This window comes from Mesobacterium pallidum, assembly GCF_019966535.1.
Taxonomy (GTDB): Bacteria; Pseudomonadota; Alphaproteobacteria; order Rhodobacterales; family Rhodobacteraceae; genus Mesobacterium; species Mesobacterium pallidum.
Window position 1 is genome coordinate 1 of record NZ_JAIMID010000028.1, and the last position, 56,462, is coordinate 56,462.

Below are 56,462 nucleotides of genomic sequence, written 5' to 3' on the forward strand. Positions count from 1 at the left end.
GAGAAAATGATGGAGGAGATCGATCGCCGCCCCTACCCTCGCAGGCAATAGGAGTCGCGGTTCAAGTATCGCTCACAAGTTAGAATGTCCCACATGTGCAAAGTAGAAGTGTCACACTTCCCTGTCGGTGCAGGAATGGAGCGTGGCCGTGGGGTGGATTGCGATGAGCGAGCGCGAGTTGAACCTGATCGAGGTTTTGAGCCAGGTGACGCAGGGCCGGATGACGACGGTGGCCGCTGCGACTGTGCTCGGGCTGAGCCGCAGACAGGTGCAACGTTTGCTGGGCGTGTTCCGGGATCAAGGTCCGGCGGCGATCCGTCACAAGGCGCGCGGTCGTGTGTCCAACAACCGGATCGACCCGGCTGTCCGGACGTTCGCGGTGGAGATCGTCCGGGAACACTACGCCGACTTCGGCCCGACCTTTGCCGCCGAGAAGCTTGAGGAAGATCACGGCCTGAATGTCTCTCGCGAGACGCTGCGCAAATGGATGCAGGACGAAGATTTGTGGCTGCCGCGCAAGCAACGCAAGGCGTTCCATCAACCGCGCCTGCGCCGGGAATGCCTCGGCGAACTGATTCAGATCGACGGCTCGGACCATCGCTGGTTCGAGGACCGTGGCCCGCCCTGCACGCTGCTGGTCTTCATCGACGATGCGACCAGCCGCCTGATGCATCTGCGCTTCGTGTCGTCCGAGACCACCTTCAGCTATTTCGAGGCACTGGAGCAATACCTGGCCGACCACGGCCGCCCGGTCGCTTTCTACAGCGACAAGCACTCCGTCTTCCGGGTGGCGAAGCAAGGTGCGAAGTCCGGCCACGGGATGACCGTTGATCGGCAATCGTTGCGCAGCAACGATGAGAGGGGCAGTTCGGCCGGGCGCTGAACGAGCTGAACGTGGAGATCCTTTGCGCCAACTCCTCGCAGGCCAAGGGCCGGGTCGAGCGGGCGAACCGGATGTTGCAGGACCGGCTGGTGAAGGAGCTGCGGCTGGCGGGCATCTCTGACATGGAGACGGCCAATGCCTTCCTGCCGACGTTCATGGACAGGTCCAACGCCCGCTTCGCCAAGGCCCCGCTGCGCCCGGACAACCTGCATCGTCCTCTGAATGAAGAGCCTGACCGGCTGCGCGACATCCTCTGCCTGAGGGACGAGCGCTATGTCGGCAACCAGTTGACGTTCTCCTACGATCGCCGCCGGATTATCCTGACCGAGACGGAGGTGAGCCGTGCCCTGCCCGGCCAATACGTGGACAGCTACGAGTTCCCGGATGGTCGGCTGGAGTTTCGCTGGAAAGGTGTGCCTCTGCCCTACACCGCCTTCGACAAGGACCAGCGGGTCACCCACGCTGCGGTGACGGAGAACAAGCGGCTCGGGGCCGTGCTGGACTACATCAGGGCCGAGCAGGAGAAGGCCCAGCCGAAACGGCGCCGGGCGGGCAAGCAGGCAACGGCCTATGTCCCGAACGGACGGCGCAACACCGAGGGCTGGAACTCCAAACTGGCCCGCCGTGCAAAAACCCGCGCAGCCGCGCAGACCTCTGATATCTGAGGTCTCCGCTCTGCCCGGCTGCGCTTGCAACAGCGCAAGGGGTGACACTTCTACTTTGCAGAGCCGGCGACAGTTCTACTTGGTTGCAACAACTCCGGGGTTTGCCGCGTGGCCCGTCACATCGTACAGGGGTACGTGACGCTGTCCGCCCACTTGGGCCGACATGCTTGCCACTGATTTCGCCGACAGGACAGGTCTGGACATGCAACTTGGAATCTACACTTTCGGAGATCTGACAGGGGATCCCGAGACAGGTCGCCCGATCACTGCGGCCGCACGCATGCGCCAGATGATCGACCTTGCGCGCCAGGCCGACGCGCAGGGGCTGGATATCGTCGGCGTCGGCGAACATCACGGCGCGGGGTTCGTGAACTCTGCCACCGCGGCCACGATTGCCGCGATGGCCGCGGTGACCGAACGTATCCGCTTCACCTCGGCCTCGACGCTGCTGTCCACCGCGGACCCCGTCAGGACATTTCAGGAATTTGCCACCGCCGACCTCGTGTCCGGCGGGCGGGTCGAGCTTGTGTTCGGGCGCGGCGCGTTCACCGACAACTTTCCGCTTTTTGGTTTCGATCTGAAGGACTACGACGCCCTGTTTCTGGAGAAGCTGGACCTGTTCAGTGTTTTGAACAAAGGGTCGCCTGTCACCTGGTCGGGACGGTTCCGCCCCCCTCTCAACCAGGCCGAGATCGCCCCCCGTCCGGTTCAGAAGCAGCTTCCGGTCTTCATCGGGGCGGTTTCGCGGGACAGCGTCGAACGTGCGGCGATGCTTGGCTATCCGCTGGCTATGCCGCTGCTGGGGGGAAAGATTGCGGGGTACGCGCAGTTGGCTGCCGCCTATCGCGCGGCCTGGGATCATGCAGGGCACAGCGGCACGCCCCGCATTGCCGCCTATTCCCACCTGCATGTATCGCGCACCGAGGATGAGACGCGGCAGGACTTCTATCCTTATTACGCCGCCTACATGAAGCCCCTTTTCCGTGGCCAGGCGATGCCGCGCGAGGTGTTCGAGGACTGGCTGGGTCCGGAAAGCGCTTTCGTGGGCGGCACCGTCGCGCAGGTCGTCGACAAGCTGTCAAGAATGCGCGAGGCGATCGGTTTCACCCGCTACGTGGGCCAGATCGACATCGGCGGCCAGCCTGCAGAACGCGTGAGCGCCGGCCTGTCGATCTTCGCGACTGAGGTGGCCGGGGCCTTGCGATAGCGATCGCCCGGCGGGCGCAGGCCTGTCACGCCCCTCGCGCCTGTCATCGCGCCAACGACCGGAACAGGTCGTAGCGCCATTCCAGCAGCATGCAAAGCACGGCGGTCAGGACAATGACCAGTGTACTGGCTGCGGCGACCGACGGTTCCGCAAGGTTCTCCATCCGGCTGAACAGGACGACGGGAAATGGGATCACTCCCGGCTTGGCAATGAACACCGACACCACGATGTTGTTCAGCGACGCCAGAAAAGCGAACAGCCCGCCAGAGATCAGCCCGTGGCGCATCATCGGCAGCGTCACCTTCCAGATCACCTGCGCCGGATTGGCGCCGTGCACCTCGGCCGCCCGAGCCAGCGTTCGGTCCGAGAGCGACAGGCTGACCAGTGCAGAGCGGATGACGTAAGGCACCGACACCACCACATGGCCCAGCACCAGCCCGGTTTCATTCAGCAGGCCCAAACGGGTGAAGAACACCAGCAGCGCAAAGCCGGTCAGCACCAGCGGCACGCTGAGAGGGGCGGTCAGAACCGGGACAAGCGCGTTGCGCCAACGGGCGTTCTGACGGTCGAGGAAGATCGCCGCCAGCGCCCCGACCGGGACGGAAATCACCAGTGTGAGGGTCGCGATCCGCAACGAGATCATCAGGCCGCGCAACAATTCGCGGTCTATCAGCATGGCCTGCCACCAGCGCAGCGACAGGCCCTGGGGCGGAAAGGTCAGAAACCCGCCTGCGGTCAGGGATGCGCCCAGCACCATGACGATCGGCAAAAGGATCAGCGCGTAAAGCGCCCAGGCCAGAAGGCGGACGGGTCCGGGCATCAGCGACGCTCCCATGGCATGAAAAGCTGCGCCAGCCGGGTCACGAACCAGACAAAGGCCAGCGTCAGCAGGAACAACAGGATGCCGAGGGCGGCGGCCCCCGGCCAGTCGAACAGTTGCAGAGTGTGCTGGTAGATCATCAGCGGCACGACGTTGACCCGCCCGCCGCCGATCATGAACGGCACGACAAATGCGGCCATCGTCAGCGAAAATGTGATCAGACCGCCGGCAAGCAGCTCCGGCAGGCTGAGCGGCAGTATTACGCGGGCAAAGATCTGGCGTTCGCTGGCGCCGTGGATACGCGCGCTGCGGGCCAGTTCGGGGGGAATATTCTCGAGCGCGGCGAACGTCGTCAGGATCGGATAGGACACCGTGCTGTAGGCCGAAACGATGACGACGCCGGTCACGGTGTTCATCAGCCGGATCGGGCGGTCAATCACGCCGATCCAGCGCAGGGCGTTGTTGAAGGCCCCGTTATTGCCCAGCAGCAGCATCCAGGCAAAGGACGCGACGATCAGGCTGATCATCAGCGGCATCAGTACGATCAGCGTGCACCACAGCCGGGCCTGCCCCGACCGGAGGCTGTGGAGGTGCCAGGCCAGCGGATAACCCGCCGCCATGGCCAGAAGCGCCGTCATCAGGGAGACGATGAAAGTCCGCCAGAAGGTCGCCAGATGCACCGGATCGCCAAGGAACCTGCCGAAATTCTCAAGCGTCAGGGTGGTGCCGGTCAGCGTGCGGCTGTCGAACGGAAGAAAGGCCTGCGCGAACATCATCATCATGGGCAGAAGGAAGAACACGCCCATGACGGTCAGCACCGGCGGCGCCAGCGCGCTGTTGCCCAGGAAGGTGCGCATCCGGGTCATGTCGACTCGGCCGGGAAAAGCCGCCAGTCCTGCGGATCGTCCATGACCTCGACCCGGCCGTCTTCGACGATTCCGTCGGATTCCGGCACGGTCAGCTGGGCCATGATCTCTCCTCCGCCGTCCAGTTCGACGATGTGGCGCACCGTCGTGCCCAGGAAGGCGCGCGCGCGGACCGTTCCGGCCAGGGCATCCTGCGCCGCGCCGAGCGGGCGCAGGTACACGCGGTCTGGCCGGATCGCCAGGCAGGCCTTCGATCCGGCCAGAAGCTGCGCCGCACCCGTCTTCAGCAGGGTGCCGGAGTCGAGGCGGACCATGCCCGGATCACCCGATTGCACCACCGTACCGGACAGAAAGCTGGCTTCGCCGATGAACCCCGCGACGAAGGCATTGGCCGGCTTGTTGTAGATTGCTTCGGGCGTGTCGTTCTGTTCGATCCGCCCCTTGTTCATCAGCACGATCCGGTCTGAAAGGGTAAGCGCCTCTTCCTGGTCGTGCGTGACGTAGAGAGCGGTGATGCCGACGGCGCGCTGGATCCGCTTGAGATCGACCTGCATTTCGCGGCGCAGCTTGGCGTCCAGACTGCTGAGCGGTTCATCCATCAGGATGATGCGCGGCTGCACTGTCAGGGCGCGGGCGATACCGACCCGCTGCTGCTGGCCCCCGGACAGTTCCCGCGGGTAGCGGTCGGCAAATGCGGAGAGGCGCACCAGGTCCAGCGACTCCGCGACACGTGCGCGGATTTCGCTTTTCGGGGTGCGCCGAACCGACAGGCCAAAGGCAACATTGTCGGCAATCGTCATGTGGGGAAACAGCGCATGACTTTGAAACACCATGCCCAGACCCCGCCGGTAGGATGGCACGTCCAGCACCGACCGGCCGCCAAGGATCACGTCCCCGCCATCGGGAACCTCGAACCCGGCGACGATGTTCAGCGTGGTGGTCTTGCCACATCCCGACGGCCCGACCAGCGAGATGAATTCGCCTTCGGAGGCTGTCAGGTCCATCCGGTCGAGAACGGTGTTACCGCCGTAGGATTTGGTCAGGGCGCGCAGTTCCAGCGCGCCCGTTCCCCGGTCTGTGCGAAGGGTCATGTACGATCCGGCCTCAGCTCATGATCTCGCGCTGCCAGCGTTCCGCCAGTTCGGACCGCTTTTCATTGAAGACCGACCACGGCACGGAGCCGGCTTCGGCCATCTGTTCGGCAGAGGGAAACTTGGCGGCAACCTCGGGCGGCAGGTCGACGGCGGTGCTGGCCGGGCCCATGCCGGCATTGGCGGCCAGATATCCCTGGAAGCCGGGCGACAGCATCATCTGCGCCAGGATCTGCGCTTCCTCGCCATGCGGCGCATTCTTCGCAATCCCGAGGTAGTGGGATGCCGCGACACCGCCTTCTTCGGTCTGCCCTGCACGGATTGTTGCTTCAGGCGGCTCAGGACGCGGGCGTCACCGTGGCCCTGGGGTCTGAGGTGGTGTCCGCCCATCCCGAAGGAACGCTGATCCTGGCCGATGGCACCCGGCTTAGCGCCGATCTGGCCGTTGCTGCGGACAGCGTCGGGTCGGTAATCCCGGACAGGCTGGGGATCGGCGGTACCGTACGGCGCTACGATGACGGGATCATCCGGCGTCTGGCCGACCGCCGCGATCTTGGTCCCGGCTGGGACAAGACGCTGGATATCTGGCTTCTGGGAAAGTCGCGGCTGCGCGCCCTATACTCACCGTGCAGTCCCAGCCAGTGCTACCTGTGCCTGATGTCGGCGGTGTCGGATGACATCGGCGCCCGGATCCCGCTGGAAACCGACTACTGGACAGATGCCTTCCCGATGCTGGCCGGGGTGATCAGGAACGGGCAGGACAATGCACGATATGACCGATATGGCCGGATTGACCGGGTGAGTTGGTCGAAGGGGAGAGTCGCGATCGTGGGCGATGCGGCTCATGCGATGCCCTCAAGCCTGGGGCGCAGCGCCAGCGCAGGGCTACTGACCGCCGTCCGCCTGGCCGAGGCGGTGGAGGAGCACGGCCGGATCGAGGATGCCCTGGCCGAATGGGAGCGCACCAACAGGCCGGACATCGAACAGGTGCAGGCCAAGGCCACCCACGTAGCCCTGGCCCGCAGCCTGAGCAGAAGCGAGATCCCGGATTTCGGTAAGATCGAACACGAAATTCAGAACTGACCGACGAGGAAACTGACATGACCCTGCCGCACCGAGAAAACTGGTTCCTCCGCCACGTTGCCGTTATTGATGCCCACTACGCCGGCGTTCCCGACCGTGTCGGTCGGCCCTGGTCGCAGCATTTCGAACGTGTCGCGCTACGCATGCTGTTCCGCTTTCCGCAGGTCAGCCGCGAGGCGCTGGAGGCGGCGCTTTACCACGACTGGCTGATGGCGGGCGGACCGGGGCGCGCCGGACTCGAACGTGCGGGCCTGGGGACGCGCGCGATCAACCTGATCGACCTTGTGACGCCGCCGCCCCACAACAACCATTTTCGGGACATGGCCGCGCCCACGCCCGAGGACACTGCGGTCTACTTTGGTTACGTTCAGCGGATCATCGACTCTGGCGATATTGAAGCGGTTCACTTCAAGCTTGCCGATATTCGCGACACCATCGACGCGCTGCATATGCTGTCCGATCCGGATCTGAAGGCACAGTTGACCGAGCGGTATGTCCCCTCGGTGCAGATGCTGGCGACGGCTGCCGAACTTCGCTGAGGCGCTGCGGGAGGATCGCGGCCTTGTCTGGCGGCGCCTCCGGGCGGGGTCCACGTCCCAGAGGCTATTTGACCGCGAACATCGCGATGCCCGGAAAGGCGTAGACCAGCGCCACCGCCACCAGCATCATCACAACGAATGGCGCGCAGCCCTGGAAGATGACCTTGAGCGATATGTCCTGTTCCGCCAGCGCCCCCTTGACCACGAAGGCCGAGAGACCGAGCGGCGGCGTCAGAAGGCCGGTTTCCACAGCGATGATGGTGATAATGCCCAGGTGGATCGGGTCGAAACCCATGGCGATGGCCGGCACCAGCACGATCGGCACGCAGATCAGGATGATCGAGGTCGCATCTAGGATCATCCCGAGCAGCAGCAGCACCAGGACATAGACCGTTACGAAGACGAGCGGCGTCATGTCGCTGCCCAACAGAAGGGACGACACAGACCCCTGCACCCCCGCGAAGGTCAGCATGCGGCTGTACATGCTGGCGGCGACGACAAGGAACAGGATGGTGACGGTGACATAGCCAGTCTCGACCAGCACCCGCCAGATCTGGCGCAGGGTGATCCGCCGGTTCACGCCGGCGATGACCAGCGCGCCCCAGGCGGCGACGGCGCCCGCCTCGGTCGGGGTGAAGATGCCGCCGTAAATCCCGCCCAGCATCAGCGCGGCCAACGCGCCAAGCGGGGCCACCGCGGACAGCGCGCGGGTCAGCGAATAGTCCGGGGCATCGTCATCGGTCTGCGGTTCGCCCACGAAACCACGCCAGAACAGGGCCATCGCGACGATCCCCAGACAGTACAGCCCGGCCAGCAGAAGTCCGGGTCCGATCCCGGCAAGGAACAGCTTGCCGATCGATTGCTCGGTCGTGATGCCGTAGATGATCAGCAGCAGGCTGGGCGGGATCAGCATGCCCAGCACCGAACTGCCCGCCACCACGCCCACGGCAAAACGCGGACGGTAGCCGAGGCGCAGCATCTCGGGCACGGCGATGCGGGTGAAGACGGCACCTGCCGCGATGCTGGTGCCACTGACTGCGGCGAAGATGGCGTTGGAGACGACCGTCGCGATCCCCAGCCCACCCGGCAGGCGCCGCAGCAGCCGCGCGGCCAGCTGGAAGGCATCGCGTCCGAACTCGGCCGCCGAGACGATCAGCCCCATGAAGACGAACAGGGGGACGACGGCAAACTCGTAGCTCTTCAGGGATTCGAAGGCGGCGATGTAAAGCAGGTTACCCGCCAGATTGAAATTGCCGGTGATCATCCAGACCCCCGCGAAAGACACTGCGCCAAGGGCAATGGCGACGTAGACGCCGAGATAGACCAGCAGGAAAATCAGACCGATCGAGATCGCGCCTATGACCAGTCCGCTCATTTTCCGTCACTCCGGTATGTCAGCAGACGCAGATGCCGAGCGGCCATTACCAGCGCGTAAAGCGCGCCGAGCGCACAACCGATCAGGATCGCCAGACGCACCGGCCAGAGCGGGGCGGTAAAATCGCCAAGCGCACCGATGTATTCGTCCGTTTGCCAGCTTTGCCGGAACGGCCCGGTGCCGAACCACAGCAGCACCACCATCAGCAGGAACAGCAGAATGTCGTTGAGCAATTGCAGCGGCGCCACCATGCGTGGCCGCGACGACAGTGCCAGCAGCAACCCGTCCGAACGCAGCATCCTCCCGCTGCGGATCGCCTGCGGCAACTGAAGGAAAACCACCGCGACAATGGCGAGACTGGCGATTTCCGCCACGCCCCGGACCGGGGCGTTGAACAGCGTCCGGCCCAGAATGTCGGCCCCGATCAGAACCATGAGCAGCAGCACCACGATCCCGCCGAAGGCGCTGATCGTCTCGAGAAAAAGGCCGGGCGCGGATGACGCCCGCCCGGCCTTGTCGTCGGATGTCATTCCGACCAGTTGCGCAGCGGGGTTGCGCCAAGCGCCTTGGTCTCGGCCTCCAGCGCCTTGAGGACGTCACTGCCCGGCAGGCCCTTGGCGTCGATCGCCGCCGCCCAGTCCTGTGCGATATTCGGGATCGCTTCGGCCCATTCGCGACGCGCCTCGTCCGACCATTCGGTTATTGTGGCGCCGTTCTCGGCCATGAGCTCGAGATGCTTGACCATGTTGGCATTGATCGCCGTCATCAGGTCAACCGAATAGGTGGTCGCCGCAGTCTTGATGGCCGTCTGCACATCTTCCGGCAGCGCAGCGAGCTTGGCCGTGTTCATGGCGATGGTGCTGCACCACTGTGCGCCCAGGCTGACCTTCACGAAATGCGGCGCCACCTCGTAATACTTGCCCGGAAAGGCGGCCGAGGTCAGCACCAGCACGCCGTCAGCGATGCCGGACTGGATGCCCTGGTAATATTCGCTCATGTTTCCCGCAACCGCGACCATGCCAGTATCGCGCAGCCAGTTCGCCGTCGGTCCGGGGGCATAGATGCGCCGGCCCTCAAGTTCGGCAAGCGAGGCGGCGGGTTCGGTCAGCATCAGGTTGTAGTCGTCGCAGATGCTGCCCGGCGACAGGACCGTCGCGCCGTAGGCGTCCCATGCCTCCTTGAACGCCGGGTTGCCCTCGCGGACCTTGGCCATCGCGTTGCGGATCACCGCGTCGTCCGGGGTGATGAACGGCGCCTGATACGTCACCTGCTCAAGCGGCAGCTGCGATGCGGAAAACAGCGTCGGCACAAAGGCCACGTCGATCACGCCCTGCTGCAGTGCCTGCAATTCGCTGCCGGTCTTCACCAGCGTGCCCCCATAGGCCTGCAGCCAGGTGATGCTGTGGGGGCTTCCGGCGTCCTTCAGAAGCCGCTCGACCTCCGGCACGAACACCTTTCCAAGAAAGGCGACATGGGGAAATACTTCCGGATGGCCCGTGGCGAGGGTCAGCTTGAAAGTGTCGGCCGATGCCGCGCCGGGCCCCGCACCGAAGGCAGCGGCAACCAGCGCCGCGACGTATCTGAATTTCATGTCTCGCTCCCTGTAGGTTTGCTCCGACCGTCACGGTGGACGGTGCCGGACGATCTCCACCGCCTGAAACGTCAAGCCGCGCAATAGATTTGTCAACACAAAATATATTTTGTATGATGGCAGAAGGGCGATCGACATCCCGCATCGGGAGATCTGGACAGGTGCTGCCCCGCTGACGTAAGGAGCCTTGACATGAGCCAGCCCACCAAAGCCGACCAGGTCTATGGACAACTGCAGCGGGATATTCTCGCCTGCAAGCTGCCTCCTTCGTCCAAGATCAAGATCAACGACGTCTGTGCCCGCTATGCCGTCAACCTAGGCGCGGCGCGCGAGGCCCTGTCGCGCCTGGCCGCCGACGGCATGGTGCGGATGGAACCGCAGAAGGGGTTTTCCGTATCTCCGATCTCACGCAAGGAGCTCACCGACCTGACCGAAGCCCGCATCGCGCTTGAGGAGCTCTGCCTGGCCCAGTCCATCCGTGCCGGTGACGTAAGCTGGGAAACATCGGTGGTGGCCGCCTACCACAAGCTGAGTCGCATTCCCGAACGCAGCGGCGAGGGCGGCGAGGTGATGAACGACGCCTGGTCGGTCGCGCATGCCGAGTTCCATCGCGCCCTTGTGGCGGCCTGCCCGAACCTGTGGCTGCTGCGGATGCGCGAGGGGCTGTACCTGCAGAGCGAACGGTACCGTCACTGGAGCGTTTCGCTGTATTCCGACGGCCGCCCACGGATCGTGGACGACGAACACCGCGCCATCATGGAAGCCGCGACCCGTCGCGATGAAATCGCGACAAGGTCTTATATTTCGGCACATTTTCGCCGTACTACCGAGGATCTTCTGGCCAAGGCCGAGGCGGCGCAGCGCGAAATTGCCTGACCGCCTGACTGCTCTGTTCCTTCAGGACGCAAGCCTGCGGGTCAGGTCCGCGAAACGTTCGACATAGGCGCGGATGAAAGTACGGGTTGCGTCGGCCGACACCTCGCCACTGTCGGAAATCAGGTCCGGCTGGCTGAACGCGATATAGGCCTCGGCCGGGACCACAGTTACCCCGAGAACGGACAGCACCTGGCGCAGGTGCTGCTGGCCGACCGCGGTTCCGATTCCGCCGGGAGAGGTCCCCATCATTCCTGCCGTCTTGCCGGCCCAGACGTTCTGCCCCATCGGTTTCGACCCCCAGTCGATCGCGTCCTTCACCATGCCGGGGATCGACCGGTTGTATTCCGGCGTCACGAAGAAGACACCCTGTGCCGCGCGGATCTGATCTGTGAACCGTGTCACCTCGGCCGGGCGGGCGCCTTCAAGTTCCCCGTTATAATGCGGAATGTCGTCGATGCGGACCCTCTCAAACTCGAGCGTGTCGGGGGCAAGGGCCGCGACCGCGCGGGCGAGCTTTTCGTTCAGGGACCCGGTGCGGGAGCTGCCCACCACCATCGCGATTTTCATTCTGGACATCTATCGGGACTCCTTGGCTGAAACGTTCTGTTCTCGTCATAGATCGCTTTGGGCAAACTTAAAATATATTTTTTCTTGACACCCCCGACGCTCCTGCGCAGGTTGGTCCGACACAAGTCAGGAGGTGCGTGGTGAAATTCGCGTCGGTAACGGACGGTTCTAGGACCGGGATCGCAGTTGAAACCAGAAACGGGATCGTCAGGGCGCTCTTCGCGGGCGAACCCGGTTTTCCCGGCGACCTCGACACGCTGGTTGCGTCCGGGCCGGCGGCACTGGCCGAGGCCGGACAGGCGCTTGCGGGGGCTGCCGAGCTCGACGCAAAGCACCTGACGTTCCTGCCCCCTCTGCAGCGAGCGGGCAAGCTGCTTTGCATCGGTCTGAACTACGCCGACCATTCGGCCGAAGGCGGTTTCGCGGTGCCCGACTACCCGACCGTCTTCGCCCGGTTCAATACTTCGCTCGTCGGCCACGGACAGCCACTGATCAAGCCGCGCACCTCGGACCAGTTCGATTACGAGGGCGAAGTGGTTGCGGTGATCGGCAAACCCGGCCGCCACATCCCGAAGGAAACGGCGCTGGACCATGTGATCGGCTATTCGCTGTTCAACGATGCGTCGGTCCGGGATTTCCAGATGCGCACCCCGCAATGGACGGTCGGCAAGAACTTTGACGGCACCGGGGCGTTCGGCCCCTGGCTCGTGACCGCCGACGCGCTTCCCAATGGTTGTGCGGGCCTGAAACTGGAAACACGGCTTAACGGCCAAACGGTCCAGAGCGCCTCGACCGACGACATGGTGTTCGACATCGCCACGCTGGTCTCGACCCTTAGCGAGGCGATGACTCTGGAAGCCGGAGACGTCATTATCTCGGGCACCCCCGCTGGTGTCGGCATTGCCCGCAAGCCCCAGCTGTTCATGAAACCCGGCGACATTTGCGATGTCGAAGTCAACGGCCTGGGAATCTTGTCGAACCCCGTCGCAGAGGAATGCACGCGACCGCATCAAGGAAGGATACCATGATGGAAAACGCCGGACCCAAGAACCCCGTCCTGCACCATGTCAACCTGAAGACCTCGCGCCTGCAGGAGATGATCGACTGGTATCGCACCGTGGTCGGATCGGAGCCCCTGCATCAGTTCGAGGGCGGCGCCTGGTCGTCCAACGACGCGGCCAACCACCGCATCGCGCTGATCACCTCGCCCGAGGTGCGCGACGACCCCGAAAAGGTCACGCGGTCCGGGATGCACCACATGGCCTTCGAATACGAGACGCTGGACGATCTTCTGGCGACCTACGAACGTCTGGCCGGACTTGGCATCACGCCGCATCTCACTCTGGATCACGGCATGACCACCTCGTTCTACTATCTCGATCCGGACGAAAACAGCGTAGAGCTTCAGTGCGACAATTTCGGCGACTGGAGCAAGTCCAGCGAGTTCGTCCGCACCTCTGCCGAGTTCAAGGCCAATCCGATCGGCACGCCGGTGGATCCGGCACGGATGATCGAGGCACGGCGCGCCGGGGCCAGCATGCAGGACGTCCAGAAGCGCGCCTACGCCGGAGAGTTCCCGCCGTCCGCGCCGATGGACCCGCGTCTGCCCTTTCCGCTCGAGGTCTGACCGTTCGGCGGCTCTGCCTCATGCGCCCGAACGATCTGCGCGCGACCGCCGACGACTACCGCGCCATCCATCGTCGCAGCGCCTCGGCGCCAGTAACCGTTTCTGCGGGCCGCGTCCTTGAGGGTGTGCCCGAAAACCGTGGCGCAGGAGCGGGTTGCGTCAGGCCGTCGACGGGGGCGTACGTTCCGCGCGCGACGTTGTGGGGCGCGACGAAGGCCTCGTCTAGGGTCAGGACCGGGGTGACGCAGGCATCGGTGCCATCGAAGATCTGCGCCCACTCGTCCCTCGTACGGCTGGCAAAAAGCGCTGCGAACCGGGCCTGCATGTCCGGCCAGCCCGCGGGGTCGTACTGGACCATCGAGTCGGGCGGGATCCCGAAGCCATCGAGCAGGGCCGCGAAGAACTGGGGTTCCAGCGCGCCGACGGCGACGTGACCTCCGTCCGCGCAGGCGTAGCAGCGGTAAAACGGCCGTCCGCCGTCAAGAAGATTGTCCGCGCGCCGCGCGCTCCAGCCGCCGCTTTGTCGCAGGGCGACGAACAGGCTGAGCAGCATGGCCGTCCCGTCGGTCATCGCCGCATCCACCACCTGCCCCGTGCCTGTGCGCTGCGCCGACAGAAGCCCCGCCGTCACGCCAAGTGCGAGGAACATCGCCCCGCCCCCGTAGTCGCCAACAAGGTTGAGCGGCGGATCCGGCGGCGCATCCGGCGCTCCGAACAGGCCCAGGACCCCTGCCATCGCGATATAGTTGATGTCATGTCCTGCACGCATCGCCATCGGGCCGGACTGACCCCAGCCCGTCATCCGGCCATAGACAAGCCCCGGATTGCGGGCGAGGCAGGGCTCCGGACCCAGCCCGAGCCGTTCCATCACGCCCGGTCGAAACCCTTCGATCAGCGCATCGGCACGCCCGATCAGCTCAAGCGCGGTGGCGCGGTCGGCGTCGGACTTGAGGTTCAGCTCTAGCCCCGCGCGGCCGCGATGCAGGATTGCCTCGCCCAGATCCTCGTAGGCCGACTGTCCGCCCGACCGCGCAATCCGGATGATGTCAGCACCCATGTCCGCAAGAATGGTCGCGGCAAGGGGCACCGGCCCGATGGCATCCATTTCAACGATACGTACTCCGTCAAGCGGTCCCATGTTGCCCCCCTATATCCGGTTCGCCGCGCCGCTGCGCGACACGCCCAGCACCGCATCCAGTGCGCCGTCGACGCGCAGGTTGATACCCGAGATATGGTCCGACTCCGGACCGGCCAGAAAATGAATCGCCCGCGCCAGATCCTGCGGTCTGCCGACACGGCCCATGGGAATATCCTGCCCGCGCGCCTCGCGCACCGCCGGGTCGTCGTAGGACGCGGCAGTCATTGCCGTGTGGGTTGGCCCGGGCGAGACACAGTTGCAGCGGATCCCTGCGGGTCCCCATTCACCCGCCATCTGCCGCACCAGCATGACAAGCGCGGCCTTGCTGGTCGAATAGGCACCAAGCGGTATCGCCGGATGGTCTGCGGCCGAGGACGCCGTGGCGACGATCGCGCCTCGGCTGGCCGACAGGTGCGGATGGGCCGCCTGCCCCAGCAAGAGCGTCGCGCGAACGTTGATGGCCATCATCATGTCGAAAGCTTCTGCGCCCAGTTCGGTCAGGGGCGCGCGGTGAATGGCGCCCGCGTTGCTGACAAGCGCCTGCAGCGATCCGAAGCGGGCCACCGCCTGCGCGACGATCGACGCTCCCGCCTTTGGGTCGGAAAGATCGGCGACCGCTATCCCGACATCGGCCCCGAGGCCGGTCAGTGCCTCGGCCGCCCTTTCCAGCCCGCCTGCGTCGCGATCAGCGAGAAACAACCGCGCCGGACCTTCGCCATGAGGCCGTGTCGCGAAAAGTTCGGCCGTGGCGAAGCCGATGCCGCTGGCTGCGCCGGTGATGATGACAGACATGCGCGTCCTCCCTCTGGATGTCCTGACCCAATGGCGCGCGGGTCCGCCCCGCACCTGCCGGGCGATAGGTGTCCGCACCCCACGGGCCCGTTAGGACAAAATGGTGCAATGTGGGAGGTGTGCATGACCCAGGTCCTGTCAGGCAACGGTTTTGCCTGGAATTTCGGTCGGGAAGATACCCTGGCCGACCTTCTTCTGCGCCGGGCTGAGGAAAGCCCGGACCTGAATTTTGCGATATTTCCGGATAGTGTGACGCCACTCGCGCAACTGCGCGACCGCGCCCTGGCCTTCGCGCGCGGGCTCATCGGTCTTGGTTTGCGGCCCGGTGACAAGGTTGCGATCCTGATGCCGAACTGTCTGGACTACATGGTCGCCCATTTCGGCATCCAGCTGGCAGGCGGCGTCGGTGTCCTGCTGAATGCCCGCGCCCGCAGCCTGGACCTGCATCATGCCGTAGCCCTGAGCGATGCATCGCTTCTCATCACCACGTCCGATTATGACGACGCGGTGAACTTCCGCGCGACGCTGACGGAAACCTATCCCGAACTGGCCACGGCCGAGACGGGCACGGACCTGTCGCTCGAGGCCGCGCCGCTGTTGCGCCAGATCGTTCTGTTCGGAACCGGCAGGTGGCGCGCCGCGATCGCCGCAGATGACATGATCGGCCGTGCCGACGGCGTGTCCGACGCGCAGCTTGCGGCTGCGCGTGACGGGCAGACCCGCGAGGACACGGCGGTGATGTATTTCACATCCGGCACCACGTCTCGCCCCAAGGCATGCGAGATCAGCCATGCGGCGCTGCAACGCTCCTGGTCGATCTTCACCCGGACCGTCGCTTTGCGGCCCGGCGAAAAGGTCTGGGTGCCGATGCCGTTCTTCCACTCCGGTGGTATCGGGCTGATGTCCGGTCTGCTGGCCGACGGTGCCTGCATGGCGAGTGCCCCGCATTTTACCGCCGACAGCGTGCTGGACATGGTGGGAACGCACCGGATCGAACATCTGTACCCCGGATTCCATCTTCTCGCTGCGCCCGTGATCGAGAACGACCGGTTTTCGGCCAAGGCGTTTGCGTTCATCCGGTCGCTGGTGGTCATCGGCCCGCTCGGCACCGTGCGGCGGCTTGCCGCGCGTCTGCCGGAAGGGACCCCCGTCCTGAACCTCTATGGTCTGTCCGAAGCCAGCGGCCTTGTCACGCTGGCCGATGCGCACGACCCCGAGGAGATCCGGCTGACAAGGGCCGGACGCGCCCTGCCCGGCATCGAGGTGATGATCGCCGATCCCTCGACCGGCGAGGCGCTGCCGACCGGGCGGGAAGGTGAAATCCTCTTCCGCGGCGGCGGTGCCTTCAGGGGGTACTACAAGGCCGCAGACGAGACAGCCAAAACCATTCGCCCGGACGGGTACATACGCACCGGCGACCTGGGCACAATGGACGACGACGGACGGCTGGCCTATGTCGGACGGATCAAGGATCTGATCCGTGTCGGGGGCGAGAACGTCGCGGCGGCCGAGATTGAAAGCTACCTTTCCGCCCATCCCGGCGTCGCCAACGTCCAGGTGGTGGGCAAGCCCGAGGATCGCCTTGGCGAAGTTCCGGTGGCGTTTGTGGAGCTGCGTCCCGGCATGACGGCCAGCGAGGCCGAGCTGATAGAGTTTCTGCGCGGCAAGATCGCCCGGTACAAGGTGCCGACCGAGGTACGATTCGTCACGACATGGCCCATGTCGGCCACGAAAATCCAGAAATTCAAACTGAGAGAGCTCCTGTGACCCCCTGCGCCCGCCTTGCGATAGGTGAGCCATCCTCTCGTGTCGTTATCAACGCTGCAACACTCCCGAACCAAGGAGGCCGAGATGCCCGAAGCTTTTATCTATGACGCTGTCCGTTCACCGCGTGGCAAAGGCCGCCCGGACGGCGCGCTGCATGAAATCACCGCAGTCGATCTGGCGGCGCAGGTGCTTGGCGCAGTCCGCGACCGCAACGATCTGGACACGACGCTGGTCGACGATGTTATCCTGGGCTGTGCGCAGCCCGTCGGCGAACAGGGCGGAAATATCGGCCGGGCCGCCGTGCTGGTGGCCGACTATGACGAAGGCGTCGCCGGCCAGCAGGTGCACCGGTTCTGTGCTTCGGCGCTGGAGGCCGTGAACACCGCCGCCGCGCATATCATGGCCGGTCAGTCCGATGCGGCCATCGGCGGCGGCGTCGAATGCATGTCGCGGACCTATATCGGGGCCGACACCGGCGCCTGGACCGCCGACCCTTGGGTCAACTATCACCAATATTTCGCGCCGCAGGGCATCGGTGCGGACATGATCGCCACGCTGGACGGCTACACCCGCGAGGATGTCGACGCCTATGCTGTCGAAAGTCAGAAACGCGCCGCCGCCGCCTGGCAGGGCGGCCGGTTCGCCAAATCCATCGCGCCGATCCGGGACGCGCTTGGCGACGTGATACTTGACCATGACGAATACATGCGTCCCGGCACGACGATGGAAGGGCTCGCCTCGCTCAAGCCCGCCTTCACCGCACTTGGCGAAAAGGGCGGTTTCGACAAGATCGGCATGATGCGCTACCCCGAAATCGAGCGGGTGAACCATGTGCACACCGGCGGAAATTCCTCGGGCATCGTCGATGGCGCCTCGGCCGTGCTGGTCGGCAGCGAAGGTTTCGGCACCGCCTCGGGACTCAAGCCGCGCGCCCGGTTCCGGGCGTTCACGTCCATCGGGTCCGAGCCGACGATCATGCTCACCGCCCCGGCGGACGTGTCGCGGAAGACGCTCAAGCGGGCCGGGATGACGGTGGACGACATCGACCTGTTCGAAATCAATGAAGCCTTCGCCTCGGTCGTGATGCGCTTCATGCGCGAACTCGACCTTGATCCCGAGAAGGTGAACGTGAACGGCGGGGCGATTGCCATGGGCCATCCGCTTGGCGCCACTGGCGCGATGATCCTTGGCACCGTGCTGGATGAGCTGGAACGGCGGGACCTGAATACCGCACTGATCACGCTCTGCGCCGGGAACGGACTGGGCACCGCCACCATCATCGAACGCGTGTAAGGAAAACCCGACATGAAACATATCCGTTACGCCGTCCGCGACGGGATCGCCACCCTGACGCTCGACAATGCCGATGAGTCGATGAATCTGGTGTCGCCCGAGTTCATCGCCGAGTTCACCGAGGCGGTGGAGAAAGTCGCATCCGACCCGGCCGTGACAGGCGCGATCGTCACTTCGGCCAAACCCGCCTTCATGGCCGGGGCCGATCTGAAATACGTGGGTACTGCCTATGACCGGGGGATGAGCAAGGCCGATGCCGTCGGCTTCTGCAAGGCACCGAGCGACATGCATCGCCACATGGAAACCTGCGGCAAGCCTTTTGTCGCGGCGATGAACGGCCTGGCCCTTGGTGGCGGTTTCGAACTGGCGCTGGCCTGTCATCATCGGATTATCGTCGACGATCCCAAGGCCGTCGTCGGCCTGCCCGAGGTCAACCTCGGGCTGCTTCCCGGTTCGGGCGGAACGCAGCGCCTGCCCCGCATGCTTGGTACGGAACGCGCCTTGGATCTGCTGCTGTCCGGGCGCACGGTCGGACCCGAAGAGGCGCTCAAGATCGGGCTGGTCGACGAGGTCGTGCCCGCAGACAAGCTGTTGGAAGCCGCTGCGGACTGGCTGGCCAAGGGACCGGACCCTGTGCGCGACTGGGACAAGAAGGGCTATCAGCCGCCCGCCGCGCTTGGCGTGCTCGACATGAAAACCGCCACGATCCACACGATGACGGCGGCGTCGCTGTCGGCGAAGACATGGCACAACTACCCTGCGCCGATCGCTATCGAAACCGTGGTGTTCGAGGGCATGCAGCAGCCCTTCGACCGGGCGCAGGCGCTGGAGAACAAGTACTTCGCCCGCCTTCTGACCGACCCCGTCTCGCGCAATATCATCCGCACCACCTTCCTGAACAAAGGAAAAAACGATGCCCTGACGATGCGGCCCACGGGCGTGCAGACCTACACGGTCAAGAAACTGGGCGTTCTGGGCGCGGGCATGATGGGCGCAGGAATCGCCAATGTCGCAGCCGCCGCGGGGATCGAGGTCGTGGTGATCGACGCGACGCAGGCCAATGCCGACAAGGGCAAGGCCTATTCGGAGAAGGTGCTGGGCCGCATGGTCGAGAAGGGCAAGCGCACGCAGCAGGCCGCCGATGCGGTGCTGGCGCGGATCAACCCGACCACGGACTATGCCCTGCTCGCAGATGCAGACCTGATCATCGAAGCGGTGTTCGAGGATGTCGCGGTGAAGGCGGATGTGACCAAGAAGGCAGCGGCAGTTCTGCCGGATACCGCGCCCTTCGCCTCCAACACCTCGACCCTTCCGATTTCGGCTCTGGCCGAAAGCTTCCCCCGACCCGCCGATTTCATCGGGCTGCACTTCTTCTCACCGGTCGACCGCATGGGACTGGTCGAGGTCATCATGGGGCGCAAGACATCCGATGAAACGCTGGCGCGCGCGCTGGATTTCGTGAAGCAAATCCGCAAGACGCCGATCGTGGTCAATGACAGCCGAGGGTTCTACACCAGCCGGGTGTTCCAGACCTTCATCCACGAAGGGATGGCGATGCTGCAGGAGGGTGTGAAGCCTGCGTTGATCGAGAACGCCGGAAAGATGGCAGGCATGCCGGTCGGTCCGCTGATGGTTACCGACGAGGTCTCTATCGAACTGCCGCTGATGATCGCCAACCAGGCGATTGCCCAGGATGGCGACGCCTATCGCAAGCCGGTGTCCTATGACGTCATGACGAAAATGATGACCGACCTGGGACGGCCGGGCCGCAAGGGCAACGCGGGCTTTTACGAATATGCCGAAGACGGCGGCAAGCGGCTGTGGCCCGGACTGGCCGAACATTTCCCCGTCGCCTCCGAACAGCCGGACTTCGAGGAACTGAAGAAGCGGCTGCTTTATATCCAGGCGCTGGAAACCGTGCGCTGCCTTGAGGAAGGCGTGCTGACACGGGCCGAGGATGGCGACATCGGGTCCGTTCTCGGCTGGAGCTTTCCGACCTACACCGGCGGCACCATGTCCCTGATAGATACCGTCGGCGTGGCCGCCTTCGTCGCGGAATGCGATGCGATGGCCCAGAAATACGGAGAGCGGTTCAAGCCCACGTCCTGGCTTCGCGAACGCGCATCAGGGGAGGTCAAGCTGTATGGCTAACGTCGGCATGAAAAGAACCATCTTCGAGCCCGAGCACGATCAGTTTCGTGACACGGTGCGCCGGTTCTTCCAGAACGAGATCGGACCGAACGCGGAACGCTGGCGCGATCAGGGTCACGTCGATCGCGAGGCCTTCACAAAGGCAGGGGCGCTTGGTCTGCTGCTGACCTGGGCCGACGAAACATACGGCGGCGCAGGGATCGGCGATCTGCGCTATGAGCAGATCGTGTCGGAAGAGAACATGCGCCACGGGGATCCGGGCTTCTACATCCACCTCCATTCGAACCTTGTCGCGCCTTATCTTGGCGGGCTCGGGACAGAGGAGCAGAAGCGCCGCTGGCTGCCCAAATGCGTGACCGGGGAAACGATCCTGGCGATCGCCCTGACCGAACCGCACGCGGGCAGCGACATGGCGGCGATGCGCACGACCGCGGTCGAGGAAGGCGATCACTGGGTTCTGAACGGGTCCAAGACCTATATCTCGAACGGACAGCTGGCCGATCTTGTCATCGTAGCCGCCCGGACCTCCAAGACCGAACGCCACGGCGTTGGCCTTTTCGTGGTCGAGGCCGGGATGGAAGGGTTCAAGCGTGGCCAGCGCCTGAAGAAGATGGGGCTGGAGTCGCAGGACACCTCCGAGCTTTTCTTCGACAACGTCCGCGTCCCCAAAGCGAACCTGCTGGGCGATGCCAGCCGCGGCTTTCACTACCTGACAGAGTTTCTGGCGGGCGAGCGGGTGGTCGCGGCGATTGCCGCCGTGGCCGCAGCTCAGACCGCCTTCGACCTCACGCTGGAGTATGTGACCGACCGCCGTGCCTTCGGGCGCCCGGTCGGGATGTTCCAGAATTCGCGCTTCACCATGGCCCGGCTGAGGGCCGAGATCGACAGCGTCCAATGCTTCGTCGATCAGTGTGTGATCCAGCAGAATGCCCGCACGCTCGGCCCGGAAACCGCTGCTTCGGCCAAGTACCTTGCGACAGAGCTTGAAGGGCGGGTGATGGATGCCTGCGTCCAGCTGCACGGCGGCGCGGGCTATATGAAGGAATACCGTATCTGCCGGATGTACACGGATGCCCGTGTCTCGCGCATCTTCGCAGGGTCGTCGGAAATCATGCTTGAAATCATCGGCCGGGGCCTGGGGCTGGATGAACGCAAGCTGAACTGAATTCGGGCGGGCAGGGTCATCCGAGGACCTATCCAAAGAGAGTTTCGGTCCCCTGCCCCTCCGGAATAGCCTCGTTCAACGTCGCGAGAAATGCGGCGTGACGAAACAAGGTGCCGCGAAACTGCTTTGCGGCTTCAACGCCAAGGGAGGGAAATATCATGGTTCTCAAAAGAACTGCATCGCTCATTCTGGGAGGCTTGGCACTTGTCGCCGGCCTTGCGCCAGCCGCATGGGCACAAGTTCCCGGTGTCACCGACACCGAGATAAAGATTGGCATGTTCTCGCCGCTGTCCGGCCCGCTTGCGGCCTACGGCACCGATCCGCTGAACGCGGCCAAGTCGTATTTCGAAATGATAAACGACGAAGGCGGGATTAACGGCCGGAAGATCGTCTACCAGGTGGAGGACGACAAATGCACGCCGGCCGAAGCCAACACCATCGTACGCAAGTACATCAATGATGGCGTGTTCCTGCTGCTTGGCGGCTCGTGCTCCGGGTCGACAGTGTCGATCCAGGAACTGGTGAACCAGGAGAAGATCCCGCACTTCATGCTGAACGCGTCCGGGGACGCCGGGGTGTATCCGCCGACGGAATACCAGTTCGGCTCCGCTCCGGGGACACAGCGCGCCACCCTTGCGGCGGTCATGCAGTACGCTATCGACGGATTGGGTGCGAAGACCGTCGGAGTGTTGGGTCCGGACGACGCCATGGGGACATCGGCGCTGGAAATGATCTATGCCATGGCCAAGAAACATGACATTCAGGTCGTCGCGAACGAGATCATTCCCAACAATGCGACCGACGTCACCGTGCCGGTGCTGAACGTGCAGTCGGCCAACCCCGACGTAATTATCCTGACGACCTATGCGCCCCCCACCACCCTCGTGATGAAGAAAGTTGTGGAATTCGGCCTGCTCGACACCCCGATCATCTCGGCGATCCAGGGTGTCTCCAACACCGTCGATTTCGTAAAGAGCCTCGACGGCGATACCTCCGGTCTGGGCAATTTCTACTACGCGCACCCGCTGGTCGCAGAGTCGATGGACGATCCCGAGCTCAAGCCCTGGAAGGACCTGATGGTCAAGTACTTCCCCGAGCGGCCCGAGCCGGGCATCATCGGGGCCTATGGCTTCCCCCACGCAATGGCGATTGTCGACGCGATCAAGCGCGCCGGTCCCGACCTGACCCGCGAAAGCTTCATGGCAGCGATCAACGAAACCCAAGTCGAGACCAAAGTCATGGCCGCGCCGACGGTTTTCACCCCGGACAGGCGTGACTCCAACCGTGGCCAGATCATTGTCAAGTTCGACGGCACCACCGTGGAACGCGTCGGCGGTCCCTACATCTGGGACGAACTCATCGATCCCTCGACCTTCGACAAGTAAGGTGTGGTCAGGCGGCGCCGACCCGTTCGGCGCCGCCTTTCCGTCCGCGCCCGAGATCAAGGAAACACAATCATGTCCACGACGCTTGCGCTGATCATCATCAGCGGGATCGCGACCGGTTCGGTCTATGCTCTGATCGCGCTGTCGATCGTCATCGTCTACAAGTCCTCCGAAGCGGTGAACTTTGCGGCCGGTGAGGTCGTCATGGTCGGCGCCTACATCGCACTGTTCTTCATCGTCTCGACCTCGGTTCCGTACTGGCTGATCTTCCCGATTGTCGCAATCGGCACCTTTGCGATCGGGGCGGCCTTTGAACGGGCTGCCATTGTTCCGATCATCCGGCGCATGTCGGCCCGCGAAAACCCCCTGATCCCGATCGTGATCGCCACCTTCGGTCTGTCTCTGATGCTCAAGGGCATTGTCAGGGTCATACCCTATACCGAACAGGTCCGTTCGCTGCCGCCGCTGGTGCGCGGTGCGCCGATCCGGATCGGAGACGTCATGATCCTGCGCGCCGATCTGGCCATCGTGGTGATTTCTGTCCTGTTCATTCTCGGGTTCTGGATATTCTTCACCCGCACGCTTCTAGGCCGTGCCCTTCAGGCCTCCAGCCAGAACCCACTGTGCGCGCAGCTTTCCGGAATTCCGGTGGCGCGGATGCGCATGATCGTCTGGGGCATCGCCGGGCTGATGGCCGGTGTCTGCGGCGTACTTGTCGGCCCGAAACTGGGGCTTACGCCAGACATGGGCGGGGTCATCATGGTGGCGCTGGCGGCCGCGGTCATCGGCGGGTTCTCGAACCTGCCCGGATCCATCGTTGGCGGGTTCACCATCGGGGTCCTGCAGAACCTCATCGGGTACTGGTTCGGCTCCGAAACCATCGCCGTCGCCCCGTTCATCATGATCATGGTCGTGCTCGTGCTGCGCCCGCAGGGTCTTTTCGGCGGCCCTGTCCACGTCAAGAAGGTCTGACCCCATGTATGGAACGCTCTCGAAATCCGAGACCCTCTGGCCGGTATTCATCGTCATCGCGGGACTGCTGCTGCCGTTCTTCGCCAACAACTACCAGCTGTATCTGGGCTGTGTGCTGATCGTTTATGTCGTGCTCGCGCTCGGGCTCGACATCATCATGGGGCGCGCCGGTCAGTTCGCCTTCAGCCATATCGCCTTTTACGGCATCGGGGCCTATGCGACCGCAATCCTGCAACAGCGCTTCGGCGTCCCCTTCCCGATCGGACTGGTGATCGCGGTGCTGCTCAGTGCCGGGATCGCGTGGCTGGTCGCGATGGCCTCGGTCCGGTTGCGGCACATCTACCTCGGTCTTGCCACGGTAGCCTTCGCTTCGGCGGCACAGTGGCTGGCGCAGACCTGGAAGGGCGTGACCGGCGGTGTCGACGGGATGCGTCTGCAACCCTCCGACATGATCTTTTTCACTTCCCGGACGGATGCTTCAAACTTCCGTATCCTGGCCGTGATCCTTGCGATCATGCTGCTGCTGAATTTCCTGCTGATCCGCTCTAGGCTGGGGCGCGCCATGGCCGCGATCCGGGACAGCGAACATGTCGCTTCGGTTTCGGGGATCGACGTCCGCCGGACCAAGGCGTGGGCCTTCGTCATCTCAAGCGCCTATGCCTGCGTCGGGGGGGGCATGCTGGTGGTCTTCAACTCCTTCATCGACCCGATGAACTTCACCTTCGCGCCCGCCGTCCTGTTGCTGACCATGCTGGTCGTGGGTGGAATGGGGTCCGTCGCGGGGGTCGTGATCGGGTCGCTGACCATGGGCATCCTTCCCGAGATCCTGCGATCGACCATGGGAGATTTCATTGTCTGGCAGGAATTCGTCTACGGGCTGATTCTGGTGCTGTCGATCACGCTGATGCCTCAGGGCATCTGGGGTCTCGTTCGGAACCGGACCGAAAGCAAGCGGAGCGCGACATGAGCCTTCTTACCCTCGATGACGTCACCATAAGGTTCGGCGGGCTGACCGCGCTCGACAAGCTGTCGATGCAGATCGAACCGGGAACGATCCATGCGCTGATCGGTCCGAACGGAGCGGGCAAGTCAACCGCGTTCAACGCCATCACCCGCGTCTACAATCTATCGGGCGGCAGCGTCAGCTTTGACGGAGCAGAGATTTCGCGCCTTCCCGCGCACAAGCTGGCCGGACTGGGCATCGCACGGACATTCCAGAACATCGAACTCTGCAGGCGGATGACCGTGCTGGAGAACGTGCTGGTCGGCATGAACCCCAGGATCGCGACCTACAATCCGCTCTGGCCCGGCCGGACCCGGTTCCGCAGCGAAAAGGACGCGGTCGCCGAGGCCGACGCCCTGTTGGAACGCATGGGTCTGTCTGCCGTCCGCGACACCAAGGCTGCGGCGCTGGATTTCGGACGGCAGAAGATGCTCGACATCACGCGGGCCCTGGCCTCGCGGCCGCGCATCCTGCTGCTGGACGAACCGGCCGCCGGCCTGCGCAACCGTGAAATCGCGGCGCTTGACGCGATGCTCAAAGGTCTGCGGGACGAGGAGGGTCTGACGATCCTGCTGGTCGAACACGTGATGCACCTCGTGATGGCGATCGCCGATCGCATCACCGTGCTGAACTTCGGAACGAAGATTGCCGAAGGGTTGCCCGCCCAAGTGCGGGAAGACCCCAAGGTCATCGAAGCCTATCTGGGAAGCGGTTATGCTGAAGCTTGATAACATCAGTGCCGGATACGGCGCGGTCAGCGCCCTGGAGGGCGTGAGCCTTGAGATAGCCGACGGCCAGATGGTCTGCCTTCTGGGGGCCAACGGCGCGGGCAAGAGCACCACGCTCAATTGCATCTCGGGGGTGGTTCCTCTGCGCGGAGGCCAGATCCTGCTGGATGGCGCCCCGCTTGCGGGCATCAAGGCCGAGGAGATCGTCCGCCGCGGCATCGCGCAGGTGCCCGAAGGGCGCGAGACCTACCCGGGAATGTCGGTACACGACAACCTCGTCCTTGGCGGTTGGGTCCACAGGCGCAAGCGCAGTCTGATCCGCGACGAACTGGACAAGGTCTACGCTCTGTTCCCCCGCCTGAAGGAGAGGGAACAGCAGCACGCGGGCCTTCTGTCGGGCGGCGAGCAGCAAATGCTGATGATCGGGCGGGCCCTGATGTCGCAACCGCGGATCCTGCTGATGGACGAACCCTCGCTCGGTCTGTCGCCGGTGCTGGTGGAACGGTTGTTCGAGACCATCGTCCAGCTTAACCGCGACGGGCTGACGATCCTGATCGTCGAACAGAATGCCCAGCTCGCCCTCAGGGTCAGTCAGTACGGCTACATCCTTGAAAACGGCGAGATGGCGACGCACGGAAATTCGGACACGCTGCGCCGTGATCCGAAGGTACGAGAAGCCTATCTGGGGACATGACGACGCTTCCCCTGACAATCGGCGCGCTTGTGAGGCAGGCGGCGCACCGATGGCCGGACCGGGCAGCCCTGAGGTTTGGCGACCGCGAGGCGGGTCATGCCGCGTTTCTGGCCGAAACAGAAACCTGCGCCCGCGCCCTGATCGCCAATGGCATCGGACGTGGCGACCGTGTCGGACTGTTTCTGCCCAATGGCTGGGCCTGCGTGATCCTGATGCATGCGCTCGGGATGATCGGAGCGGCGGCGGTGACGCTGAACGCCCGGCTGCGCATGTCCGACCTGCAGTTCGCGATCCGCAAGGCACGGCTCAAGGCCCTGTTCAGCGCCGAAGCGCCGCCGTTCGACGGCCTCGCACGGGTGTCGCAGGCGCTTTCGGACGGCATGGACCTGCCAGTCTTCGACGCGGTCCTCGCCTCGGGGCAAAGCGTTGCGCGCACCGATCTTGAGACGAAGGCCGCCCTGGTCGAACCGGGGGATGACTGGCTGATCATGTTCTCCTCTGGCACCACGGCTGATCCAAAGGCCTGTCGGCTGTCGCACCGGGCGGTGATCCTGTCCGCCGCAGGCATGGCCGATCGTTTCGGCATCGGCAGTTCCGACCGGTTCTGGGATCCTCTTCCGCTGTTCCACATGTCGACGATCCTGCCGATGACCGCGTGCCGCCTGCACGGGGCCTGTTTCATCGGCGTCGCCCATTTCGAAGCCGGCCCCGCCCTTGCCGAGATCGAGGCCACCGGCGCAACGATTGCCTATCCCGCGTTTCCGACACTGATGGCCGGGCTGATATCGCATCCGGATTTCGTCTGTCGGGACCTGTCGGCGGTCCGTCTGACGCTGGCCGTAGGCCCGCCCGATCTGCTGCGCCGCTTTCAGGCGGCGTGGCCGGACGCCCGGCAGGTCAGCTGCTATGGCCTGACCGAAGCCGGAGGGTTGAGCTGCTACAACCGGCCCGAGGACTCTGTGGATCAGCGGATGACGACCTCGGGGCGGCCGATCCGGGGCATGTCGGCGCGCATCACCGATCCCGGCAGCGGTCAAATCATTGGCCCCGGCGCACAGGGCGAGATCCAGCTGACCGGCGACACGCTGTTCAGCGGCTATTTCGACGACCCCGATCAGACCGCCGCCGCGATGACTCCGGACGGATGGCTGAAGACCGGCGATATCGGCCGGATGAGTGTCGCGGGGGATGTCACATATGTCGGGCGGATCAAGGACATGCTGCGCGTCGGCGGCGAAAACGTTGCCGCTGCCGAGATCGAGGGCTTTCTGGCCACGCATCCGGCGATCAAGCTTGCACAGGTGATCGGCGTGCCAGACCCGGTGCTCGAGGAGGTGCCGGTGGCGTTCATCGAGCTGGCCCCCGGCATGGCGCTGAGCGACGAGGAGGTCGTCGGCTACTGCCGCGACCAAATCGCGCGGTTCAAGGTTCCGCGCCACGTACGATTTGTAGATGAGTGGCCGATGTCGGCCACCAAGATCCAGAAATTCCGGCTGAGGGAAGACTTCCTCGCCGAAGCGGCCCGACCAAGGCACGACGTCGGCAGCTGAAGGTCAGATCCGACCGGCCCCGGGCGTCAGCCCAGGCCCAGTTCATCGATAAGCTGCTGTTGCAGCTTGAATTTCGCCACCTTCGTCGCCGACATCGGCCATTCGCTCACGAAGCGCACATGGCGCGGGACCTTGAAGCTGGCGATGCGGCCCCGGCAATGCGCGATCACCTCGTCTGCCGTCAGGGTGCAGTCGGGGGCGCATTCGATGAAGGCGGCCGGGATCTCTCCGTACTTCTCGTCCGGGATCGGCACAACCTGCGCCATCCGGATCGACGCGTGACCGGCCAGGAAACTTTCCACTTCCAGCGCCGAGACGTTCTCTCCGCCCACCTTCATCTGGTCCTTGAGCCGCCCGCGGAACCGCAACAGCCCGTCTTTGGACATCGAACCGTAGTCGCCGGTGCGGAAATACCCGTCCGGTGTATGGGCCGAGGCGGTCAGGTCAGGCTGGTTGAGATAGCCCGCGAACAGCGCGGGACCTTTCACGGCGATTTCACCGGGTGCGTCCAACCCGACGTCCTGCCCCGTGCCGGGGTCGATGATCCGCGCGGACCAACCGGGCATGAAGTGACCGACCGTGGTCATTCGGGCTTCGTAACTGTCGTCCGGGTGGTTGAAAGTGACGATCCCGGTCGTCTCGCTCATCCCATAGGCTGATAGCAGCAGGGCATCTGGAAAGGCCGCCTGAATCCGCTTCTGAATTTCCTCGGGTCCGACGTCGAAGACGTAGCGCACACGGGAAAAGTCGGTGTCCGCAAAGTCCGCGTCGCTCATGATCGGCAAAAGGATTGTCGGGAACAGAGGATAAAGAACTGTCGGTCTTTCGTCCCGGAACTGGGCGAAGGCACGGGTCACGTTGAAACGGCTCATGCCGACGAACTTGGCGCCCCGCGCCAGGCACACTGACATGAACAGGACCCCCCCGATGTGGAACATCGGCAGCGGGCACCACCATCCGTCCTCGGGTCCGATGGCAAACAGATCGGCCGTGGACTGCGCCGTGACGACGAGACAGCGGTTTGGCAGCAAGCAGCCCTTTGGCGCCGCCGTCGTGCCCGAGGTGTAAAGGATGATCTGCAGATCCTCGGGCCCCGGAGCGGCGGCGGGATCAGGGTCGGGCTGGCCTTCTGCACGGACCGGCAGGCTGTCGGCCGGGATCATCCACGCCGGGGTGCCGCTGCCGAAATGGACGATGCGCCGCAGCGCGGGATAGCCTTCAATCGACAGGGCATCAGGGTCGGCATTATCGGTCAGGCCTGGCAATGCCTCGGCCAGCAGGTCCTTGAAGTTCACGTGATCGTCCACGGCGCCGGTCGTGAAGACCGCCGCGACGCCTGAATCGCGCAGGATGTGGCCCAGTTCGTGGGCCCGGAAGCGGGTGTTGACCGGCACGATAACCACGCCGGTCATCGAGGCCCCGACGAGGATCTCGATGAATTCCATGCAGTTGGGAATAAGCAGCGCGACCCTGTCTCCCGGCCCGAGACCAAGCGCGCCAAGTTGGCGCGCCCGATCGGTCCCGGCCCGGAGAAGAGAGCCGTAGGAATGGCGTGCGTCGTCCATCACCACTGCCGTTGCGTCGCGGAAGCGGGCGGCGGTGTCGCGCAGCATCGTCGCATACCCCGTCACGGCGCGGCTGTCTCTTGCCATGGCTCTGATCCTCCGGGCTGGGTGCTAGTTGCGGTTGGCGCCGGCCATGAAGAACAGGACCTACGCATCTTCGGTGCCCGTGTTGCGCCAGGCGTGGTCCGCGCCGTTCAGCACGATCGTATCGCCCTTGTTCAGTGTCACCACGGTCCCGTCGGACAGAATGCAGTCGACGGTGCCCGACAGCACCATGTCGAAATCGGTGGTGTCTGACTTGTGCATCCCGGGAATGCCCTCGCTTTTCAGCTCGGCACCGCCAGTCAGGCTCTTGGCTTCGGGCGTGACCTCCTGCCCTGCGGGGTAAGTCGCGATATAGACCCGGAAGCCGCCAACGGGGGGGTACAGCGTTTCGAATCCCGACTGGGTTCCGTCGTCCGGGAAAGTGGCGGCCGTGTCGTTGCCCCACATGGTATGAAGCGCGCCGACCCCGGCCATGTCGGTCGGGGCCACCATTTCGTCGCTGGCCACGATCGAGATGCCGTCGGGCTGCGCGATGACGACGCGGCGCACCGGGTCGGCCGCCCAGGCCATGGATGAGGTCGTGCCCAGGACCAGCGCGGCCGCAAGTTTCAGATGTCTCATGTCTTCTCCTCCTCAGTGTTTCGCCGGGGTGGGGACCCCGACCTTGTGCATCGCGGCGATAAGACCGGCGGCGCGGTGCGCCATGGCCATCGCCGGTGCATTGGTGTTGCCCGAAACGAGCGTCGGCATGATCGAGATATCGGCGATGTTGAGCCCCTCGACCCCCCGCACGCGGGTCTGCGGGTCAACGACAGAGCGATCGTCAGGCCCCATCCGGCAGGTGCAGGCGGCATGGAAACCGGCCTGACCCTTCGTGTGGTAGGCCGCAACAATCTGGTCGTCGGTCGCGACATCCGGGCCGGGAAAGGTCTCCTCCGGACCGAAGGCTGCCATTTCGGGCCGGGCGAACAGGGCGCGGATGAAACGGGTGATCCCGACCGAAACCGCGCGATCGGCGTCGTCGGACAGATAGCCGGGGTCGATGGAAAGCGGCGCGTCGGGACCGGCAGCAGCCAGGGACAGGCGGCCATTGCTTTCGGGCCGCATCGGATATCCGCCGCACAGCGCGCCGGGATGGTCCTCGACCGCGAGCCGTTGCGTGGTCCGATCCATCGAAAGCGGGGCGAGGCCGATCTGGGCGTCCGCCCGCCCGGCGCCCGCTGCAGTCCGGATGAACCCGCCGACTTCGAAAGCCGATTGCGCCAGAGGACCCGATCGGGTGGCGTAGTAGCGCACCACGCTCCGGACCAGGCCGGCACCGCGAAACGCGGTATTGGCGCTGCCATGTTTCAGTCGGAACTGAAGCGACAGAAGCCGGTGTTCGCGCAGGTTCATACCGACGCCCGGCGCATCCGCGACCACCGCAATCCCGAGGTCACTCAACGCGTTCGCCGGTCCGATCCCTGACAACATCAGCAGCCGCGGCGTGTTCAGCGCCCCGGCGCACAGGACAACGTTAAGAGCCGCCACAACCTGTTCCCCGGCCCCGGTCCGCAGCACCACGCCCGTCACCTTCCGCCCCTCGAACGTCAGGCGCATGGCCTCGGTCCCGGTCAGAATGTGCAGGTTGCGGCGCGACTTCGCGCGGTCGATAAGCGATGCCCCGTTGCGCCGGCGTCCGCGCAGGATCGAGCGGGGCTGATACCCGATTGCGGGCCCGGTGGCATGGTTCAGGTCGCCTGTCCCCGGCACGCCCATGGCCCGCGCGGCGCTTATTGCGGCGTCACACAGCGGATCGCCACCCGGATGCGGCGTGATCCCCAGTGCCGGACGGGAGCCTTCGCCCTGTTCCACGGCCTCGAACGAGGGGCGCATGTCCTCCCACCCCCATCCGGTGCAGCCCGCCTCGGCCCAGTCGTCGAAGTCTTGCGGCAGTCCCCGCACCCACACTGACCCGTTGACCGCGCCCGAACCGCCCAGGCCACGCCCTCGCAGCCAGAACTCGCGCCGGTTGGCGGGCCCGGTCGGCTCTGCCCGGTAGATCCAGTTGTAGCGCAGATTGCCGTTCAGCCGGCCGAACCCACGCGGCATTGTAACGAACGGGCTGGCGTTCCGTCCGCCCGCCTCGACCAGCAGCACCCGGCGCGCGGGGTCGGAGGACAGCCGCTCCGCGACGATACAGCCGGAGGATCCGGCGCCGATCACGACGTGATCCCAATGAACCCCTGCGGCGCTCATCTGACCGGTCCTGCCTGCGTTGCGGACGCCAGATCCTCGACAAGCATGGCCGCACCTTTTTCCGCGATCATCATGCTGGCGGCCCAGGTGTTGGCCGACGGCATCGTCGGCATGACCGAACTGTCCATCACCCGCAGGCCAGCGACTCCGCGCAGCCTGAGCCGGGGGTCCAGCACCGCCATCGGATCGCCATCGGGACCCATGCGCGCGGTGCCGACAAGGTGGTTGGAGGAGTTGCCCTCCGCCCGTGCGAAGGCCAACCAGTCATCATCGCTCTGTACGTCGGGGCCTGGGAACGTCTCCGCCTCGATGACCGGGCGCATGGCATCGCTTGACAGCAGTCCACGCGCGAACCGCAGGGCCGCGATCGTCACGCGCCGGTCATAGTCGTCTGACAGATAGCGCGCGTCTATGTCCGGATCGGCACGCCAGTCCGGAGAACGCAGGCGGACATAGCCGGAACTTTCGGGGCGCATGACCCAGGCGCCGCAGGTTATCCCGGCGAACCTGTCGAGCTGTCCGATATAACCGCGCCGATAGCTTGCCGGCGCATAGACAAGCGCGAAGTCTGGCCTTTCAAGGGCCGGATGGCTCTTCCAGAAGACATTGAGCAGCGCCGGGCTCAGCGAAAGGATGCTCGGGCGTCCGGTCAGCCAGCGCAGCACTTCGCCGATCAGGCGCGGCATGCGCTCGCGTCCGTTCATGCTGTCACCTGTGCGGCGGGTTCGGGCCACCAGGCGCGGGCTGTAGTGATCGCGCAGGTTTTCCCCGACACCGCGAAGGTCGCGGACCACCGCGATGCCCAGTTTAGACAAAAGGTCGCCTGGGCCGAGACCGGACAGCTGCAGCAAGCGGGGCGTATTCACCGCGCCCGCGCAGACCACGACGGCGCGGCGAGCGGTGAGCGTTCGGACCTCGTCCCGGCCATGGCGGCGGAACTCGACCTCTGTCGCAATGCCATCGGTGATGACCACGCGCGTGACCCTGCACCCCGTCTCGACCCGCAGGCTGCGGGCACGCATCGCAGGGCGTAGAAAGGCATCCGCCGTGCTGACCCGTCGGCCGCGATGTATCGCGCTCTGGTACGCGCCGGCACCTGCCTGCACCGCGCCGTTGTGATCGGGATTGCGCGGGACCCCGGCCGCTTCGGCCGCAGCCAGGAAGGCGTCATTGGCGGGTGAGGGCCACTGCGGGACCGTCACCCGCATCGGCCCGTCGCGACCGCGAAATCGGTCATCGCCCGGTCCGGTCCAGCATTCAGTCTTGCGGAAGTAGGGCAGCACCTCGGCATAGCTCCAGCCAGAGTTGCCGCGCTGTGCCCAGCCATCGTAATCGGCCGCCTGTCCACGATTGACGATCATGCCGTTGACAGAACTCGATCCGCCAAGTGTCCGGCCCTGGATCACCGGGATCACCCGGTTATCGATCGCCGCGCCCGGAACCTGCGGAATTCTCCATGTGATCGCCGGATCTGTCAGTGTCTTGACGAACCCGGCGGGCACCTTGATCCACGGGCTGCGGTCCGGCGGTCCGTCTTCGAACACGCAGACGGAATGGCCCGCCTTGGCCAGCCGGGCGGCCACGATGCATCCCGCCGCGCCTGCGCCGACGACGATGATGTCCACCGCCTTCATTCTAGGCCCCAGCCTGCCCCGGTGCGGGAATGCGGATCTTGGCGACCTCGCCTTCGTAGGCCCGGACCGACTCGAACGTGCCGGTGACCTCAAGCGTTTCCACGAAGACTGCCGAATGCGGCTGCTCGATATGCGCCACCATTTCGGGCCGTGACTGCCATATCTCGCACAGGTGGAAGAGATCGGGATCGGTCAGGTCGCGCGAATAGGTGTAGCTTACACAGCCTGCCTCTTCCCGCGTTGCCGACATCATGACGGTCATCGCCGCGGCCAGCCTGTCCGAGGCGCCCGGACGGGCGCGGATCTGCATGGCGACAAAGATCATGTTGCCTCGCCTTCCGGCAGTATCAGCGCGGCAGTGCCAGAGATCACCACCGCACGTTCGTCGGAATTGAGCGTGAACTCCAGCGTGACGCGGGTGCGCCCGTCCGTGTCCTCGACCCCGGTCACCGTGGCGCGCGCCTCAAGCGCCTCGCCTTCATAGGCGTTGTCGGTGAAGCGGTTGCGGATGTCCTCGATGAAGGCGCCGGGAAAGGCGCGGTGCAGCAGGGTGACCACATAGGCCAGATTGATCGGACCCTGGTTGATGCGCCGGTCGCCCAGCCCCGCCGCCCGGACCGCCGCCCGGTCCAGATGGATCGGGTTGGGATCGCGCAGCAGCGGTGCCCAGGCCTTCATGGTTTCGGGATCGACATGTTCGATCCGGTACGGCGGCAGGTCTGTCCCCGGTTCAGGCTTCATTGTCACGTCCCCTTGGCAGCACCCATGCATTGTCGACCGAACAGACGCGGGTGCCGTCCGGCAGATCGAGGTGGAGCTTGTATTCGAGCAGGTCCATCACGCCGAGCTTGCGGCTCTGCTTGCGGGTCAGACCGGTGATCTCGCCCTTGACCAGGTATGTCTGCCCGACCATGAGCGGGGCGTGGAAATGCCCGCCGGTCGAGGCCATCATCGGACCGTCGTTCACGTCGAAGGCGCAGATCGCACAAAGCTCGGCCACGCTTGGCCCCATACCGACCTGCGAGGCGACGTAAAACCAGACCGGATGCGCGGACCCGTCCGCTGCGGGCGTGTCGCCCACGGACTCGCACAGCGCGCGGTTCTCGGCTTCGGAAATCGTCATGCCGCCGCCATCGAGGACGGTGCCGACCACATCGGGAAGAGGAACAAGTGCCATGACCGCCTCCTAGAACGACCGCGGAAGGCCGAAGGACTCGGCGATGGAGTTGCGCACCATCTCGTTGGAGATCGGCGTCATCCGCAGGATCCGGTGGTCCCGCCAGTAGCGCTGCATGTCGGTTTCGGCCGAATAGCCCATGCCCCCAAGAATCTGGATACCGAGATCCGCCGCCTTCACGACGCTTTCGGATGCGACCATCTTGAGCATGTTCGCCTGTACGCCGCACTCCTGCCCCGTGGCCTGCAACCAGGCGACGTAGTACAGTAAGAGTTCGACCTGCTTCTGCATCGTGGCAATGTCAGCGATATAGTGCTGGATCGCCTGAAACTCGCCAATCGTCTTGCCGAACGCCTTGCGCTGCTTGGCATATTCGACGGCGTCTTCCAGTACTCCGTCGATGGCGCCCAGGCATTGCGCCCCGACCATGATCCGTTCGTTGTTCAATGTCGGCAGTAGCATGTACCAGGCCCGGCCCGGCTCTCCGAGCACAAGCTCGTCCGGCACGAAGACATCCGTCAGCGTGATCCGGCTGGACCCGATGGCCCGCATGCCAAGCTTTGGCAGCAGGTGGTTCTCCATCCCCTCGGCCTTGCCGGGAACGAAGAACAGGGTCAGCCCGTGGTGCCGTTTTTCGACGTTCTTTTCGGTCCGCACCAACATCAGGATGTAATCGGCCACATGGCTGGCCGAGGACCACATCTTCTCGCCGTTGATCTTCCAGCCACCTTCGACCTTTTCGGCCGTCGTGCGCATGGCACCCAGAACGTCTGTCCCGCCGCCCGGCTCGGTGAACCCGATCGACACACGGCAGTCGCCCGCCGCAATCCTGGGAAGGAACTTGGCCTTTTGTTCGTCTGTACCATAAAGCCCGATGGACTTTCCCCCCGCGAACGAGGTCAGCCCCCAGACCCACAGCAGCCCGCTAAGCGAACGGGCCAGTTCGCGCGCCATGATCATCTGCATGATCACGTCGCCGCCCTGCCCGCCATAGTCCTCGTCGATGCCGACGCCGAAGAACCCGGCGGCCTTCAGCTTGTCCCAGATCTCGAACGGGTAGTCCTTTTCCTTTGCCTCAAGTTCCCGCGACAGGCTCTTGGGCAGTTCGGCATCGACCCAGCGACGCACCATGTCGCGGAATGCCGTCTGTTCTTCGCTTAATGAGAAATCCATGGTTCTTTCCTGATCATCAGTCCGGGGCATCCTCGCCCGTCGAATGAATCGCAGCACCTGACGTCGGATAGGAGCGGGCGGAAAACCTGCGGGATCACGCCGTGCGGCGGACCATCCTGTCCAGGAATGTCAGCGTGGCATCACAGAACACGCTCAGCTGGCCGGTACTCATCAGATGACTGGCGCCCTCGATTTCGGCCACTTCGGCCGATGGCTGCGTCCTAACGAAATGGGCCACCGAGTCGTCATCGACGATGTCGCTTTTCGTGCCACGTACCAGAAGGGCCGGACAGCGCAGCGCGCGGGCGCAGTCGGAGAGGTAGCCCTCGATGTTTTCGGGCAGCAGAAAGGCAGGCTGCGCCAGACGCGGGTCCCATTTCCAATAGATGCGCCCGTCGTGGCCGGTGGTCAGTGAATGCGAGAGGCGGAAATAATTGTGACCGATTTCACGTTCGGCATAGCGCTCCAGCGTCGCGGCCGCTTGCTGGATGCTGTCGAATCCGCCTGCGCTCACGTCGAGAAACCTGGCCACCCGTTCCAGCCCGGCGCGGGCGACGCGGGGGGCCATGTCGACCAGGACCAGCGCGCGGACGGTGCCCGCTGCCTGTTCCGCCGCCGCGGCCAGGGCCACCCGGCCACCAAGCGAGGCGCCGATGACCGCGGGCGGTGTCGGCGCGGCGCGGATGACCGCACCAAGATCGCGCACATGAGCGTCCAGCCCATAATCGGCGTCCGGCGACCAGTCGCTCTCTCCATGGCCCCGCAAGTCGTAAGACACGACGGAATAGCCAGCCGTCACCATGGTGCGCACCGCCTTGCGCCAGGACCGGCGGCTCTGTCCGCCACCGTGCACGAAGATCAAACGGGGTTGCCACGGGTCTCCTGCAATGTCAGCGGCCAGACGCATGCCTTCCTCGGTCGTGATCGTCACGGCCTGGATTTCGACAGCGTCGGTCGGACGGATCGGGTCATCCTGCGGCAAGGATCCCTCCATCGACCGGCAGGCTGATGCCCGTGACATAGGCCCCCGAAGCCGCTGACAGGAAGACGCAGGCGCCCGCAATGTCTTCGGGCCGGCCCATGCGGCGCAGCGGAATGTGGTCCAGCATCGCGGACATCGCCTGCTCTTCGGACCGGATGTGCGAGGTCATCTTCGTGGGAAAGTAGCCCGGCAGGATCGAGTTCACGGTGATCGCGTCGCCGGCCAGTTCGACCGCCAGAACCCGCGACAGATGGTGAATCGCGGCCTTGCTTGCGGCATAGGAATAGGCGGGCAGGTTTTCCACCCGCGCGCCGGCCACAGATCCGATGTTGATGACGCGCGCGGGATCGTCCGGCGTAGCATGCGCGCGCAACAGCGGCAGCAGATCACGGACCAGCGTGAACGGGGCCTGCACGTTCACCATCATCACCCCGTCCCAGCCCTTGGCGGGAAAGCTGTCCAGCGGTGCGCCGAAGGTCTTGCCGGCATTGTTGATGACGATGTGCAGCGGATCGCCCCGGTCGACCAGTTTTGCTGCCAGCGCCTCGGCCCCTTCCGACGACGCCAGATCCGCGGCAAGCCCCTCGGCCTTGCCGAATTCTCCAAGCGCCTGCTGCGCGGCCTCTGCATCCGCGGCCTTGCGCGAGGTCACGATGACAGCGGCCCCGGCCTGCAGCAGCCCCCTGGCGATCATTGCACCCATGCCATTGGCGCCGCCGGTGACCAGCGCGGTCTTGCCGGTCAGATCGAACAGGCCGGTCATGTCGCGGACCCTGGCTTGGCGATCTCGACCACGACCTTGCCAAAATGCGCGTCCTGCAGGGCGTCGAAGGCACCGGCGATGTCGTCGAGCGGAAAGCTCGCCTGAATGACAGGGGTAATGCCCTTTTTGGCAACGAAGTCGAGCATGGCCGAAAAATCGGCGGGGCTTCCCATGGCCGTGCCATGGATTGTCGCGTGACGCAGGAAGAATTCCGGCGCATTTACCTTGAAGAACGGCCCCTGGGTGGACCCGTAGATCACGATGCGCGCGCCCATTGCGATGGCGCGGCCGTAGGCGGCATAAGCCCCCGCCGGAGCGCCGTCGATCACCACGTCGAAGCCGCCGGATGCCTTGCGCGCCGCCTTGCCCCAGGCTTCATCGTGGTAATCGAAACCGCCCTTGGCGCCAAGCGCGACGGCCTGTTCGATATTGCTTGCCGTACCGCTTGTGACCCAGACATCGGCGCCCATGGCCACCGCAAAACTCAGCGCGAAAGTGGCTACTCCGCCGCCGATCCCGGTGATCAGGACCCTGTCGCCCGGCCTGACCGCCGCCTTGACCGTGAGGGCACGCCACGCTGTGACGGCCGCCGTCGGGAAGGCCGCCGCCTGCGCATGGCTCAGATGCGCGGGCCGGGGCGCGACGTTGGCCGCCGGAACGCACAGGTATTCAGCCAGAGTGCCCGGTATGGGCATTCCCAGAAGGCAGAAGCTGTCGGAAGGATACGCCTCGTTCGTGCCCCAGTCGCGGGCTGGATAAAGAACGACGTCGTCACCAACGTTCAGCCCGTCCACCCCGTCGCCAAGCGCATCTATCACGCCAGAGCCATCGGCCCCAAGGATCGAGGGAAGGTTCATGCCGGGATACTGACCCCGGCTGATCCACAATTCGCGGTGGTTGAGCGAGGCGGCGCAAAGCCGGACCCGCACTTCACCGGGGCCCGGCTCGGGCCGGGGTTCGGACTGCAGCCGGGCGGACCCGGGCCCCTCTGCTTCGGTCAGAACGACGGCTTTCATCTGTGTCATGTCATGTTCCTTCAGAAGGATCGCGGCAGGCCAAGCCGTTCCGCGATCCCGTTTCTTGCCATTTCCTGAGTGATCGGCCCGATCTTCCAAAGCCGTGCATCGCGCCAGTACCGCTGCATGTCGGTCTCGGCCGAATAGCCCATGCCGCCCATGATCTGGATGCCGGCATCCGCCGCCGCCACCGCCGCATCCGCCGCAGCGACCTTGAGCATGGAAGACTCCATCCCGCTGTCCACGCCCTTGGACTGAAGATGAGCGCAATGATAGAGCATCAGCTCGACCTGCTTCTGCGAGATCGCGATGTCGGCCACGTAGTGTTGCAGCGCCTGAAACTGTCCGATGATCTTTCCGAAGGCCTTGCGCTGTTTCATGTAGTCGAGCGCGTCTTCCAGCACGCCGTCGATGACCCCCAGACAGAAGGCGCCGACCATCAGGCGTTCGTTGTTCAGCGTAGGCAGAAGCATCTTCCAGGCATTGCCCGCCTCGCCCAGCACCAGATCGTCGGGCACGAACACCGAGTCGAACGCGACAGAGCACGAGCCCATGGACCGCATCCCGAGCTTTGGAAGCGGTGTGATCGTGATGCCGTCCTGCTTTGCCGGGACAAAGAACAGCGACACCCCGTGATGCTGTTTTTCGACGTTGCGGTCCGTCCGGGCAAGCACCAGCAGGTAATCGGCGACATGGGCCGAGGACGACCAGATCTTCTCGCCGCTCAGCACCCAACCGCCATCACCGCGTACCGCTTCTGTCCTGAGCGCGCCAAGCACGTCCGTGCCGCCCCCCGGTTCGGTAAAGGCGATCGCGGCGCGCAGTCTGCCGGCGGCGATTTCGGGCAGGAACCTCTGCTTCTGTTCGGCCGTGCCGTAGAGCCCGATGGATTTCACCCCCGCGAACGAGGTGATTCCCCAGATCCACGCCAGCCCGCCCAGAGATCGGGCCAGTTCCCGTGCCAGAACCATCTGGATCAGAACATCGCCGCCCTGCCCGCCATAGGCTTCGTCGATTCCTATCCCGTGAAAACCGGCGGCGGTGAACTTGTCCCAAAGCGCAAAAGGATAGTCGTGTTCCTGCGCCTCCATCTCTCTGGCCGAAGATTTCGGGGCTTCTGCATCAACCCAGCGATGCACCATGTCCTTGAAAGCGGCCACTTCCTCAGGCAGATCGTAGTCCATTCCGGTTCCTCATTCCCTTTTGAGGACCACCGTCGCAGCCCACGACGTGACCGCCACCTATCGCGGGATAGGCATTCTGAGGCCTGTGGACACCGACACGGAACCTATCGAAAGATAGGGGACAGCGCCGATCCGGTTTATACTGTAGATGCACGCGCGCCGAAGCAGACACCGGCCTGCCTGATCGAACAGGGGGAGGACCTTTCGATCCGGATGGGGCAGCCCGGTACAACTGTCTGGCGCGACCAAGGGAGGAGACCTGATGGCTTTTGCGAGAACGGCCCTGCAGCCGACACGCCAGAAATCCGGCTTTGTGCGCCGGGACCGGCTGAATGCCTATCTTGACAGTGTCCTGGCCCACCGGATGACACTCGTCCATGCCCCCGCCGGCGCGGGCAAGAGTGTCCTGCTGTCGCAATGGCGCAATGTCCTGATCGGCCGCCTCATGCCCGTGGCCTGGCTGTCGCTTGACCGGCATTCGGGAAACCATCTGGGACAACTGATGAACAGCCTGGCCGAATGCGCGCCCTCGCTGGCCGAGGATATGCGTCAGCGTCTGGCCACCGGCCTTTCCGAAGAGCAGGGCTTCAGGACTTCGGAAACGGAACTGACCGCCCTGGTCGACTGCCTAGTCGCGCATGGCGATCCGGTCTGCATCATGATGGACGACGCACAGTTCGTGCCCCTGGGGGAAAGCGCCCTGTTCCGCAGGTTCGTACAGCGCCTTCCGGGCAATGTCTGCCTTGTGCTGTCGACCAGGAACCGCCCCGACCTGCCGCTGGCGCGGATGCGGGCCCTGGGCGAGCTGTTCGAGCTGAACGAAAGCCACCTGCGGTTCACCGTCGCGGAGACGACCGAACTACTGACCCTGTCCGGACAGGCCGGACTGTCTGCCGAGGATGCGGAACACCTTGTGCGCCGGACAGAGGGATGGGCTACCGGCCTTCGGCTCGCAGTGCTGTCGATGTCGGGCCAGACCGACGGGGCACGGCTGATCGCGTCCTTTTCCGGATCCAAGCGGGTCGTGTCGGACTTCTTCTCCGAAGACGTAGTGTCGGCCCTGCCGCAGGAGATGCAGGAGTTTCTGCTGTCTGCCTGCTTCCTTGACCGTTTTTCGGCGGAACTGTGCGAACAGGTGACGGGACAGGCCGATTGCGCGAAGATGATCAACCGGGTCGAGGCGGCCGGGCTGTTCCTCGTCCGCCTGGACGACGACGGGCAATGGTTCCGGTTCCAGAGCCTCTTTGCGGAATTCCTCTGCCGTCGCGCCATCGCGCTCGACCCTGAAGCCGTGGCCCGCGTTCACCGCGAGGCTGCGCTGTGGTGCCTTGCCAACGGCAAGGCCACAGAAGCACTGGACTATGCCGAACGGTCCGGCGACATGGAACTGCTGGCCGAGCTCCTCGAACAGTGCTGCGAAGCGGTGGTCTATGACGGCAAGCTCTACCATGTCGCCGACCTTGCGAAACTGCTTGGGCCCGCGCTGCTGAACACCTGTCCGGCCGTTCTGCTCTGCGTGGCATGGATGGAGATACGCGGGCTCAAGTTCGAGCTGGCGCAGAAGGCCATAGACCAGGCCGAGGCGTTGATCGACGCGCGCGGCGACGCGCCCGACGCACCGATCCGCAGCATCGTGATGCATCGAAAGATGATGCTGGCGGCCTCGCTGGACGATTTCCCGCTGGTCGAAAGCTATGTCACACAGTTGCTTGCCCATAAGGACCACCTGCATCCCTATCTTGTCTGCAACCTCTACGGCCAGTCGATCCGGGCACAGCGCGGCCGGCTGCGGTACGAGGAATTCGAACGGAACGAGGCGCTGGCGCGACGGGCGCTGACCGACTCGAACTACAAGTTCGCCTTTGTCGCCCAGCAGGCCATCGTCGGGCGCACCTATTTCGCGCAGGGCCGCAGCGTCGCGGCCGAGCGGGCGCTTCACTTCGGGCTTGAGCAGGCGGTGGACTTTGCCGGCGAAGGCTCGGCGCTCGCCGCCCTGCCCGCGCTGCCGTATGCAAGCCTGCTCTATGACCGCAACGAACTGGGCAAGGCGCGGGCCATGCTGGAAAGCCACCTGCCCAATTCGCGTCTGTTCTGCTTTTCCGACGAACTGCTTGACGGGCTGACGCTAGCGCCGCGACTGAAATCGGCGTCCGGCGACATTGACGGCGCCCTGCAGGCGCTTGACGAGGCGCAGTCGATCGCCCACGAACTGGAACTGCCGCGCCTTATGGAAGGGGTGCGGGCCGAACGGGTCGCGATCCTGTTGCGCCACTATTTCGCCGATCGCGCGCTGATGCTGGAAACCGATCCCCACGTCGAAACGCTTGCGTTCAAGCCCACCTCCACCAGCACGGTCGTTGACGAAACCCGCGCGGTCACGCGGGTCCGTCTCGACATGGCCAGCGGCAAACTTGACGATGCGACCGCCCTTGCGCAGCGCTGGCGCAGTTTTGCCCAGGGCCGGGGCGGGATGCGCAGTCTGGTGCGCTGGTCGCTTCTGCATGCGCAGCTCTCGATCATGCAGGGCGACCGGCGTGTGGCACAGCGCAGCCTGCGCGACGCACTGGTGGCCGCCTGCGAATCCCGGTCGATCCGGCCCTTCATTGACGAGGGGGTGAGAGTTCACGACCTGCTCGCCGACTCTTACGGGTCCGGGCCCCGCACCGATCAGCCGGTGGACATGTTCGCCTATGACCTGCTGGACCTCTTCAAGGGATCCGGTCGCCACCGGATCGCGGATGTCGAAGAGGATGACGAGGAACCGGCGATCGACGGCAAGATGACCGGACGGGAGCTTGAGATCCTGACCTTCGTTGCGGCCGGTCTGCGCAACCGCGAAATCGGCGACCGGCTTGGCCTGACCGAGGGGTCGGTCAAATGGTACATGCAAAGGATCTACGACAAGGTCGGGACGCGCCGCCGCTCGCTTGCAGTCGAACGCGCGCGCCAGTTCGGATTCCTGCACTGACGCGCCTGAGCGTTCACCTTTCCTAGGACAGGCGCAATGGCGCGGACAGCCGGGTATGCCAGACCGAAAGGCCGCAAACCGGCGGGCCGGAAGGGAGCATGCGATGACCGAACGTACCAGGGGACCGGCTCTTGTCGTTGGCGGGACCGGCGGTCTGGGTGCCGCGATCTGCGCCGCGCTGGTGGCCGAGGGGCGACCCGTGGTCTTCACCTATCGCTCGGACCCAGACAAGGCACAGCGGCAGGTCGAGGCTCTGGGCGGGCCCGACCGGGTCGCCTGTATCCGGGCCGACACGACGCGTCCCGAAACTCTCGACGCCGCCGTCGCACGTGCGAATGAATGGTGCGGGCCGCCGCAAACTGCGGTTTTCGCCACAGGCGTTCATATCGAACAGCCCTTCATCTCGCGCACCGCCTTTTCCGCGTGGCAGCAGGTCATCGACGTCGAGTTGCTGGGCCTGATCCGGCTTGTGGATGCCGTCCTGCCGTCGCTCCGCGAGGCCGAAGACGGCAACATCGTCGCGATCACCAGCGTCGCGACGGCATCCTACCCGCCGGGCGATGCGCTGTCGGCGGTACCCAAGGCGGGTATGGAAACGCTGATGCGCGCCCTGGCCCGCGAGGAGGGGCGCTACGGCGTGCGCGCCAACTGCGTCGCACCCGGCCTGATGGACGCGGGGCTGGGCGCAGAGTTCATACAGACCATGTACTCTCCGGAGATCTGGGACCAGCAGCGCAGGCGGATCGCGCTGGGACGCTTCGGCACGGCCGAGGATGTCGCGGGCATCGTTGCCTTTCTGGCCGGTCCTGCCGCGCGCTACGTGACCGGCCAGACGATCTATGCCGACGGCGGGTTCCGCCTGTGACCGACCCCGCCGCCGCCCCGCCGCCCGGTATCGGAGAGCTGCGCGTGCTGATGCCGGACGTTGTCTGGTTCCGGGCGCCCCTGCCGATGACCATCGGGCATGTGAACATCTATCTGGTTCGGGACGGCAGGGGCTGGGTCATGGTCGACGCCGGGTTCGGCGATGCCGAGGCGCTGGACTTCTGGGAACGGATGGTGACCGGCCCGCTGGCGGACTTCTCGATACACGCCATTTTGGTGACGCATGCGCATATCGACCACGTGGGCGGAGCAGGATGGTTGTGCCGAAGGCTCGGGGCCGAGTTGTGGATGGGACGCGAAGAATATCTGATCGCCCGGCTGGACCATACCGATGCGGGACAGGTCGGACGCGAAGATCAGCAGCGCCACCTGCTCGACATGGGGCTGGACCGGGCGACGGCGCGGGGGATCGCCGACTTCAAGGTGGCGGAACTGGCGGGCCTGACCACCCTGCCCGACGTCTACCGCCCGCTGATCCCGAACCGGAGTCTGATCCTGGGCCAGCGACGGTTCCGGATCCTGTCGGCACCGGGACACTCACCGGCCCAGATCATGCTACACGATCGCGAAGGCGGGCTGCTGCTGGCGGCGGATCAGGTCATGGACGGCGTCGCCGCTCCGATGACCATCCTGCCGGGTGAACCGGGGCTGGAGTCTTATGATCTGTACCTCGACAGCCTTGACCGGCTTGAACGCGACATCTCAACAGACACACTGGTCCTGGCCGGACACCATGCCCCCTTTCGCGGGATCGGAGCGGCCATCGGCAAGATCCGGCGCCACCATGCCTTGCGCGCCGAAATGGTTCTGGCTGCGGTGGCGGACCGTCCGCTGACGGTTGCGCAAGTGATGGACGCCGTGATCCGCCCCGGTCTGAACCCACGCCAGTGCCACTTTGCCATCGGCGAAATGCTGGCCTATGCGCATCACCTTGTCGGACAGGGCCGGGCCCGCTGGCGGAGGGAGGATGGCATCCGCCGCCTCTCCGCCACCTAGTCGTCACCGGTCCCTGCGCCGCGCAGTTCAGCCGAATTCAGTCAGCCGGATACCACTTGCCGTCGTTCTTCGACATGTAGGGCTTGGCGACCTCGACCAGAACGCCGTGTGCGTGCTTGGGCGAGACCCAGCCCCATTCCTGCCAGGTCATGTTCGGGTCCTGACTGATGCCGCCAACCGTGTCGATGCCCTGTTCGCGCAGCTTCTGAAGCGACCCCGGCACATCCTTGGTGGTCAGGCAGATGTGATGCACATGCTCTCCCTTCTTTTCCAGCCGGTCGCCCAGAGGCGTTCCCGGACCCGGCTGGATGAACTGGATCTCCGCCCCGTGATCCGACACGAAGGTGGCCCATTTCATGCCCTTGTCCTCACCGCCCTCGAAATCGTCGTAGCGCACGATCTGCTGTTCCACCTGTCCGGGGTCGAGCACGCCCAGGATCTTGCTCCAGTGTTCGACAGCGGCGTCGAGGTCCTTCACCAGCAGGCATACGTGTGCAAATGGTCCGCTCGGCATCGTCATTCTCCAGTTCTTGTCAATCTTCGCACGGGAGTCGCCCGCGCCCGGACACAAGTCTGGGCCGGTTCGTCGCGGCAGGCACCCGACGCAGGATAGGTGTCCCGGCCGGCCGGCCGGTTCAGGCTGCCGTCAAGTGCCGCAGTCAGTTGCGGCAGGGGAGAGCGATGGCCTACCGCCCCGTCAAATCGGCGCTCAGGGTGCTGGACATCCTGCGACTGTTTTCGGTCGAGAAACGCGCGCTCAGCCAAAGCGAGATCATAGGTCTGCTTGGGCTGCCGCAGTCCAGTGCCGTTTTTCTTCTGCGCAGCATGATCGAAAGCGGCTACCTGACGTACCGCCGCGAGGAGCGGGTCTATTTCCCGACGCCCGAGGTCCTGCACCTCGGCAACTGGCTGGAAGGATTCGGCTATGATGCCTTCTTTGGGGAAAGCGCGGTTTCGGACCTCATGCATGACATCGCCGAACGCACCGGAGAGACAGTTTCCGTCAGTTCGCAGAACGACATCTTCGTCCATTTCCACCGGATCATCCGGCTGAACCTGCCTTCGGCCCTGCGGGTCGAAGAGGGGTCGGTCATGCCGCTGACCTATTCCAGCTACGGGCGGGTCCTGCTCAGCCGGCAGAGCCCGACCCAGATCGACCGGGTCTGCCGGCTGATCCGCGCCCGCGAGACGCGGGCTGACCTGAAGTTCGACGTCGACGACATGATCGCGCAGATCATGGCGATGCGAGAGAGCCGCTTTTGCTTTTCCTACAGCCCGATCCTGCCAAATGCCGCCAGCGTCGCCACGACGCTGCCGGTGCGCATTGCCGGGCGTGACGTGGCCATTGGCGTCGGCGGACCTGCCGACCGCATCCGTCCCGCGCTCGACCTGATTGCCGGAACCCTGCGCACCACGCTCGACCGGCATGAACCCAGGCTGATCGCGGCGTTCGGCGCATCGGCCGATCCCGGACGCAGTGGCGCCCCGTCCGCACGCGACGGCTGACTCCCTGCGCGCATTGCATTTGCAATACTCGCCGCTCTGGTCCGATTTGCCTTTGGTTCACGCCCGTCGGCCCGCACCATGTCGGCAGGAGGCGGTGCGCAATCTGACACCGCAGGGAGGACACAAGATGAAATATTCCAGATCCGAGGCCAAAGACTGGGTCAAGAAGAACTTTGTGGGCTATTCCGTCACGACCACCACGGCCCTGACGCCGGATGGCGAGATCGACTTCGACGGCCTGCGCTGCAATACCGAGAAATTCCTCGCGCTTCCCGGTGTCAACGGGCTCTATGTCGGGTCGCTCTATCAGGAGTTCTGGACCCAGACACTCGACGAACGCAAGGCGGTGACAGAAACGATCCTTGGCGCGCAGAACGGGCGCGGTCAGTCGGTCGTGAACATAACCCACACCTCGATCAAGGACAGCATCGACCTGGCAAAGCATGCGCAGGCGAATGGGGCCGACATGATCATGTGCTGGCCGCCCTATTACGGCCCGCGAAATGACGACGGGGTGCTCGACTTCTACAAGCGGCTGGCGGATTCGGTCGACATCGCCATTGCCACCTACACGACCACTTTGCACGAGCTGGGGTTCTACATAACCCCCGACCTGATGGACCGCATCGCCGAGATCGAGACTGTCGCCGCGGCCAAGGAAGCCTCGCTCTCGCTCGACAAATATTCCGCCATGGCGCTTGCTGTCGGCGACCGCATCCAGGTGAGCGCTCCGCTAGAGGAATACTATTTCTTCGGCAAGACCGCGATGCCGCACCTGACTCCGCGCTTCATCATCGGGTCGTCCCGTCCGCTGTACATGCAGACGGCCGAGCGTCCGAATTGCCGCGACTTCTTCGACGCCATCGACAGCGGCGACGTGGCGACAGCCGGAGAGAAGCTGACCGCGATCCTGCGCGTGGCAAATGAACTGCACAGCCGTTACCTCGCCAAGGGGGTGCATCACCTCACTCTGATGAAATACATCTCCACGCTCTACGGCTTTGCCGGGGGCCCTGTGCGTCCGCCGCTGGTCCAGCCGACCGAGGAGGAAAAGGCCCACGCCCGCGCGGTCCTTCACGCCAATGGCCTCTTGCCCGACGAAGCCGGAGCCATGGCCGCCCAGTAACCCGGCCCAAACGCCAAACGACATACGCCAACGGGCGCGTGCCCCCGGATGCCGAAGCGTCCGGGACCGGTCGCCGCGACCCAGACATCATTTGCGAAAGGACATCCCATGACCGTTACCTGGCCCCTCAAATTCGGCTCCTTCATCTCTCCGGTGCATTCCCCGCGCGAAGACCCCAACCTCACCCTGCATCAGGACGTCGATCTCTGCGTCCATCTCGACGACCTCGGATATGACGAGGTCTGGATGGGCGAACACCACTCCACCGGTTGGGAATACGTCGCCTCGCCGGAACTGTTCCTGTCCTACGTCGCCGCGAAAACCCGCCGGATCAAGCTGGGCACCGGGGTGATTTCGCTGCCCTATCATCATCCGTTCAACGTGGCCGAACGCGTGCTTCTTCTGGACCATCTCAGCCGGGGGCGGATGATGTTCGGCTTCGGGCCCGGCGCTCTCGCCTATGACGCCTATCTCTACGGGATGCATTCCAACGACCTGCGCCCGCGGATGGAGCAGAGCCTGGACGTCGTTCTGCCGCTGCTGCGCGGCGAGCGAGTCAGCAAGACGACCGACTGGTTTACCCTGCGGGACGCGAAATGCCAGCTGCGCCCTTATGCGCCGGACGGGTTCGAGATCGCGGTGACCTGTACGACATCGCCGTCCGGGCCCAAGCTGGCCGGGCGCAACGGACTGTCGATGCTAACGCTGAACGCCACGCAGGTCGCCGGCATCTCGGCGCTGTCCGGCAACTGGTCCATCGCCGAAGAGGTCGCCGCCGAAAACGGCCAGACACTGGACCGGCGCAACTGGCGGCTGGTCGGCCCCATGCACATCGCGGAAACCGAGGCGCAGGCCCGCAAGGACGTGGCGCATGGCCTGCCGGACTGGATCTACTACAACACCAAGGTGGGCACCCTTGGTCTGGTACCGGAAACCGCCACCACGACGGATCAGTATGTCGATGCGCTGAACGAAAACGGGTTCGCCATTGTTGGCACGCCCGATCAGGCCGCCGCCCAGATCGAACGGTTGTGGGACCAGTCGGGCGGGTTCGGCACCTTCCTGTTCTGGGCCCATGACTGGGCCGACCGCGAGGCCACGCGCCGGTCGTACGAGCTGTTCGCGCGCTATGTCGCGCCCCGGTTCAAGGGCCATGTCGCCAGCCTTGCGGAATCCGAGGCGCACGCCCTGCGGCATCGTGGCGAGCTTGCCCCGCAGGCCGCCGCCGCGCGCAAGAAAGTCACCGACGAATATGCGGCGCAGAAGGCGGCGAAAGCCTCCTGATCTGACTCTGTGAGGCACAGCCGACTTGCCCTGAAACCGGCCCCCTGCCCGACGAAAGACAGGCGTCAGGGCCGGCGGGCCGGCCGATAGTGGCCGCAGGAAGGAGATCCGGATGACAGGCACACTTCGCCATGACTGATCTGCGCGTGGGCGTGATCGGTGCCAGCCCGAACGGCAGCTGGGGCAGTGTCGCGCATCTGCCGGCACTCGCTGCCCTTCCGGGTGTCCGGGCCCAGGCTGTCAGCACGGCGCATGCGGAAACCGCTCGGGCGACGGCGGACAAGTACGGGATTTCATCGGCCTACGGCGCACCGCAAGACCTTGTCGCCGATCCCGAGGTCGATCTGGTGACTGTCGCCGTCCGTGTCCCGGCACACCGTGACATCGTGCTGGCCGCGCTGGCCGCGCGCAAGCCGGTCTATTGCGAATGGCCGCTCGGGCGCACCACGTCCGAGGCCGCGGAGATGCTGGCTGCCGCCCGTGCGGCGGGGGTTGCGCATGTGGTTGGCTTCCAGGCACGGCGGTCTCCGGCGGTGCGACTGGCCCGCGACATGATCGCGGCGGGAGACATCGGCACCGTCACCGCCGCGCATCTGCTGCATTCGGTCCCCTGGGGATTTTCCGCGCCCGGCCAGTCGTACCTGCTGGACCGGGACAGCGGCGCGCATTTTCTCTCGATTCCCGGCGGTCATTCGCTGGACACCCTCGGGTTCATGCTGGGCGACGTGGTCGAGGTGACCGCACGCCTGACAGGCGGACCCGAGGTCGCCCCGTCCGGCGTTGCCCGGCCAACCGCCACGCGCGGCTGGATCGGCGCCACCATGGCCAGCGGAGCCGAGGCCGGGCTGACCCTGATCGGCACACCGGGGACTGGGACCGGCATCAGGCTGCAGATCAGCGGCACCAAGGGCGATCTGGTGCTGCACTCCACCCCTGGCGGGCGGGGCATCCAGATGGCCGACCTGCGGCTGTTCCGCAGCACAGGCATCGGCGCGCTTGACGAGATCGAGATCCCGTCGCGGTACCATCCCCTTCCGGCCGGGACCCTGACCAACCCCGCCCTGAACGTCGCGGCATCCTATCTGGCGGTCCGTGACGCGCTGGCAGACCGCACCGCGCCCGTCCCGGATTTCGGCGATGCGCTGCGCTGCCACCGCCTGCTGGACGCGGTTCAGCTGGCCAGCGACACGGGCACGGCGCAAAGCGTGCCAGACACCGCGAAGGAGATCGCATGACCAGATTGACCGGTAAATCCATCATTGTCACCGGCGCCGCGCGGGGCATTGGCCTTGGCATCGCATCCGCCTGTCGGCGTGAAGGCGCTCGGGTGCTGGCCGTCGACATCGACCCGTCGGTGGATACCGCCGCAGAGCGGATCGGTGCCACGCCGCTGACCCTCGATATCTGCGCCGACGGCGCCGCATCGCAAGCCGTCCTTGCCGCCATGCAGGTCTTCGGCGGCATCGACGATCTGGTCAACAACGCCGGGCGCGTGGACGAGGCCGACATCCTCGAAACCTCTGCCAAGCTCTGGCACGACACCATGCGGCTTAACCTCGAAGCGCCGTTCCTGTGGTGCCAGGCGGTTCTTCCGATAATGCTGGAGCGGGGCGGCGGAGCGATCGTGAATGTCTCCTCCATCGAAGCGTCGCAAGTTCGCCCCCGCCACTTTCCCTACGTGATTTCGAAGAGCGGGCTCAATTCGATGACCCGTGCCATTGCCACCGACTTCGGGCGGCGCGGCATCCGGTGCAACACGCTTTCGCCCGGCTCGGTACGCACCGAGATGTTCGAAACCTACACAGCCCAGTATCCCGGCCTCGCCGCGCATCTTGAAAGCCTGAACTACGCCGGGCGACTGGGCACACCGGAAGAGATCGGCAACGCCGCGGTCTTCCTTCTGTCCGATGACACCCCGTTCCTCAACGGACACGACCTGACGGTCGACGGGGCACGGACGATCGCAACATGAGCGGCCGGACTGGAAAGGCAAACCGATGGACATGAACGGCATTACCTGCATTGTCACCGGCGGCGCACAGGGCCTTGGCGCGGCAACCGTTCGGGCATTGCGCGACAGGGGTGCAAGGGTCGGCATCATCGACATGGCACCTTCGGCCCCCGTCCACTTCGCCTCGGACCCCGATATCGCCTATGTCAGCGCCAGCGTGACCGACGAGCCCGCCGTGATCGCCGGTCTCAACTCGATTGTGGCAAGGCTTGGTCCGATCCGGGCCTGCGTGAACTGTGCTGGGGTCTTTTTCTCGGCACCGACCGTTTCGCAGGGCGGCGCGCATCCCCTGCCCGACTTCCGGCGCGTGATGGACATCAACGTCAACGGCACCTTCCTTGTTCTCAGCCAGGCGGCGGCGTTGATGGCGCAGAACGACGGCATCGGACCGGACGAAGAGCGCGGCGTGATCGTCAATGTCTCTTCCATCCGGGCCTTTGACGGCGGCGCGGGCGGCATGGCCTATGCGGCGTCCAAGGGGGCGATCCACGCGATGACCCTGTCTCTTGCGCGCGACCTTGCCCCACACGGGATCCGCGCCTGCACCATCGCACCCGGCATCATGAATACCGAGATGTTCCACACCCTTTCGCCCGACGCCATTGCGGAATACTCCGACATGGTCGAATTCCCCAAGCGCCTGGGCGACCCGGCAGAGTTCGCGCACGCCGTCTGCTTCATGATCGAGAACCGCTACATGAACGGCGAAACGCTGCGCATCGACGCGGCACTAAGGGTCTGACAATGGCAGATCATGCTCTCGTCTCCGCCGCCATGCACCGCGCGATCTTCAACCGTGGCGAGTTGGGCATTCAGGTCGCGGCATATCTGAACGGAGAGCTGGTCATCGACGCCTGGGCCGGCATCGCAGATCCTCACGGCTCCCCGGTGAACGGAGACACGCTGTTCAATGTCTTCTCGGTCACAAAAGCCGTCGCATCGACGGCCGTGCATCTTCAGGCCGAACGCGGTCTGATCGACTATGATGCGCCGATCGTGCGCTACTGGCCCGAGTTTGGCGCACATGGCAAGCAGACGGCAACGGTACGGGACGCTCTGACCCACAGGACCGGCATCCCGCAAATGCCTGACGGGACCAGCCCCGAGATGATCTGCGACTGGGACCGGATGTGCGCGGCGATTGCCGACCTTGCTCCGATCTTCCCGGTCGGCGGCGATCCGGCCTACCATTCGATGACGTATGGTTGGATCGTCGGCGAAATCGTGCGGCGGACCGATCCGGGGAATCGCCCGTTCGGGACGTATGTGCAGGACGAGATCTGCCAGCCCCTGAACATTCGCGATCTCTGGCTGGGCATTCCGGAGCGGGTGGAACCGCGAATAGCGGTGCTGCGCAACGACAACGCCTCGGATCCGCTGCCGCCGCTGGAGTCCAACTTCATCCGGTCGGTTCCGTCCAATGTCCAACTGGTGCCGCCCGTGTTCGAAAGGCCCGACGTCCGGCGCGCCTGCATTCCGGCAGTTGGCGGAATCGCTAATGCGCGCAGCATGGCCCGCTTCTGGGCCATGTTGGCCGAAGGCGGCACCCTCGACGGCACACGGCTGCTTTCGCCGGATCGGGTCGCATCTGCCAGCCGGTCCCGTCAGGGCAACGACCGGCCTGATCCCGTGTATTTTGACATGGCCATGCCGCTGAGCGAAGGCGGTTTCTGGAAGGGGCAGTCCCTGCCGCCGATCGCCGCCGTCCGCGACCCCGAGGCGATCTGCTGCCCCGGCGCAGGCGGGTCCATCGCCTGGGCCGACCGCAAGAACCGGCTTGCGGTAGCGATCTGCCACAACCGGATGCTGAACCTACGGGGAAGCCTCGATCATCCGCTGGTCGAGGTCGCCGACGCGATCCGGGAAACACTGGGTCATAGCAAGGGAAACTAGCCATGCAGAAACATGTATTCATCGTCTATACGAATGCGGTCGAAGGTCGGGACGACGCCTATAACGACTGGTATGACAATCAGCACCTCAAGGATGTGCTGGCCATCCCCGGCATCGTCGCCGCGCAACGCTTCGCGCTAAGCGACAAGCAACGGCTCGACCCGCCCTATCCTTGGAAATACGCCGCGATCTACGAGATCGAGACGGACGATCTGGACAGCGTCATCGGGCCCCTGAAGGACTGGATCGGAACCGACAGGATGCCACGTTCCGACGCGATGGATCAGCACCGGGAAGCATATTTCTTCCACCCCATAACCGAGCGGAAGACCCAGTGAGCAAATGATATGACGCCCTGATGCGGGCGCTTGATACGCCGCACATGCATCCGGAACCGTCCGTTTGCCACTCCTGTCAATCCGGGAAGGCGGGGTCAGATCATCCGGTCGGCGTCGGCGTCGGCGGATAGGGCAAGTCTTCGTCTGCCTTGCTTCAGGCCGCGACGCCCTTCTGGTCGATGGCACCGAAACCGGATGGCTCTGCGGCATCGAACATCTCGATCCTAACGGTATCGCCCGGTTCCATGCACCGGGTGCTGGGGGTGCCGGTTTCGATGGTCTCGATCATCCGCGCCTCGGCCAGGCAGGACGATCCGACCTCTTTGTAGTTGTTGTTCGACACAGTGCCAGACCCGACGATGGTGCCAGCCACATCTCATGGCGGGGCGAGATGTCGTTGCTCAGCGGGACCGACTGATATTCCCCGGGGCTGCCTCGGCCGTCAAACCTATTGGCACGTCATCGGCAATGGCCGTTATTGGCCTTTGGGCCGCGGACGTGAGATAACGGTTCTCCACCAAAGCAGCGCAAGTCCATTACAACCGTTCGGCCGTTCTCCGACCCGCGATGGCCGCGTCGCGGGCGATGGATGAACTGTCTCCGCAATAGCCCGTAGGGTCGAGCGCCTCGGCGATCTGGGCGTCGCTGAGATGGGCGAGAACCGTACTGTCATTCCGGAGTGCGTCAGCGACACTGCACTGTTCCTCAGAGTGGTTCTCTATCGCATGATGGACCAGATCGTGGGCCTCTGCGCGACCGATCATCGGGGCCAGCATCATCATCAGCCGTTCCGTGGCGATGGCGCCGCCAGTCAGGTTGGCGTTGCGCGCCATGACCGGCGCATTCACTTCGATGCGGGCGATCAGCCCTTCAAACCGCCGCGCCATGTCCCAGGCCAGCGGGATCGCGCGATCCAGGATCGAGCCCAGAAGCTGGTTCGTGGCCGAGTCGCCTTCGTGGCTTGACCGACCCGTTTCCATGGCGGGAGCGGCAAGGCCACGCAGTTCGGCCGTGTCGGCCAGAACCCGAACCACGTATTTCGGGTTGATCTTGTGCGGCATCGTAGAGGACCCGACCGTACCATGATCGAGCCGCTCGGAGATCTCGCCTATCTCCTGTGTCATGAGCAGGTAGAGTTCCGATGCGATGCGTTCCACCGTCATTGCCAGAAGCGACAGTTGGACGACATAGTCAGCGAAAAGATCGTTGTTGGTCCGTCCGGGCACAAGCAGTTCGCGCAGACCAAGACGGGCCGCTAGCCGACGATTGAGTTCGCGCCCCTCGGCGCCGAAGGCATGCATCGCTCCGACCGCTCCGCCGAACGGCAAGGCAAAAAGGCGTCGGGCCCCGCCATCCAGCCTGTCGACCGACCGGGTCAGTTCTTCGATCCAGCCGGCAACCTTGAAACCGAAGGTGATGGGCAGCGCATGCTGGCGATTGGTCCGGCCCGCCATGAGCGTGTCTGCATGTGTATCGGCCAGATCCGAAAACCGGGTCAGGACCCCGGCCAGCGCCTTGCGGATTTCGCGATCGGCCTCGCGGACCAGAAGGATGCGCCCGGTCTGCATCACGTTTTGCGTCGTTGCGCCCCAGTGAACATAGGCTCCCGCCTCGCCTGCCGTGCGCGCCAGCAGGCGGGTGAGCGACAGGATCGGGGCATGCGTGACCCGGATGTCGGCCTCCAGCGCCTCGATACCGATCACATCAAGCCGTGCTGCGTCGCGGATGCCCTGAGCGGCGGATTCAGGTATGACCCCCATTTCGGCCTGAACTTCGGCAAGCGCGGCCTCTACGTCCAGCCAGGACTGCCAGAGGGTTTCGCGGGCGAACAGGGTGCCTGGCGTCAGGGCCGGAATGTTCAGCATCATGGTCTTCCTTCGGAGGTCATGCGATTTCAAAGCGCGGGGCCGCCGCAAGCAATCGCGCCGTGTAGTCGCTGGTCGGGCGGGACAGCACCGCCGCCGCAGTGCCCTCCTCGACAATCCGACCGTCGCGCATGACGACGACGCGGTCGGCAGTCTGGTGCACCACGGCCATGTCATGCGTGATCAGCAGCAGGGTCAGGTTCATCCGTTCGCGCAGGTCGTCCAACAGGTCGAGGATCTGCGCCTGCACCGAGACATCGAGCGCCGAGGTCGGTTCGTCGCAGATCAGCGCCTCCGGGCCGGTGACGAGGGCGCGGGCGATGGCCACGCGCTGTCTCTGGCCACCCGAGAGCTGAGACGGATAGGTGTGGATCAGCCGTTCGGGCAGACGGACCCGTTCCATTGCCTCGCGCACCGCCGTCAGGTTGGCAGCGCGATCACGTTCGCCGCGCAGGACCAGCGGCCGGGCGATGATTTCGGACAGACGCCCCCGCGGATTGAGCGAGGTATAGGGATCCTGAAAGACCGGCTGGACAAAGGCCGCACGTTCCGTCGCCGGGATGTCGTGGATCGGGCGCCCGGTAATCAGGATATCGCCCGAGGTCGCCTGGTCGAGCCCCAGCAATATCCGCGCCAGGGTCGACTTGCCCGATCCGCTTTCTCCGATCAGCGCCAGGGTCTCGCCCCTCTTGACCGACAGCGACACGCCGTCCAGCGCCCGGATCTCGCGCTTCGGTCCGAACAGGCCCTTGCGCGTCGTGTAGACGCGGGCGACGATCACCTCGTCGGTCCTCGGCAAGGTCGGGGCGGGTCGACCGGGCGTCCCGTCCAGACGCGGCACGGCTGCCAGAAGCCTGCGGGTGTAGTCGTGCCGGGGATCGAACAGCACGTCCCGTGCCGTCCCCTGCTCCACGATCTCTCCGCCATACATCACCGCCACGCGGTCGGTGCGCTGCGCCACCACGGCCAGATCGTGGCTGATCAGGATCAGCCCCATCTGACGTTCGCGCCGCAGGTCATCCAGCAAGTCGAGGATCTGTGCCTGCACCGTCACGTCAAGCGCCGTGGTCGGTTCGTCCGCGATCAGCAGGTCGGGGTCGAGCATCAGGGTCATGGCGATCATGACCCTCTGGCGCTGGCCACCCGACATCTGGTGCGGGTATTGGTTCATCCGGCCTTCGGGGTCGGGAATGCCGACACGGTCCAGAAGGTCGATCGCCTTCTTGCGCGCCGCGGCGGAGGACAGCAGGCCGCGCGCCACCGCAGCTTCGGTCATCTGCCGCCCGATGGTGTAGACCGGGTTGAGCGAGGTCATCGGTTCCTGAAAGATCATGCCGATGCGCGGCCCCGCGATCGTCCGGGAGAATTCCACGTCCTCGAGTGCCGGCAGGTCCTGTCCGTCGTAGCTTAGCCGGATCGCGCTGTATTTGGCACTGCGCGGCAGCAACCGCATCAGGGCCAGGGCGGTCATCGACTTGCCCGACCCGCTTTCGCCGACGATCCCAAGGGCCTCGCCGCGATCCAGCGCCAGTGTCACGTCGCGCACGACATGAAGCGGTCCATCCGGCGAGCGTAGGGTAATTTTTAGGTGGTCGATATCCAGAAGCGTTGTCATTCATTGCGCCCTTCCGGCGAGGTGATGTCTCGCAGCCCGTCGCCCATTAGGTTGGCGCCTATGACAAGCAGGAAAAGGCAGATACCGGGCAAGATCACCAGCCAGGGCCGATAGAACATCGCCTGCTTGCCCTCGGCGATCATCAGACCCCAGGACGGGGTCGGCGCCGGTAGCCGATCTCGGCCTTGATGCCAGCCAGCTTGGCCAGACGCGCAACACGGTTCGGGCAGATGCTCTCGCCCTGATCGAGCAGGTCGTCATGCAGCTTGCGATAGCCATAAACCTTGCCGCTGTCGGACCAGGCTTGCCGGATCAACTCAGTCTGACGCCTGTCTTCCAAGGCCCGCCTGCTCAGCGGTGCCTTCAGCCA

General features: G+C 64.7%; 53 protein-coding genes and 3 pseudogenes (1 of these 56 running past the window's edge). 28 read left to right on the forward strand and 28 right to left on the reverse strand.

Annotated elements, in window-relative coordinates:
• Window positions 1-148: 148 nt before the first annotated feature.
• Together MF270_RS25330 and MF270_RS25335 are read left to right on the forward strand one after the other, a co-directional pair.
• Window positions 149-1,548: pseudogene (locus tag MF270_RS25330) on the forward strand (ISNCY family transposase).
• A gap of 202 nt (window positions 1,549-1,750) precedes the next feature.
• On the forward strand, window positions 1,751-2,755 hold the full coding sequence (locus MF270_RS25335) for an LLM class flavin-dependent oxidoreductase (RefSeq protein ID WP_238368490.1): 1,005 nt from the start codon (window positions 1,751-1,753) through the stop codon (window positions 2,753-2,755).
• Window positions 2,756-2,798: 43 nt separating this feature from the next.
• Here MF270_RS25335 and MF270_RS25340 read toward each other — a convergent pair whose 3' ends face one another.
• From MF270_RS25340 to MF270_RS25355, 4 genes are read right to left on the reverse strand one after another with little or no spacing between them, the layout of a single operon-like run.
• On the reverse strand, window positions 2,799-3,575 hold the full coding sequence (locus MF270_RS25340) for an ABC transporter permease (protein WP_238368440.1): 777 nt from the start codon (window positions 3,573-3,575) through the stop codon (window positions 2,799-2,801).
• Window positions 3,575-4,441, reverse strand: a complete 867-nt coding sequence (locus MF270_RS25345) for an ABC transporter permease (RefSeq protein ID WP_238368441.1) — start codon at window positions 4,439-4,441, stop codon at window positions 3,575-3,577. The genes MF270_RS25340 and MF270_RS25345 overlap by 1 nt, the downstream gene beginning before the upstream one ends.
• The gene (locus MF270_RS25350) at window positions 4,438-5,532 is read right to left on the reverse strand and encodes an ABC transporter ATP-binding protein (RefSeq protein WP_238368442.1); all 1,095 of its coding nucleotides are present in this window, start codon (window positions 5,530-5,532) and stop codon (window positions 4,438-4,440) included. Before MF270_RS25350 ends, MF270_RS25345 begins: the two co-directional genes overlap by 4 nt.
• Before the next feature lie 13 nt (window positions 5,533-5,545).
• Complete coding sequence (locus tag MF270_RS25355; RefSeq protein WP_238368443.1) at window positions 5,546-5,752, reverse strand: hypothetical protein; 207 nt, start codon at window positions 5,750-5,752, stop codon at window positions 5,546-5,548.
• A 62-nt stretch (window positions 5,753-5,814) separates the two neighbouring features.
• Here MF270_RS25355 and MF270_RS25360 point away from each other — a divergent pair, with 62 nt between their 5' ends.
• Together MF270_RS25360 and MF270_RS25365 are read left to right on the forward strand one after the other, a co-directional pair.
• Window positions 5,815-6,615, forward strand: a complete 801-nt coding sequence (locus MF270_RS25360; RefSeq protein WP_336246062.1) for an FAD-dependent monooxygenase — start codon at window positions 5,815-5,817, stop codon at window positions 6,613-6,615.
• A 17-nt stretch (window positions 6,616-6,632) separates the two neighbouring features.
• Window positions 6,633-7,154 carry a hypothetical protein gene (locus MF270_RS25365; protein ID WP_238368445.1) on the forward strand — a complete coding sequence of 174 codons (522 nt, stop codon included), beginning with the start codon at window positions 6,633-6,635 and terminating at the stop codon, window positions 7,152-7,154.
• Between the two features lie 64 nt (window positions 7,155-7,218).
• Here MF270_RS25365 and MF270_RS25370 read toward each other — a convergent pair whose 3' ends face one another.
• The 3 genes from MF270_RS25370 to MF270_RS25380 are packed head-to-tail and all read right to left on the reverse strand — an operon-like array spanning window position 7,219 to window position 10,120.
• Window positions 7,219-8,529: a TRAP transporter large permease gene (locus MF270_RS25370; protein ID WP_238368446.1), complete on the reverse strand. Its 1,311-nt coding sequence runs from the start codon at window positions 8,527-8,529 to the stop codon at window positions 7,219-7,221.
• Window positions 8,526-9,059 (reverse strand): TRAP transporter small permease subunit, encoded by a 534-nt coding sequence (locus MF270_RS25375; RefSeq protein WP_238368447.1) that lies wholly within the window; start codon window positions 9,057-9,059, stop codon window positions 8,526-8,528. Before MF270_RS25375 ends, MF270_RS25370 begins: the two co-directional genes overlap by 4 nt.
• Complete coding sequence (locus tag MF270_RS25380; RefSeq protein WP_238368448.1) at window positions 9,056-10,120, reverse strand: C4-dicarboxylate TRAP transporter substrate-binding protein; 1,065 nt, start codon at window positions 10,118-10,120, stop codon at window positions 9,056-9,058. The genes MF270_RS25375 and MF270_RS25380 overlap by 4 nt, the downstream gene beginning before the upstream one ends.
• 192 nt (window positions 10,121-10,312) lie before the next feature.
• On the opposite strand from MF270_RS25380, the gene MF270_RS25385 reads away from it, so the two are divergent.
• Window positions 10,313-10,996, forward strand: a complete 684-nt coding sequence (locus MF270_RS25385) for a GntR family transcriptional regulator (protein WP_238368449.1) — start codon at window positions 10,313-10,315, stop codon at window positions 10,994-10,996.
• 21 nt (window positions 10,997-11,017) lie between these two features.
• On the opposite strand, the gene MF270_RS25390 is transcribed toward MF270_RS25385, so the two are convergent.
• Entirely contained in the window at window positions 11,018-11,572 is a 555-nt protein-coding gene (locus tag MF270_RS25390) for an NADPH-dependent FMN reductase (protein ID WP_238368450.1), read from the reverse strand.
• Window positions 11,573-11,703: 131 nt separating this feature from the next.
• Here MF270_RS25390 and MF270_RS25395 point away from each other — a divergent pair, with 131 nt between their 5' ends.
• Window positions 11,704-12,591 carry a fumarylacetoacetate hydrolase family protein gene (locus MF270_RS25395; RefSeq protein WP_238368451.1) on the forward strand — a complete coding sequence of 296 codons (888 nt, stop codon included), beginning with the start codon at window positions 11,704-11,706 and terminating at the stop codon, window positions 12,589-12,591.
• Entirely contained in the window at window positions 12,591-13,190 is a 600-nt protein-coding gene (locus tag MF270_RS25400) for a VOC family protein (RefSeq protein ID WP_238368452.1), read from the forward strand. The genes MF270_RS25395 and MF270_RS25400 overlap by 1 nt, the downstream gene beginning before the upstream one ends.
• A 55-nt stretch (window positions 13,191-13,245) precedes the next feature.
• Here MF270_RS25400 and MF270_RS25405 read toward each other — a convergent pair whose 3' ends face one another.
• On the reverse strand, window positions 13,246-14,328 hold the full coding sequence (locus MF270_RS25405) for a CaiB/BaiF CoA transferase family protein (protein ID WP_238368453.1): 1,083 nt from the start codon (window positions 14,326-14,328) through the stop codon (window positions 13,246-13,248).
• 9 nt (window positions 14,329-14,337) lie between these two features.
• Window positions 14,338-15,120: an SDR family NAD(P)-dependent oxidoreductase gene (locus MF270_RS25410; RefSeq protein WP_238368454.1), complete on the reverse strand. Its 783-nt coding sequence runs from the start codon at window positions 15,118-15,120 to the stop codon at window positions 14,338-14,340.
• A 30-nt stretch (window positions 15,121-15,150) separates the two neighbouring features.
• On the opposite strand from MF270_RS25410, the gene MF270_RS25415 reads away from it, so the two are divergent.
• The 10 genes from MF270_RS25415 to MF270_RS25465 all read left to right on the forward strand — a co-directional run bounded on the left by MF270_RS25415 (window position 15,151) and on the right by MF270_RS25465 (window position 27,828).
• Window positions 15,151-16,887: a class I adenylate-forming enzyme family protein gene (locus MF270_RS25415; protein WP_238368455.1), complete on the forward strand. Its 1,737-nt coding sequence runs from the start codon at window positions 15,151-15,153 to the stop codon at window positions 16,885-16,887.
• Window positions 16,888-16,971: 84 nt separating this feature from the next.
• Window positions 16,972-18,180 (forward strand): acetyl-CoA C-acetyltransferase, encoded by a 1,209-nt coding sequence (locus tag MF270_RS25420; protein WP_238368456.1) that lies wholly within the window; start codon window positions 16,972-16,974, stop codon window positions 18,178-18,180.
• 12 nt (window positions 18,181-18,192) lie between these two features.
• A complete protein-coding gene (locus tag MF270_RS28280; RefSeq protein WP_272490879.1) occupies window positions 18,193-20,331 on the forward strand; it encodes a 3-hydroxyacyl-CoA dehydrogenase NAD-binding domain-containing protein in 2,139 nt (712 codons plus the stop codon).
• 7 nt (window positions 20,332-20,338) lie between these two features.
• On the forward strand, window positions 20,339-21,496 hold the full coding sequence (locus tag MF270_RS25435) for an acyl-CoA dehydrogenase family protein (RefSeq protein WP_238368457.1): 1,158 nt from the start codon (window positions 20,339-20,341) through the stop codon (window positions 21,494-21,496).
• 158 nt (window positions 21,497-21,654) lie between these two features.
• Window positions 21,655-22,881 (forward strand): ABC transporter substrate-binding protein, encoded by a 1,227-nt coding sequence (locus MF270_RS25440; RefSeq protein ID WP_238368458.1) that lies wholly within the window; start codon window positions 21,655-21,657, stop codon window positions 22,879-22,881.
• Between the two features lie 72 nt (window positions 22,882-22,953).
• Window positions 22,954-23,853 (forward strand): branched-chain amino acid ABC transporter permease, encoded by a 900-nt coding sequence (locus MF270_RS25445; RefSeq protein ID WP_238368459.1) that lies wholly within the window; start codon window positions 22,954-22,956, stop codon window positions 23,851-23,853.
• A gap of 4 nt (window positions 23,854-23,857) precedes the next feature.
• Window positions 23,858-24,820 (forward strand): branched-chain amino acid ABC transporter permease, encoded by a 963-nt coding sequence (locus MF270_RS25450; protein WP_238368460.1) that lies wholly within the window; start codon window positions 23,858-23,860, stop codon window positions 24,818-24,820.
• Entirely contained in the window at window positions 24,817-25,584 is a 768-nt protein-coding gene (locus tag MF270_RS25455; protein WP_238368461.1) for an ABC transporter ATP-binding protein, read from the forward strand. The genes MF270_RS25450 and MF270_RS25455 overlap by 4 nt, the downstream gene beginning before the upstream one ends.
• Window positions 25,571-26,278: an ABC transporter ATP-binding protein gene (locus tag MF270_RS25460; RefSeq protein WP_238368462.1), complete on the forward strand. Its 708-nt coding sequence runs from the start codon at window positions 25,571-25,573 to the stop codon at window positions 26,276-26,278. Before MF270_RS25455 ends, MF270_RS25460 begins: the two co-directional genes overlap by 14 nt.
• Window positions 26,275-27,828, forward strand: a complete 1,554-nt coding sequence (locus tag MF270_RS25465; protein WP_238368463.1) for a class I adenylate-forming enzyme family protein — start codon at window positions 26,275-26,277, stop codon at window positions 27,826-27,828. Before MF270_RS25460 ends, MF270_RS25465 begins: the two co-directional genes overlap by 4 nt.
• A 26-nt stretch (window positions 27,829-27,854) precedes the next feature.
• Here MF270_RS25465 and MF270_RS25470 read toward each other — a convergent pair whose 3' ends face one another.
• From MF270_RS25470 to MF270_RS25525, 12 genes are all read right to left on the reverse strand, one after another.
• Complete coding sequence (locus MF270_RS25470; RefSeq protein ID WP_238368464.1) at window positions 27,855-29,480, reverse strand: class I adenylate-forming enzyme family protein; 1,626 nt, start codon at window positions 29,478-29,480, stop codon at window positions 27,855-27,857.
• Window positions 29,481-29,540: 60 nt separating this feature from the next.
• Window positions 29,541-30,059, reverse strand: a complete 519-nt coding sequence (locus MF270_RS25475; protein ID WP_238368465.1) for a cupin domain-containing protein — start codon at window positions 30,057-30,059, stop codon at window positions 29,541-29,543.
• 12 nt (window positions 30,060-30,071) lie between these two features.
• The gene (locus MF270_RS25480) at window positions 30,072-31,676 is read right to left on the reverse strand and encodes a GMC family oxidoreductase (RefSeq protein ID WP_238368466.1); all 1,605 of its coding nucleotides are present in this window, start codon (window positions 31,674-31,676) and stop codon (window positions 30,072-30,074) included.
• Window positions 31,673-33,310, reverse strand: a complete 1,638-nt coding sequence (locus MF270_RS25485; RefSeq protein ID WP_238368467.1) for a GMC family oxidoreductase — start codon at window positions 33,308-33,310, stop codon at window positions 31,673-31,675. Before MF270_RS25485 ends, MF270_RS25480 begins: the two co-directional genes overlap by 4 nt.
• Before the next feature lies 1 nt (window position 33,311).
• Complete coding sequence (locus tag MF270_RS25490) at window positions 33,312-33,635, reverse strand: putative quinol monooxygenase (protein WP_238368468.1); 324 nt, start codon at window positions 33,633-33,635, stop codon at window positions 33,312-33,314.
• On the reverse strand, window positions 33,632-34,051 hold the full coding sequence (locus tag MF270_RS25495) for a MaoC family dehydratase (protein ID WP_238368469.1): 420 nt from the start codon (window positions 34,049-34,051) through the stop codon (window positions 33,632-33,634). Before MF270_RS25495 ends, MF270_RS25490 begins: the two co-directional genes overlap by 4 nt.
• On the reverse strand, window positions 34,041-34,487 hold the full coding sequence (locus MF270_RS25500; protein ID WP_238368470.1) for a hypothetical protein: 447 nt from the start codon (window positions 34,485-34,487) through the stop codon (window positions 34,041-34,043). Before MF270_RS25500 ends, MF270_RS25495 begins: the two co-directional genes overlap by 11 nt.
• A 9-nt stretch (window positions 34,488-34,496) precedes the next feature.
• On the reverse strand, window positions 34,497-35,660 hold the full coding sequence (locus tag MF270_RS25505) for an acyl-CoA dehydrogenase family protein (RefSeq protein WP_238368471.1): 1,164 nt from the start codon (window positions 35,658-35,660) through the stop codon (window positions 34,497-34,499).
• A 94-nt stretch (window positions 35,661-35,754) separates the two neighbouring features.
• Window positions 35,755-36,642, reverse strand: a complete 888-nt coding sequence (locus MF270_RS25510) for an alpha/beta fold hydrolase (RefSeq protein WP_238368472.1) — start codon at window positions 36,640-36,642, stop codon at window positions 35,755-35,757.
• Entirely contained in the window at window positions 36,629-37,405 is a 777-nt protein-coding gene (locus MF270_RS25515; RefSeq protein WP_238368473.1) for an SDR family oxidoreductase, read from the reverse strand. Before MF270_RS25515 ends, MF270_RS25510 begins: the two co-directional genes overlap by 14 nt.
• On the reverse strand, window positions 37,402-38,430 hold the full coding sequence (locus MF270_RS25520) for an alcohol dehydrogenase catalytic domain-containing protein (protein WP_238368474.1): 1,029 nt from the start codon (window positions 38,428-38,430) through the stop codon (window positions 37,402-37,404). The genes MF270_RS25515 and MF270_RS25520 overlap by 4 nt, the downstream gene beginning before the upstream one ends.
• Window positions 38,431-38,441: 11 nt before the next feature.
• A complete protein-coding gene (locus tag MF270_RS25525; RefSeq protein ID WP_238368475.1) occupies window positions 38,442-39,605 on the reverse strand; it encodes an acyl-CoA dehydrogenase family protein in 1,164 nt (387 codons plus the stop codon).
• A gap of 262 nt (window positions 39,606-39,867) precedes the next feature.
• On the opposite strand from MF270_RS25525, the gene MF270_RS25530 reads away from it, so the two are divergent.
• The 3 genes from MF270_RS25530 (at window position 39,868) to MF270_RS25540 (ending at window position 44,454) form a co-directional block, all read left to right on the forward strand.
• A complete protein-coding gene (locus MF270_RS25530) occupies window positions 39,868-42,573 on the forward strand; it encodes a winged helix-turn-helix domain-containing protein (RefSeq protein ID WP_238368476.1) in 2,706 nt (901 codons plus the stop codon).
• Window positions 42,574-42,676: 103 nt separating this feature from the next.
• Window positions 42,677-43,438: an SDR family NAD(P)-dependent oxidoreductase gene (locus MF270_RS25535; protein WP_238368477.1), complete on the forward strand. Its 762-nt coding sequence runs from the start codon at window positions 42,677-42,679 to the stop codon at window positions 43,436-43,438.
• Window positions 43,439-43,488: 50 nt separating this feature from the next.
• Window positions 43,489-44,454 carry an MBL fold metallo-hydrolase gene (locus MF270_RS25540; protein ID WP_238368492.1) on the forward strand — a complete coding sequence of 322 codons (966 nt, stop codon included), beginning with the start codon at window positions 43,489-43,491 and terminating at the stop codon, window positions 44,452-44,454.
• A 37-nt stretch (window positions 44,455-44,491) separates the two neighbouring features.
• On the opposite strand, the gene MF270_RS25545 is transcribed toward MF270_RS25540, so the two are convergent.
• On the reverse strand, window positions 44,492-44,974 hold the full coding sequence (locus MF270_RS25545; RefSeq protein ID WP_336246063.1) for a VOC family protein: 483 nt from the start codon (window positions 44,972-44,974) through the stop codon (window positions 44,492-44,494).
• A 161-nt stretch (window positions 44,975-45,135) separates the two neighbouring features.
• Here MF270_RS25545 and MF270_RS25550 point away from each other — a divergent pair, with 161 nt between their 5' ends.
• From MF270_RS25550 to MF270_RS25585, 8 genes are all read left to right on the forward strand, one after another.
• A complete protein-coding gene (locus tag MF270_RS25550; protein WP_238368479.1) occupies window positions 45,136-45,960 on the forward strand; it encodes an IclR family transcriptional regulator in 825 nt (274 codons plus the stop codon).
• Between the two features lie 127 nt (window positions 45,961-46,087).
• Window positions 46,088-47,086: a dihydrodipicolinate synthase family protein gene (locus tag MF270_RS25555; protein ID WP_238368480.1), complete on the forward strand. Its 999-nt coding sequence runs from the start codon at window positions 46,088-46,090 to the stop codon at window positions 47,084-47,086.
• Window positions 47,087-47,194: 108 nt separating this feature from the next.
• Entirely contained in the window at window positions 47,195-48,370 is a 1,176-nt protein-coding gene (locus tag MF270_RS25560; protein ID WP_238368481.1) for an LLM class flavin-dependent oxidoreductase, read from the forward strand.
• A gap of 131 nt (window positions 48,371-48,501) precedes the next feature.
• Complete coding sequence (locus MF270_RS25565; protein WP_238368482.1) at window positions 48,502-49,605, forward strand: Gfo/Idh/MocA family protein; 1,104 nt, start codon at window positions 48,502-48,504, stop codon at window positions 49,603-49,605.
• Window positions 49,602-50,342 (forward strand): SDR family NAD(P)-dependent oxidoreductase, encoded by a 741-nt coding sequence (locus MF270_RS25570; protein ID WP_238368483.1) that lies wholly within the window; start codon window positions 49,602-49,604, stop codon window positions 50,340-50,342. Before MF270_RS25565 ends, MF270_RS25570 begins: the two co-directional genes overlap by 4 nt.
• 31 nt (window positions 50,343-50,373) lie before the next feature.
• Window positions 50,374-51,123, forward strand: coding sequence for an SDR family NAD(P)-dependent oxidoreductase (locus MF270_RS25575; protein WP_238368484.1), 750 nt, complete (start codon window positions 50,374-50,376; stop codon window positions 51,121-51,123).
• Window positions 51,124-51,155: 32 nt separating this feature from the next.
• Complete coding sequence (locus MF270_RS25580) at window positions 51,156-52,274, forward strand: serine hydrolase domain-containing protein (RefSeq protein WP_238368485.1); 1,119 nt, start codon at window positions 51,156-51,158, stop codon at window positions 52,272-52,274.
• Between the two features lie 2 nt (window positions 52,275-52,276).
• Window positions 52,277-52,612 (forward strand): DUF4286 family protein, encoded by a 336-nt coding sequence (locus MF270_RS25585; protein ID WP_238368486.1) that lies wholly within the window; start codon window positions 52,277-52,279, stop codon window positions 52,610-52,612.
• Window positions 52,613-52,766: 154 nt separating this feature from the next.
• Here MF270_RS25585 and MF270_RS25590 read toward each other — a convergent pair whose 3' ends face one another.
• From MF270_RS25590 to MF270_RS25610, 5 genes and pseudogenes are all read right to left on the reverse strand, one after another.
• The gene (locus tag MF270_RS25590; protein ID WP_238368487.1) at window positions 52,767-52,985 is read right to left on the reverse strand and encodes a fumarylacetoacetate hydrolase family protein; all 219 of its coding nucleotides are present in this window, start codon (window positions 52,983-52,985) and stop codon (window positions 52,767-52,769) included.
• A gap of 163 nt (window positions 52,986-53,148) precedes the next feature.
• Complete coding sequence (locus tag MF270_RS25595) at window positions 53,149-54,480, reverse strand: lyase family protein (protein ID WP_238368488.1); 1,332 nt, start codon at window positions 54,478-54,480, stop codon at window positions 53,149-53,151.
• A 16-nt stretch (window positions 54,481-54,496) separates the two neighbouring features.
• Complete coding sequence (locus MF270_RS25600) at window positions 54,497-56,092, reverse strand: dipeptide ABC transporter ATP-binding protein (RefSeq protein ID WP_238368489.1); 1,596 nt, start codon at window positions 56,090-56,092, stop codon at window positions 54,497-54,499.
• Window positions 56,089-56,256 (reverse strand): annotated as a pseudogene (locus MF270_RS25605) (ABC transporter permease); the annotation flags it as partial. The pseudogene MF270_RS25605 and the gene MF270_RS25600, both read right to left, overlap by 4 nt.
• Window positions 56,250-56,462 (reverse strand): annotated as a pseudogene (locus MF270_RS25610) (IS3 family transposase) (its annotated part continues 153 nt past the right edge of the window); the annotation flags it as partial. The pseudogenes MF270_RS25605 and MF270_RS25610, both read right to left, overlap by 7 nt.

Bases quoted from the DNA above. Each gene is read 5' to 3' on its own strand.
- MF270_RS25335 (WP_238368490.1), top strand. From the start codon at position 1,751: ATGCAACTTGGAATCTACACTTTCGGAGATCTGACAGGGGATCCCGAG.
- MF270_RS25340 (WP_238368440.1), bottom strand. From the start codon at position 3,575: ATGCCCGGACCCGTCCGCCTTCTGGCCTGGGCGCTTTACGCGCTGATC.
- MF270_RS25345 (WP_238368441.1), bottom strand. From the start codon at position 4,441: ATGACCCGGATGCGCACCTTCCTGGGCAACAGCGCGCTGGCGCCGCCG.
- MF270_RS25350 (WP_238368442.1), bottom strand. From the start codon at position 5,532: ATGACCCTTCGCACAGACCGGGGAACGGGCGCGCTGGAACTGCGCGCC.
- MF270_RS25355 (WP_238368443.1), bottom strand. From the start codon at position 5,752: ATGATGCTGTCGCCCGGCTTCCAGGGATATCTGGCCGCCAATGCCGGC.
- MF270_RS25360 (WP_336246062.1), top strand. From the start codon at position 5,815: ATGCCGCGACACCGCCTTCTTCGGTCTGCCCTGCACGGATTGTTGCTT.
- MF270_RS25365 (WP_238368445.1), top strand. From the start codon at position 6,633: ATGACCCTGCCGCACCGAGAAAACTGGTTCCTCCGCCACGTTGCCGTT.
- MF270_RS25370 (WP_238368446.1), bottom strand. From the start codon at position 8,529: ATGAGCGGACTGGTCATAGGCGCGATCTCGATCGGTCTGATTTTCCTG.
- MF270_RS25375 (WP_238368447.1), bottom strand. From the start codon at position 9,059: ATGACATCCGACGACAAGGCCGGGCGGGCGTCATCCGCGCCCGGCCTT.
- MF270_RS25380 (WP_238368448.1), bottom strand. From the start codon at position 10,120: ATGAAATTCAGATACGTCGCGGCGCTGGTTGCCGCTGCCTTCGGTGCG.
- MF270_RS25385 (WP_238368449.1), top strand. From the start codon at position 10,313: ATGAGCCAGCCCACCAAAGCCGACCAGGTCTATGGACAACTGCAGCGG.
- MF270_RS25390 (WP_238368450.1), bottom strand. From the start codon at position 11,572: ATGTCCAGAATGAAAATCGCGATGGTGGTGGGCAGCTCCCGCACCGGG.
- MF270_RS25400 (WP_238368452.1), top strand. From the start codon at position 12,591: ATGGAAAACGCCGGACCCAAGAACCCCGTCCTGCACCATGTCAACCTG.
- MF270_RS25405 (WP_238368453.1), bottom strand. From the start codon at position 14,328: ATGGGACCGCTTGACGGAGTACGTATCGTTGAAATGGATGCCATCGGG.
- MF270_RS25410 (WP_238368454.1), bottom strand. From the start codon at position 15,120: ATGTCTGTCATCATCACCGGCGCAGCCAGCGGCATCGGCTTCGCCACG.
- MF270_RS25415 (WP_238368455.1), top strand. From the start codon at position 15,151: ATGGCGCGCGGGTCCGCCCCGCACCTGCCGGGCGATAGGTGTCCGCAC.
- MF270_RS25420 (WP_238368456.1), top strand. From the start codon at position 16,972: ATGCCCGAAGCTTTTATCTATGACGCTGTCCGTTCACCGCGTGGCAAA.
- MF270_RS28280 (WP_272490879.1), top strand. From the start codon at position 18,193: ATGAAACATATCCGTTACGCCGTCCGCGACGGGATCGCCACCCTGACG.
- MF270_RS25435 (WP_238368457.1), top strand. From the start codon at position 20,339: ATGAAAAGAACCATCTTCGAGCCCGAGCACGATCAGTTTCGTGACACG.
- MF270_RS25440 (WP_238368458.1), top strand. From the start codon at position 21,655: ATGGTTCTCAAAAGAACTGCATCGCTCATTCTGGGAGGCTTGGCACTT.
- MF270_RS25445 (WP_238368459.1), top strand. From the start codon at position 22,954: ATGTCCACGACGCTTGCGCTGATCATCATCAGCGGGATCGCGACCGGT.
- MF270_RS25450 (WP_238368460.1), top strand. From the start codon at position 23,858: ATGTATGGAACGCTCTCGAAATCCGAGACCCTCTGGCCGGTATTCATC.
- MF270_RS25455 (WP_238368461.1), top strand. From the start codon at position 24,817: ATGAGCCTTCTTACCCTCGATGACGTCACCATAAGGTTCGGCGGGCTG.
- MF270_RS25460 (WP_238368462.1), top strand. From the start codon at position 25,571: ATGCTGAAGCTTGATAACATCAGTGCCGGATACGGCGCGGTCAGCGCC.
- MF270_RS25465 (WP_238368463.1), top strand. From the start codon at position 26,275: ATGACGACGCTTCCCCTGACAATCGGCGCGCTTGTGAGGCAGGCGGCG.
- MF270_RS25470 (WP_238368464.1), bottom strand. From the start codon at position 29,480: ATGGCAAGAGACAGCCGCGCCGTGACGGGGTATGCGACGATGCTGCGC.
- MF270_RS25475 (WP_238368465.1), bottom strand. From the start codon at position 30,059: ATGAGACATCTGAAACTTGCGGCCGCGCTGGTCCTGGGCACGACCTCA.
- MF270_RS25480 (WP_238368466.1), bottom strand. From the start codon at position 31,676: ATGAGCGCCGCAGGGGTTCATTGGGATCACGTCGTGATCGGCGCCGGA.
- MF270_RS25485 (WP_238368467.1), bottom strand. From the start codon at position 33,310: ATGAAGGCGGTGGACATCATCGTCGTCGGCGCAGGCGCGGCGGGATGC.
- MF270_RS25490 (WP_238368468.1), bottom strand. From the start codon at position 33,635: ATGATCTTTGTCGCCATGCAGATCCGCGCCCGTCCGGGCGCCTCGGAC.
- MF270_RS25495 (WP_238368469.1), bottom strand. From the start codon at position 34,051: ATGAAGCCTGAACCGGGGACAGACCTGCCGCCGTACCGGATCGAACAT.
- MF270_RS25500 (WP_238368470.1), bottom strand. From the start codon at position 34,487: ATGGCACTTGTTCCTCTTCCCGATGTGGTCGGCACCGTCCTCGATGGC.
- MF270_RS25505 (WP_238368471.1), bottom strand. From the start codon at position 35,660: ATGGATTTCTCATTAAGCGAAGAACAGACGGCATTCCGCGACATGGTG.
- MF270_RS25515 (WP_238368473.1), bottom strand. From the start codon at position 37,405: ATGACCGGCCTGTTCGATCTGACCGGCAAGACCGCGCTGGTCACCGGC.
- MF270_RS25520 (WP_238368474.1), bottom strand. From the start codon at position 38,430: ATGACACAGATGAAAGCCGTCGTTCTGACCGAAGCAGAGGGGCCCGGG.
- MF270_RS25525 (WP_238368475.1), bottom strand. From the start codon at position 39,605: ATGGACTACGATCTGCCTGAGGAAGTGGCCGCTTTCAAGGACATGGTG.
- MF270_RS25530 (WP_238368476.1), top strand. From the start codon at position 39,868: ATGGCTTTTGCGAGAACGGCCCTGCAGCCGACACGCCAGAAATCCGGC.
- MF270_RS25535 (WP_238368477.1), top strand. From the start codon at position 42,677: ATGACCGAACGTACCAGGGGACCGGCTCTTGTCGTTGGCGGGACCGGC.
- MF270_RS25540 (WP_238368492.1), top strand. From the start codon at position 43,489: ATGCCGGACGTTGTCTGGTTCCGGGCGCCCCTGCCGATGACCATCGGG.
- MF270_RS25545 (WP_336246063.1), bottom strand. From the start codon at position 44,974: ATGACGATGCCGAGCGGACCATTTGCACACGTATGCCTGCTGGTGAAG.
- MF270_RS25550 (WP_238368479.1), top strand. From the start codon at position 45,136: ATGGCCTACCGCCCCGTCAAATCGGCGCTCAGGGTGCTGGACATCCTG.
- MF270_RS25555 (WP_238368480.1), top strand. From the start codon at position 46,088: ATGAAATATTCCAGATCCGAGGCCAAAGACTGGGTCAAGAAGAACTTT.
- MF270_RS25560 (WP_238368481.1), top strand. From the start codon at position 47,195: ATGACCGTTACCTGGCCCCTCAAATTCGGCTCCTTCATCTCTCCGGTG.
- MF270_RS25565 (WP_238368482.1), top strand. From the start codon at position 48,502: ATGACTGATCTGCGCGTGGGCGTGATCGGTGCCAGCCCGAACGGCAGC.
- MF270_RS25570 (WP_238368483.1), top strand. From the start codon at position 49,602: ATGACCAGATTGACCGGTAAATCCATCATTGTCACCGGCGCCGCGCGG.
- MF270_RS25575 (WP_238368484.1), top strand. From the start codon at position 50,374: ATGAACGGCATTACCTGCATTGTCACCGGCGGCGCACAGGGCCTTGGC.
- MF270_RS25580 (WP_238368485.1), top strand. From the start codon at position 51,156: ATGCACCGCGCGATCTTCAACCGTGGCGAGTTGGGCATTCAGGTCGCG.
- MF270_RS25585 (WP_238368486.1), top strand. From the start codon at position 52,277: ATGCAGAAACATGTATTCATCGTCTATACGAATGCGGTCGAAGGTCGG.
- MF270_RS25595 (WP_238368488.1), bottom strand. From the start codon at position 54,480: ATGATGCTGAACATTCCGGCCCTGACGCCAGGCACCCTGTTCGCCCGC.
- MF270_RS25600 (WP_238368489.1), bottom strand. From the start codon at position 56,092: ATGACAACGCTTCTGGATATCGACCACCTAAAAATTACCCTACGCTCG.